The organism is Aliiglaciecola sp. SL4 (assembly GCF_041538045.1).
GTDB lineage: Bacteria > Pseudomonadota > Gammaproteobacteria > Enterobacterales > Alteromonadaceae > Aliiglaciecola.
The window spans coordinates 288,358-346,028 of record NZ_JBGOSE010000001.1 but is presented as its reverse complement, the minus strand read 5'-3'; the positions used below and the strand labels follow the sequence as shown (position 1 = coordinate 346,028).

Genomic DNA, 57,671 nt, shown 5'->3' with positions numbered 1-57,671 from the left:
ACGCTGATTATATTTTGCCATCATACACATTGGTCAACCTGTCTGCGGCCATTGAGTTAACGAGTCAACTTAAAATGAAGTTTGATGTTAACAACTTATTTAATGAAGAGTACTTCGAAAATTCGTACCATAAACTTTGGACAATGCCAGGCTCGCCAAGCAATTATAGTGTTAGTGTTAAATATCAGTTCTAATTCTCAGCGTTAAGCTAGCTCAGTTAAGAGCGTATTTCAGTCTGGGCTATTTAGCTCAGGCTTTTTTAATTTACACCTATTAATAGTTAATCATGAATCATTTACCACATATCAAAAAACGTGTTCCCTCAATCGATATATTGCGAGGTATCGTCATACTGCTGATGCTAGTAGATCATGTAAGAGAACGGGTTTTTCTGCACCACCAAGTAACGGATCCTATGGTGGTGGATGAAACCAGTTCAACGTTGTTTTTTACTCGCTTTATGGCGCATTTTTGTGCTCCCGTTTTTATATTCTTAACGGGATTAAGTGCTTGGTTATACGCTAATCCAATAAATAAACCCCAAAGAGATGTGAAGACATTTCTGTTGAAACGTGGATTGTTCATTATTTTGCTTGAAGTGACTTTGGTTAATTTTTCCTGGTTTGGAAGCTATGATGCCTTGTATTTGCAGGTAATGTGGGCAATTGGCTTGTGTATGATCGCTCTTGCGTTTCTGACATTGCTTCCCCACTGGCTCATCGGTTTACTCGGTGTCAGCATTATATTTGGGCACAATGCCTTAGACGCTATTAATTTTACATCTGGTGAGCTAGGTTATTCTATTTGGACGATTTTGCATGATCGCGGCTACTTGTATGTCGGTGACGCCTTTAAAGTAAAAGTATCCTACCCAACTTTGCCTTGGATAGGCGTGATTTGTTTGGGTTACTTTATTGCTCCCCTATTTTCAGCCAAAGTAAGTGCAACTCATAGAATACAAAGCCTATTAAAATTAGGTACTTTTAGTTTACTAACTCTATTCATCATCCGAATGATCAATGTGTATGGTGAACCCGTCCCTTGGGCCGTATTTGATTCTTGGTTATTAACCTTAGAGTCCTTTATTAATTTTACTAAATATCCTCCTTCGTTAGATTTTCTTTTATTAACATTGGGAGTCGCTTTCATTGTTTTAGCCCAATTAGAAACGATAACCTCAGATAAATTAGACTTTTTACGCCATTATGGCTCAGCCCCCATGTTTTTCTACCTACTGCATTTATATGTTTTGCTAGCACTTTATTTAATATTAGAAAGTATATTTGGTACAAACAAAGGCCACTACTTTGGCGTTGATAGTGTGTGGCAAGTTTGGTTAATTTCTTTGTTACTTAGTTTAGCTCTGTATTTACCAACCAAAACGTTTTCCAATTTCAAGAAAAACAGCCAACAGGCTTGGGTAAAATATTTGTAACTACTTTTTTAACCTAATTTGGGTTGCACAAATGGTGAATATATTAGTCTACTCACACTAGACTTAAGGGAAATCTCAAATTTTTTAGTTTGGCGTTTCCCGTCTGTTTATCCCCCCCTCCGTAAACCTTTACAAAAATAAAATTGGACCGAGTTTAGTACTGAGATTATTATCACCTTTAGGCTTTTTTTGGGGGATTCTATTGTTGAAAGTGACAATAAATATTTTTGCGATTTAGATAGCCGTGGCTTACTGTTATTCCTAATGCTCTATTTGCACTACTTTTGCCATTATGTTGGTTTTTAAAGGCTTTAATTTGAACCCAAAGTCAGCTATACATTAGAAGCATATTGCACAAACGGTAGGTTTTACTAGTCCAGCCCTAGTTCAAACAAGGAACGCTTATGAAAAAGTGGCAAAAGATTACTCTTAAAGTATTGCTCGGGTTTTCCCTTACCACCACCAGTATCTATTTGTTCGCTCCTTGGGAATATGCACTGTATTATTTAACCCCAGTACCCCGCACCATTGATGAACAAGTTAACGAGGCGACTACCCAGGGAATCGACGGGATCATAGTGTATGTGCAAAAGGCAAAGAACCCTGCCCAATTGTATGTAAGTGGTTGGCATAATAGACAAGAAAAAATACCGGCCTATGGCAATGGGCTTTTTAAAATTGCCAGTATTGCTAAATTATATGAAGCGGCGGCAGTTGCCAAATTAGCAGCATCCAAGCAGCTTGAATTAGATAAGAGCGTTGCTGACTATTTACCCCACTTGGCCGAACGTATTGAGTATGCTGATCAAATTACTCTGCGTATGCTGGTTGAACATCGCAGTGGGATCCCTAACTTTACCGATCAAGATGGGTTTGATTGGGCTTCAAACTCCCTTGATGTATTCAGTTTAGTATTAGACAAACCCGCTGATTTCGAACCTGGAACCGATTACGCATACTCCAATACTAACTATTTGTTGCTTGAAAACATAATGACAAAAGCCTTAGGTTACCATTACTCACGCTACATAAAGAATGAGATCCTTTTGCCATTGAACTTACATTCCACGTTTTTCTCCATCAACGAGGTAGATAGTGAGCAGCTGATGAGCGGATATTACGTTGGTTATGATCAAGACTTTAAACACCTCGATCAAGGTTACGTTGCCAGCGCCCAAGATGTGGGTATTTTTTTAAGGGCGCTAAATGACGGCAGTTTATTTACGCCAACAGAAAGCAAAATATATGCGTCCATGTATGAGTATAATCATACCGGCTGGGTACTCGGCTATTCAAGTATTGCCCGATATCACCCGGATATTGATACCGTTGTCATTCAATTCACCAACACAACCGGTGAAGACAGAGTGATACTTACAGGCATTATTTATGACCGAATTATGAGTATCTTACGAAGCCAATAAAATGAATTATTTGAGTAGGTATTGCGGAGATTTAATTACCTCTTTCCGGCAACAGTCCATAAAGCATCATCGCCTAGGATTTTTCAGCTAACAACATACTGCCATCGTCTAAAAAGCTCAAAACAATCTGTATAGCGGGGCGATTATCGTCGAATAAATAGCTATATTTCTCTACTATTCTATCTCTATCAGCTTGATTTCTGGCTGTCGACATTTCGTCGCGAAAAGGCTGTCCTTCCATAATACCGGCATAGTGACTGGCAATAGCGGCTGTTGTGCGCAATGCATTTTCAACTTTGGGGTTCTCTGTTAATGCCTGTGTCAACTGTGCCGAATATGCATAATCTGCCGGTAAAACTAACTGCCCCTGAGTGTTGAACTCTATGCTTGCCGGTGGTGAGGGTATGCCATATTGTGCTAACAATGCTTTAAACTCGTTTTGCGAGTATTTGGTTAAGGTATCAATATTGTGCGCTGTTGGCAGTAATAAAGGTATGTCCTTTAAATTCACTGAATCAGGTTGCGCTCCAGGCGTGAGATACTCATCTAGATTGATTTCCTGTTGGTCACCTTGGGAAGTATTCATGCTGAAAACCGCACTTGTAGCGGGCTCTTCTACTTTTTGAACCTGATTATTTTGTTGATAAGCGGCTAATAACTCCGAAAAGCCATTGTTTCCTTTCGATTGATTGGGTTGCAGTAAATTTTGTGAATATTCTTGAGAAATACGATTGGTGACGTCCATTTTAACCTCGATATTTTAAACTTTGTAAGCGTTCTAATACATTCAGGACATTGGCTCTTAGTTTTGCATCAGTGTTTTGTGCAGTGCCAATAGACTGATTAAACTCCACCGACTTTCTGGCCAAGGCTAATACGTCATATTTTTCATCGGCATCAAAGTCTCGACTTGGAGGCGCTCTCATTGCTAATCCCTGTTGTGGCGTGATTAACCCATTTAGTTGTAACTCTGACGACATACGGGTTAATTCGCTATATGACATATTAGTCGGATCATACTGACTAGCGATTTCTTGTAATTTTGTTTCTGCATCAAGGCCGGCCTGACTCAGAGTGACCTTATCTGCATGGCTGTCATTGTTAAATTGGTCAATGTTAGATAGCAGATTCGAATGAGTAGTATCTACACCTTGGTTTTTACTGCTTTGATAGATAGAACTCAGCTGACTATTGTTACTTATTTCCATCATATTCCCATTAGTCAATTTAGCGCTAATCAGCACTTATTGTCGGCTTGTTTAGCTTGATAAGTTTGAGCAGCAATGACTATGCCATTAGGCACTATTTTGGGTTTGGATTGACCTAAGTTAACGAATAAAGGCTGTCCCAATAGGTTCAGGCGCTGCGAGTTATTCCTTAGGTTATCTTTCAATGAAATGGTTAAAATCAATTAGGCAAATTATTGCCGAGGTGAAGACAATATCGGCAATGACAGGAAAAAAGGGCAAGAGCGGCAAAAATGGCTCGTATCCCTTTGACCTTAAAAATAACACTAATGGCAATATAAAGTTGCACATTATCGATAGGTTAGCCGAGGAAATTTTACCTAGCATATCGAATTCAGATAGTGTTTTAGTTATGATAACCGGAGAATTACTATTTTCCGGTTGCATTTAACCCTAAACGCTCACCAAACTATTACGAATACCTTAACCGGCCTGAATACCTATAATAAATGGAGAAACCATGCACCTTCGTAAACGCCTTGTTCTAGGCACAATAATGAGTCTTTTTAGCGTTCAATTACTCGCCGCTGAAGCGATTTTGAGCACTGAACAGAAACAAACCGTTGAACAACTTATACAAACCGCCTTAAAGAGTGATCTGGGCATGGACATAGTGACTTCATTGACGACTGAAATTGGTCCTCGCCTTGCGGGCTCTGAAGCAGAAAAACGGGCCAGAGATTGGGGCTTAAAACTTGGTAAGAGTTTGGGTTTCGACAAAGCGAATATTGAACCTTTTACTATGCCATTCTGGGATAGAGGGACGTTACACATCTCCCTTACCTCTCCCTACGACCAAGAACTATACGGTACGGCCTTAGGTGGGGCTGCACCATCAAAACAAAATATTAATGCTGAAGTAGTCTATTTTAGAGATATTCACGCACTAATGGAGGTAAAAGAAGGCGCGCTTAAGGGTAAAATCGCTTTTGTTGATGGCGATATCATGGTTAAGAGTCAAGTTGGCGCAGGTTATGGACAGGCAAACCAACGCCGCAGAGTGGGATGGCAACATGCACAGCGTGGCGGTGCAGATGCCTTAGTCGTGCGTTCAGTAGGCTCAGACTCCCATCGATTCCCGCATACAGGCATGATGAGTAAAGATGGCGACAAATGGGCTAGTATCCCGGTTATTGCCATTTCTAATCCTGATGCTGACCACCTTCGCCGTTTACATAATTTAGATAAACCCCTTAGCATGTCAGTGCACTCAAACTCTGACTGGAAAGGTGAAGTTAGCAGCGGAAATGTTGTTTTTGATTTAGTTGGCAGTGAAAAACCTGAAGAGATCGTGCTTATTGGTGGCCACTTAGATAGTTGGGATTTAGGTACTGGCGCTGTAGACGATGGTGCCGGTGTTGCGATTACCACTGCCGCTGCTGCATTGATTGCAAAACTACCCAAGCGTCCTAAACGGACTATTCGTGTGGTCATGTTCGGCGCTGAAGAAGTTGGACTTTTAGGTGCCTTTGCTTACGCTAAGAAACATGAAGCAAATTTGAGTAATCACGTGGTGGCCACAGAGTCAGACTTTGGCGCGCAAACCGTGTGGCAATTGGAGTCTAATCTTAATCCTGAGGCAACGTTATTAATAGATGAAATTGGTAGGCTGTTATCCCCTATTGGCATTGTTAGAGGCCGTTCAGATGCACAAGGTGGTGGTCCGGATATCATTCCAATGGCAGCCAAAGGCGTGCCAACCATACGGTTAAAACAAAACGGTCAGGATTATTTTGATTTACACCATACGCCAGATGATACATTGGATAAAATTGATCCCGATGAACTGGCGCAAAACATTGCGGCCTATGCAGCCACAATTTATTTAATCGCCGACTCGGATGTTGAATTAAAACCTTAACGTCACGGCGTAAATTTAACATATGACAATAACGCCCCTGATCCTCAACTTATCTAGGATTAGGGGTGGCGATCGCTCCATTTTGCGTCAGTAAGTTATATAGCCGAGGCTGTCACTTTATTGCATTAGAGGATGTGGACACGCAAATTCCGCTACAAATTCAATTCAAACAAAATAACAATAGTGCCACCGTCAAGGCCTTCCTAGATATCGCGTTAGCAGCAAAGGATGAAATACAGCAGAGTATGGCGATTTAAGACTCGGCTCACTTAGGACTAGTTTCACTTATCATTAACTCTGCGTTGCCTGCGGCGAACATTGTGGTCTTAGATCCCTCAAGGGCGATCACAAGGCTTATCACAAGAGTTTTGACAAGAGTGAGTAAACAGAAAAATTCAGGCTAAAAAATGCTAGCCTGAATTCAGTTTAATGCTAATTTTAGATTTCGATAACCACTTTACCTAAACCTTTGCCACTGGTTAACCTATCATGGGCTAAGCCAACTTGCTCAAGGCTGTAGTAGTTTTCGTCTAACACTGGGATTAATTTTTCAGCTTCAATAATTTTAGTCAACTCTTTAAGTATCAGACTATGCTCTGCCCGTTTGTAGTTATGCAGCATAGGAATCAGCATAAATACCACATGCAAGGATAAACCTTTAAAATGCGCTTCTGTTAAGTCCAACTCAACCATGGAAACCGTAGTGGCAACCTGCCCATTTAATGTCGCAGCTTTAAAGGAGTTCAGCATATTTTCACCGCCTACAGAATCAAAAACCACGTCAAAACCAGCGTTATCAGTGTGTTTCGCAACGTAATCCTCTACTGCTTCGGTTTTATAGTTTATTGATGTGGCACCTAATTTTTCAATTAAGTTTAATTGACGTTCACCGCCACCAGTAGAAAATACCTTAGCCCCAAAATAGTTAGCAAGTTGCAACGCTATGTGCCCTACACCACCTGAACCACCATGAACTAACACAGACTGTCCAGCTTGAACGCCTGCACGTTTAAGGCCTTCATAGGCAGTGATCCCACATAATGGAATGGCAGCTGCTTCGGTCATTGAAATATTTTTCGGTTTAGGGGCTATCAAATTTGCATCTGCAACAATATATTCCGCTAACGTACCCGGCAAATCGGCCAAACCACCTGCACAGCCATACACCTCATCTCCTACTTGGTAATCACTAACCCCTTCACCTACAGCTTCTACTGTGCCGGCGAAGTCCATTCCTAAAATGGCAGGAAGTGGTGGTGCAATGGGCAGGTCCGCTCCCATTTGGCGGAGCATAGTATCCACCGTATTGACACTAGTCGCGGCGATCTTTACCAATACATGACCAGGTTTTACATCGGGTTTAGCAACCTCAGTTACTTCGAATACGTCACTGCTACCATAGGCGTTAATAATCATTGCTTTCATTTTTGACTCCTTATTGATTTGATGGAATAAGTATATTCAACAAGATTAAAATTGATAATAAGCAATTATATTGAATGACTTTATATATTTTATTGATAATAATAGGTATTGAAGGGGGGAATGAACATGAATTTGGAACATTTAAAACTATTTGTGCGCATAGCAGCGTTAAACAATATCAGTGCTGCGGGGCATGAACTTCAATTATCGCCAGCGGTTTCCAGCAACTACATCAATAAGTTAGAGGAAACCTTAGGAACACGTTTGATCCACAGAACCACACGCAAAGTATCGTTAACAGAAGAAGGCAGAACCTTTTTGCCTCACGCAGAAAATGTACTCATGAGTGTAGAATTGGCCATGGCATCAGTGGGCGTCGGTAAAGTAACCCCGCAGGGTAGATTAAGAATCACTGCGCCGGCTTCCTTTGGCCGTATGCATTTAGTACCAGCACTTGCCAGCTTTCTTAAACAGTATCCCGATATAGATATTGATCTAAGGCTTTCCGATAGCATAGTGGATCTGGTTGAAGGCGGCTTTGACATTGCCATTAGAGACGCGGCTTTAAAAGACTCTAGCCTAATTGCCAAAAAACTGGCAACCGATAAACGGATTGTCTGTGCCTCACCCGATTACATCGCTAACAATGGCGCCCCCACTACCCCGGACGAACTGCAACAACATAGTTGCATTACTTTAGTCGGTTTAGATAGCTGGAACTTCCAAACTAAAAACACAACCCAAACCATTAAAGTGATTAGTCGTTTTACTACGGATAATGGAGAAGCAACAAGAGACGCTAGTGTAAACGGCTTGGGCATTACCGTTGCCTCTACATGGAGCGTTTATCAGCATTTAAAAGACAAATCCCTAGTACCGGTTTTATCCGATTACCCGCTGCTATCAGAGACAGATATTTGGGCGGTTTTTCCCAGCTCTCGGTTATTAGCTCCAAAAGTAAGGGTGTTTATTGATTATTTTGCGGCCTATTTTGGTGAAATACCTTACTGGGATAAATGACGATATTCACCGAACTTTCATATGTTGGTGGTATTGTTAACCCAATTGCTAGCCAAGTTAGGGGTAAATACCCCAATTAAATACAAGTGGGGATCTATGTTGTACAAACTACCTTTGTTGTTATGGTTGTGCCTATTTTGCACACAGCTGTTTGCTAAACCTATTGTTATCGCTCACCGCGGGGCGTCTGGGTATTTGCCTGAGCATACCTTAGAGGCTGCTGTTCTAGCGTTTTCCCAAGGGGCAGATTTTATCGAACAAGATTTAGTCTTGAGCAAAGATCTAATACCCGTAGTACTCCATGATATACATTTAGAAACCGTGACCAACGTCGAGCAAGTATTTCCTAAACGTCACCGGCCTGATGGTCGGTATTATGCAATGGATTTCACCTTGGCCGAATTACAAACCCTCAATGTACACGAGCGAACAACCGAACAAGGCAAACAAGTTTTCCCCCACCGTTATCAGGAGCCTCGTAATCAAGAGCGCTATCATGGACAGCGCTATCATGGACAGTCATCATTTAAGATCGTCACGTTCGAGCAACAAATTAATCTGATTCAACAACTTAACCGTCAATTCAATCGAGATGTGGGCCTGTATGTGGAAATTAAATCTCCCCTTTGGCATCAAAACAATGGCGCAGACTTAAGTCAAATCACCCTAAATATCCTACGTAAATACAATTTAGATAACATGGACAGCCATGTTTATCTGCAGTGTTTTGACTTTGCAGAAACTCAGCGTCTTAGAAATGATTTACAGGCGAAAGTAAAATTGATTCAACTCATCGGCGAAAACAGTTGGCAGGAGTCGGAATCTGATTATGATTATTTGAAAACGGCTCAAGGTCTTAAAGCCATAGCAAAAGTCGCCCAGGGTGTGGGCCCATGGATACCCCAGCTATTCAATTTTCAACAGAACAAATCCACGGATTTACTGGCCAATGCTCACCAGGCAGGTTTACTGGTGCACCCCTATACATTTCGAAAAGACGATTTACCCCAGTCTTATTCATCCGAACACATGTTAGATATTTTATTCAAAGATTTACAAGTAGATGGTGTGTTTACTGACTTCACCGATGTGGTAAAAGAGTATTTAGATAAGAAAGGAAAAAACGTTCAGGAATAAATATTGTTAGGTTTAAATGCTCGCATAGCCAATGACGCTAAGCGAGCTTTGCATTTTTAGGGTTTGGCCATGCGAATAATCACTCTGCGGTTTTTAGCACGGGACATTTTATTGGTATTGGCTGCCGCGTGACGGCGCTCACCGTGACCTGTCACCTCGATGCGGTCAGGATCAACCCCCATCTCAGTAAAATAGGCTTTAATTTCCTCTGCTCGACGAATCGATAACTGTTCGTTATTCCATCGACCACCGTAACTATCAGAATAACCATCTAACAACACCAACTCGAGATCAGTATCTTCTTTTAGATAGTCCCCAATCATCTGCAAGCGTTTTTTAGAGTATTTGGTCAAATCTGTACTATTACTGTTGTAACTTAATACCGTGTAAGCAATATCTTCAAAGGCGAAAGGTAATAAGTTGGCAACACACTCAGCAAACTCAACATAAGGTTTTGCAAAGTTACTGGCATTTAAGCCTACAGCAATACGGTCAAAGTCACTGTACCAATCTTGATAATAAAGGGTTGGCCAAAAACCTTTTTCTAATTCGGATAACATTGTCCATGCGGCTTTTTGCGGTAAATCACTGTTGTACTGTTTACGAATAGGCATTTGAGCAATTTCACGTTGCATTTGCCCTGGCATCCATTTGGGGGGCACCGAGTAGACAGACGCGACTGAATAGGTGTTAGGCAACCGTAACATCTGTAACTCAAATTCCATATTGAGCTGTTTCGAAGCCGAACTATAGAAAGCCGCTTCTCCATACCCTGGTAATTGATGACTCAAGGTACATTGCAAGCGACTTTTTTGACTGACCTGCCACTGAGAATCCTCTACCGGCGCAGCATAATGTCGCAAGCTAGCCTGGCTAGCAAAGCTAAGGGTTAAGCCCAAAAAAATCGCGCACGTTTTCATATCAAGCACAAATCCAGTAAATAGCGTTTATTCATAATAGGTATCGACATTCGAATCAAAAAGTTTAGTCCCCTATTGTGTATGGATAATAACCAACTAGCAGTAACTAATGCAAATGCTTCCAACATATTCACAACTGAACTGGTACAAGGCTTTAAACGTTGACATAATGGCAAGCTATTTTGTCGATTAATAAGGTTATTATGTCAGACCCAATTCACCTGTTGAACCAACGATTTAGAGGGTACTTCCCAGTCGTCATTGATGTCGAAACAGCTGGATTCAATGCACAAACTGATGCTTTGCTAGAATTAGCCGCAGTAACATTGAAAATGACAGCAACTGGGGACATAGAGATCGATAAAACCTTTCACTATCATGTTAACCCATTTGAAGGGGCAAACCTCGAACAAGCAGCATTAGACTTTAATGGAATCGATCCCCATTGTGCATTGCGCGGTGCCATTGATGAAACCGAAGCAATTAAAAACTTGTGTAAAGAAATACGCAAAGAGCAAAAAGCCGCAGACTGCCAACGCTCGGTAATTGTCGCCCACAATGCCTCATTCGACCAAGGGTTTGTAAATGCCGCCATTGAAAGGTGTAATATTAAACGTACCCCATTTCATCCGTTTGTGTCATTCGATACCACTAGCTTAGCAGGTTTAACCCTAGGCCAGACGGTACTTGTTAAAGCTTGTGAAGCAGCGAAGATTGACTTTGATCAACGCGAAGCCCACTCGGCACTTTACGATACAATGAAAACCGCTGAATTATTTTGTTATATGGTGAATAAATGGAAAGCCCTTGGTGGATGGCCAATGGAGTAATCCCTAGCGGCTGCGCATTTAATCTGCCTAGCAACTTACGAAAGTTATTAACCCCGCAAAACAAAAGTGAGGCCGAAGCCTCACTTAATAAAATTATTCTCTAGAGCAGAGATTATTCCCTCACTAGCATGAGTTACTCATCACTATCCGAATCAATATTATGCATTTCCAAGTTACTCAACTCAGTTTGAATCATGGATTTTTTTGCACCTTCAGAACGGGCACCGTCGACTCTTTCTAAATAAACTTGGTCAATATCACCGGTAATGTAATCACCGTCAAATACTGATGTCTCAAAGCCAGTAATGGCTGTATTCTCGGCACCTACCGCTTCGACCAGATCTTGAATATCTTGGTAAATAAGGCCATCAGCTTTAATTAACTCGCTAATTTCGTCAATATCGCGTCCATAAGCGATTAACTCGTTTGCACTTGGCATATCAATACCATATACATTTGGAAAGCGTATTTCCGGCGCAGCTGAAGCAAAATAGACTTTTTTCGCACCTGATTCACGCGCCATTTCGATAATTTGTTCTGATGTGGTACCACGAACAATTGAGTCGTCCACTAATAGGACGTTTTTATCTTTAAATTCCGATTTAATGGCGTTAAGTTTTCGACGGACGGATTTGCGTCGCAACGTTTGCCCCGGCATGATAAATGTGCGTCCGATGTAACGGTTTTTCACATAACCTTGTCGATAAGGTAGATCTAATTCAATGGCGATCTGCAAGGCTACATCAGAAGACGTTTCTGGGATGGGGATTACCACGTCTATATCTAAATCAGCCCATTCTTTAGCAATTTTCTGACCTAACTTTTTACCCATATTGACCCTTGAAGCATATACAGATATGCCATCAATAAACGAGTCGGGGCGAGCGAAGTAAACGAATTCAAAAATACAGGGGACATTTTTCGGATTTTGAGCGCATTGTTTAGTGAACAACTCACCTTCTTCGGTGACATAGATTGCTTCACCTGGTGCAACATCACGAATAAATGTAAAACCAACAGCATCCAAAGCAACACTCTCAGACGCCACCATATATTCATCACCCTGCTCGGTTTTGCGCTTACCTAAGGCAAGAGGACGTATGCCATAGGGGTCACGAAATGCGACCATACCGTTGCCGATAATCGCAGCAACCACGGCATAAGCTCCGCGGATTTTCTTATGAACATTGGCAATAGTAGTGAAAACATCGTCTGGTGTTAGGGTTAAACCAGCACACTGTTGTAACTCGTGGGCAAAGATATTCAGTAAAAGTTCTGAATCTGAGGTCGTATTAATATGACGCCTTGCGATTCGGAAAACTTCATCTTGTAAGTCATGAGCATTGGTCAAATTGCCATTGTGAGCAAACGCAATACCAAATGGCGAGTTAACGTAAAACGGTTGCGCTTCTGCAGAGCTTGAAGAGCCTGCTGTAGGGTAACGCACATGGCCAATCCCAAACTGTCCCGTTAAACGTTGCATATGGCGGTTATGGAATACATCCCGTACCAAACCATTCGCTTTTCTAAGATGGAACATCTTATCATCAACAGTCATGATCCCTGCGGCATCTTGCCCGCGATGCTGAAGCACAGTTAACGCGTCATAAAGTGCTTGATTTACTGCACTCTTTCCAACAATTCCGACAATACCACACATGCAATTTACCTACTTATTCGGCGTTAAAAAACTGGAGTTATTTTGAATAAAACTAAAAAACCACTCAATAATTGGAGTGAATTCAGGAACTAATACCGACTCGATCCACCAGGTGGACTCAGAAGCAGTGGTAAAAGTATCTAAAAAGAACAAAGCAGCGCTGACAATAAGAATGCCGCGGATTATACCAAATACGGAACCTAAGGCTCTATCGGTACCAGTCAATCCGGTAAATTGTACTAAGCGCGCAATTAAGTAATTGATCAATCCGCCTAAAATCAGCGTACTGGCAAATAAAATCGCTATAGATACACCGTTTCTGACCATTTGATCGTCAAACTTAGTCATGTAAACAGCGAGGTATTCGTAAAATTGGCTAGCAATAAAAAAGGCAGCGAACCAAATAGCTAAAGAAATGGCTTCTTTGATGAATCCCCGTACCAAACTTATAATGGTGGAGACAGCGATAACGCCAATGATGGTGAAATCTATCCAATTCATAATGACCCGGTCATATTAATTGTTGGTTCGTTAAAATCGCGCGCATTCTATCAGAGCTGGTATTTATTTCTAGTATTCATTTCACTGTGAATGGTGTAACTCGACCCTGCAACTTAGTCAATTCGCGAAGATGGGGAACCGCTTTTTGCAGTTTTTGTTTATTTAACTCAGGACCAACAAACACTTTGGTTAGCTCGCCAGTGCTAGTTTGCACCGGTCGGCTGAATGCTTGGTAACCCGCTTTACGTAACGTACTTAGTAGTTCACTAACATTTTTCTGGTGGCGAAAAACACCCAATTGAACAACCCATCCAGCTTTTGCAAGCAAACGACTATCAATTTCACTGGGGTTGTTTTGTATGCCATCTTTAATTTCTACGACGTCTTCAATTGGCCGATCAACTTCATTCGGCGGGATCTTTTTAGTTTCTGTTTTTTTAGACGTCCCAGTGTCTGCTAAATTTTGTTGTTCCACGGTGTCTACAGGTGGTGACTGATTTTCATCTATTTCAAAATCGTCATTAGCAACATCAGGTACTATTTCAACTTTTGGTGTAACTTCTTGTTTCACTTGTTCTACAGGAAAATCTTCGGTTTGTTTAACATCGAGCATTTTCGGTTGAGTGGGTATTGATTCAAATAGGTCTTGGCTAGTTTCTTTTTTACCATCAAGTAAATCTGGCAAGAATATAACAGCTAATGCAACCACTATAATGGTGCCTACCAATCGGTTTTGTAGTGCTGAAGACAAGACTTTTCCTCTTATAAATCCATTGCATCAAAAGTATTTTATTCAATCAAGATGCTTGCGTCACTTCGCTGACAGTGAAAAATGAACCGAATACAACGATTAAATCATCATTATTAGCATTTTTCGTAGCGCCATAAAGCGCATCAGAAACAGTCTCAAACTCTATCACTTTTTGGGGCTCAGTGAGCACTGTTTTTAATTGTTTACTTTTTGCGCCTCTGGGCACATCGAGTGAAGCAACATACCAATTGGCATTTAAGGATTCAAGTGGCGACAGGCTACCGGCAATATCTTTGTCTTCTAACATAGCCACAACCAGATACAGTTGGTTGTAATCTAAGCGCCTAATTCTGGTGGCTAAGAGTTGTGTTGCCTGAGGATTATGTGCCACATCTAAAATTACTTTAGGGTCATGACTTACTGTTTCAAAACGCCCAGGTAAACTAGATTTTTCTAATACTGTTTGGATCTCACCCTGATCCTGAGGTAAATATCCGAGCAAATGTAAAACTTTTAACGCGGTGGATGCATTTTGCGTTGGTATGAATGGAAACCTCAAATTAGCCAAGGTTTCTGAACTATTGAACCAACGCCAATGTGTTGCCGTTTCTGCAAATCCAAACTCTTTGCCTTGCCAATATGCCTGTGCTTGCAGTGTTTCAACTGCAGTGATAAGGGTTGTCGGAGGATCAGGCTCGCCAATGACCACGGGGATCTTGTGGCGCATAATACCGGCCTTTTCAGTCGCAATGAGCTCTCGGGTATCACCTAAATAATCTTGATGATCAAGGGCGATACTGGTTATTACCGCGATATCAGGATCGACTATATTAACCGCATCTAATCGCCCACCTAACCCCACTTCTAGCACAACAAAATCAGGTTGGTGGTTAGCAATTAAGACTAAACCCGCTAAGGTTGCAAACTCAAAGTAAGTTAACGTAACAGAGCCGCGAGCTTGCTCTACTTGCATAAAGGCATTCACATGCTCTTGTTCGCTTAACATTTGGCCATTTAGGCGCACCCGCTCTCGATAATCGACAATATGAGGTGAACTATATACGGCAACACTTTGTTGCTGCATCAGAAGCCCCATTTCGATCATACGACAGGTGGTACCTTTACCATTGGTGCCAGCGACAGTGATTACCGAACTGTTTGAAAAGTCTAAATTCAAACGGGCGTACACTTGCTCAGTGCGAGAAAGCCCCATATCAATAGATTTGCTATGGATTGCCTGTAAGTAATCTAACCAATTAGCAACAGACCAGGATAAGCTAGGCTTACCCTGGTCTGTAGAGGATGTATTATTTGGCATTAATGGGACTGAGTATGAAGCTTTTTCAATACACTATGGATTTTGTCACGCATCTGACGACGGTCAACAATCATATCGATTGCACCTTTTTCCACCAAAAATTCACTGCGTTGGAAACCTTCAGGCAAGGTTTCACGTACGGTTTGCTCAATTACCCGTGGGCCAGCAAATCCGATTAACGCTTTGGGTTCCGCAATATTAATATCACCTAACATAGCCAAACTAGCAGAAACACCACCCATAGTAGGATCGGTTAATACTGAAATATAAGGTAAACCCTTTTTACTCATGCGCGCTAAAGCAGCACTGGTTTTGGCCATTTGCATCAGTGAAAATAAAGCTTCCTGCATACGTGCGCCACCACTGGATGAATAGCACACCAACGGCATATTATGCTCTAAGCATGCTTCTACGGCTTTTACAAACCTTGCACCAACTACAGATGCCATTGAACCACCCATGAACGAAAATTCAAATGCAGCACACACTACAGGCATGCCTTTCACTTTACCTTGCACAACAACTAAAGCATCTTTTTCTTTGGTTGCTTTTTGGGCAGCAAGAAGGCGGTCTTTATAACGTTTAGAGTCTTTAAACTTTAATACATCTTGGGGTTCTAAATCGTCACCAATTTCTTTTCGATCAGCCTGATCTAAAAAAGCGTTAATTCTGGCACGAGCCGTAATACGCATGTGATGATCACATTTCGGGCACACTTCAAGTTGCTTCTCTAATTCGGTTTTATACAAAACCGCGCCACAAGATCCACATTTAGTCCAAATCCCCTCAGGCACATTGCTCTTAATAGAGGACTGGGTTCGCGGTAGTATTTTTTGTATCCAACTCATTCAATTCATCCTAATTGCAAAAACTTTCGCTATTTGTGCTGCTATTTTCGCCAAAATCATGATTAATATAGCTTTATCGTCATATTAACGACATAAAATATTTATACTGGCCATTAAAACATAGTTTAGTCTCGGGAAGAAAACAAAACTGGTCTAAGAAGTACTAATAGTTTATTTCAAAACACCTAGAACACTCAGAAAAATGCTGGCCCTAATGGGATCTCTGGAATTTCAAAATGCTCGGGATAAAGTACATCGACTAAATACAAACCATTTGGCTTAGCGGTTGCCCCAGCTTTAGCTCTATCTTTTTGCTCCAGTAAGGTTTTCATCCACTCTACGGGTTGCTCTCCGCTACCAATCACAGCAAGGCTTCCAGTAATATTTCGAACCATATGGTGCAAGAACGCATTTGCTTGCACATCAATCATAATGTATTGGCCACGTCGGGTTACCTGAATATGCTCAAGTCTGCGCACCGGTGATTTAGCTTGGCATAAGGATGCTCGGAATGCACTAAAATCATGTTCACCCACTAAACATTGGGCCGCTTCATGCATTTTTTGATGGTCCAGTTGCGTATACATATGTGTTAAGCCCCCTGCCAATATTGCTGGGCGGAAAGGGTTATTGTAAATAATGTAACGATAGCGGCGACCGACTGCTGAAAAGCGAGCATGAAAGTCAGGACTCACCTGTTTAGCCCATTTAACAGCAATATCTTTTGGAAGATTAGTATTTACTCCCAACGTCCAACTTCGTTCAGGTCGAAAGGCGGGCGTTTCAAAATGCACAACTTGACCAGTGGCATGAACCCCAGCATCTGTGCGGCCTGCACACAATACAGGCACGGGATGATTAGCAACTTTACTCAAGGCTTTTTCTAGATGTAATTGCACACTGGTAACTTGAGATTGTCGCTGCCAGCCATAATAATTACTGCCATCGTACTCAATCCCTAACGCGATTTTATTAGTTTGTTGTTGTTCCACTGACGCCCTTGTTAAAAAAGTCTGAATTCCACTAAAGGTAAAATTTGCACTACTGTGTGCTGAAAATTGCGACATTGTAAAGAAATTTACATCACTTTTCATAACATGTTTGTAAATACTAGACTGAAAGGTGTTTTTAGTTGCCAAATATGCGTCAAAATAGGTAAGAGATACTTAAGGTTTGTATTTTAACTACCGATTGCACCGACAATCAGGTCGACTTGTTCGTATAGCCTGCAAAAACTATGTCTGTTTATAAGCAAGGGGAAGGCTTGAGGGGGGGATTGTTGAGAAAGCCCCAACTAGCTCTCTCGCTAAACCGTAGTAGCTGAACTAACCCTAGCGCCTTACATCTGTTCTGACTACCACTTAAAGCGAGAACCAGGCCTTTAGTGAATATTGGCTGACGATATGATCAGGATGGAAAGCAGTCATTCGGTAATATCGCAAATAAAACACAGATAGATGATTTAATAAATATATTTGAAAAAGGAGGCAGTACCTGAGCAACAGCACTTTGTTTCGACGTCATATTAGATTTAACGGTTCTCAAACCTTCGGTTGACGAAAACTCCACCTACCAAATACGAGTCTCCTCGAAAAACTGAACCTTCCCCCTAAAAAGCCTATGTTGTTCTTCATATTTTAACAAAGCGAAATTGTCTGTTAACGGAGTCATATTTGCATCGGTCGAAAATTCTCAATTTAAGTCAGGCCATCTACCTGTAATCACATAAAAGTGATGTATTAAGGCACCAAATCGAATTGCTCGTTGAGCATCTTCAAATCCACTAGCCTTTGATTTTCCGCCACTATTGGCACAACCATTTAGTAATGTTAGAGCGACAATAAAAATCTCATCGACGTATAACGACTCAATAAGCTACTAATAATACTTGGTTATAGTTAGCCGCAACGGCCCGTATCCAAGCGACATACGTCTGTTTGATTGACTTGCTATGTCCGTTGTTCATTTGACACATACATTGTTTTTTTACCTTGGAACTCATTAAATAATTTTTCATGTGCAAGTTTGGAAAAGGTATCTGTACGAGTTGTATATTGCGTAATCCAATCGATTAGCATTTCTAAATTTGCATCCTGAGCTTCTTTGTTTGCATATTTGTGGGGTTCCCATGGACGATTTTTAGCATTTTCAATGCAAGCCGAGACTGGTAAGTTTAGAAAAACAACTTCATTTGCTTGCTCTGTTACAAGTTCTAATAAATCAGAATAACACCCCTCAATAACCCAGCCACTATTAGCTGATAAAAAATCATTGATCGACTTACTAGACTCTGAAACAGGCAACCGCTCTGGCGGTATAATAGGTTTCCATGCCACAGTATCGAGATCTAAATGAGCTAGGTTATTTTGCGACGCTAAGCCTTTTGCTAACGTTGATTTACCTGAACCTGAATTTCCGAAAATTAGCACTTTACTCAAAACTATCCCCTCAGTACATAATACCCGCATAACGGGCAGTATTACACGGGCAAAACTTAAAGCGAAGGGACAGTACCCAACGGTTACTGTCCCAGTGAACTTGCAAACGAGTAAATGCGCTTGCTATGCAATCTTTAATTACCATTTAATTTCTTGCCCAGATTCAACAACCATACCTGACGTTATAATATTGGTGATAACGTGAACTTCATTTATGGTAACAGAAAAATGTTTAGATAGTGCTTTAGCTAGACCAATCTGAAGCAATGAAATATCAGAAGTAGACCACATTGATGGAAGCGCCAAGTTAGCCATTATTTTATATTTACTTCCTAACTGCTCGCTGCTGGTAATTATATTAATAGTCATATGCTGCGGTGATATTTCCGACTCTTGAGCCCAGAGCGCAATAAGACTTCCTGCACTTTGGGAGCATTCCTGTGAGATTACGCAATTAGCTATTGGCATAGTTAAACTCCTTGGCACACTTTACTAGGCCCTTACCGCCCACAAAGGAGCTGCAATACCTAGGCTAAAATTAGGACGAAGCAACAAGAACCATAGTATTACTGTTCCAACCAGCGAAGCGAGAGCGTTAGTGGCTGTTGTTAGCCATTTACTACATGAAAGTACGACTTTGTTCCAATACCAACTTGCGCGCAAACCTTAAGTTTATGGTTGCCTAAATAATCGTATTGTTCTTCCATTTCCCAAAGCGTAATAATTTGATCTGGAAAAACATACTCAAATTCATTAAACATGTGACTTTTAGATTCATTCACAGCAATAGCATGAAACAAATTTACACCGTCTACGTCAAAAACATCAATATTTTCATATGACACTCTAAAAGCGTTATTTTGAGATTTACAATACAAATAAAATCTACTAACTCATTTACAAATTCAATTTGGCGAGAATTATCAAATAGAAGTCTATTGTTTTTCCGATGATGAGAAATATTGTACAAGTAATTCTTTTATTTGCTCTATTTCTCTCACTATCCCAAGCTTAATTATGCCAACGCCATCATTCGGCTTGAATACAAACTACATACTTCCCTTTGGCTTAACGCCAGAGTTCACAAAAAAGCCAATTAAGAAGCTATTAATAGTTGTTTTCCGGCAATAATAGGGAACCAAGTGATGGGTGATATTAACCCGATAAAATAGACACCATCCACCATTCAAGTTACTGCTAACTCGAACTCTGCAAGCGTTTTATATCCTAAGCTCCAATGCAAGCGCGGCCTATTATTGAAATAATTTAAAATCCTAGCAGTTTAGAGCGCAGACTACTGCTGGTTTTAAATTTGTTTTCTCTTATTAAATCTGCTTTTAATGAATGAAAGAATAACTCAATTTCAGCATTGTCAGTGCAACAATCTGGCCGATTCATTCTAGTTTTGATGTTGTGACAAGCTAAGTAATGCAAATAAGAACCAACTTTCAAGTAGGTGATGTCACCTGACCATTGTTGGTTGATGTCAGTCGCTTTAACGATGCCTTTGCGTTTGTCTTCTATTTGTTTATAAAAGAGCTTCACCTTAGCAGGCTTGCTGTAAGTCTTTAAAGCACTAGCTCGTAAACCGTTTTTTATCATCAAACACGCTACGCATTTTTCACCAGTTGTTCATCATCCGAAGCTGTGCGAGTGGTTAATGAGCGTTTGCGCCAAGCATAGTAACCACAGCGCGATACGTTAAGCCATTAACATAGGTATTTGACACCTAAGACTTGTCTGCTCCTTTGGGTGAATCCAAATCGCTCTGATGTACTTCCACCAGATACCGATACCACTTTTTAGTAGAGCATTTTCCTGCTCTAATGACTTGTTAAGTATTTGACCTTAGGTTTGCCACTTCGACTTCTGCATTTGCATTACGAGCTGCCGCTGCAACCTCTTTAGTTACGACAGTTTTACCGACAGGCGCAATTGAAATACCTGCAAGTTTTAAATGCTGTAATGCAAATGGAATACCTATAATAGTTATAAAACAAGCTATAGCTGAGAAGACATGCCCCAGTGCTAACCAAAAACCTGCAAAAATGAACCAAATAACATTACCTAGCATTCCCAAACCACCAGTTCCAATATCTTGGGATTGTGTTAGTTCATCACGAGCTATCGCTTCTTTACCAAAAGGAAAAAATGAAAAACCAGCCATAACAAAACAAGATCTCCCCCAAGGAATGCCTACAATACTAAGAAAAGCTAAAAGCCCAAAAAAGCACCAAGCTAATCCCATAATTATTCCACCAAAGATAAACCAAATTAAATTCCCGATTGTTCTCATTTTACGTCCTTATATCATATTAAATACTATTATTGATAAACCACTTAAACACACAACATCTTATATGTATGCCTCACAGTAACACGCATCCACTTTCACCATTGGCCGCCACAATTCTTTTACTTATATCGGTAGCTTACTTTAAATATTATGTGTTTTACCATCAGAAATTCGGCGTGTTATTGAGAACTCTCAGTAATTACAAACCCAAAACTGCACCCAAAATCATACTTAGTATAGGCTACAGAGCATTTCAAACGATTTTATAATGGTATAAATCCTATTTTTTGAAGATATACCTAAAATAATGAGGACGAAGCATAGTTCTATTCAGACTGAGAAAAGCTATCTTTTATGAATAAAGAGATTCATTGTTTTTAATTAAAAACGCCCCCCAAAGATATGGGTGAACAAGGGGTTACTGCGTTGCTCACTCATCTAGCCGTTGACAGGCATGTCATCTCATCAACACAAAACTTGACACTGTGCTCAATCGTATTTTTGTATTCAGAGGAACAAACGGTAACGATAGAGTCACGATATTACCAAACAATCTAACAATATCCCTAAGGACTCAAATTGATGCAGCTCGACAAATTCAGCAAAAGGACATCACCGAAGGGGTCGGTGAAACAAGTTTGCCTGCTGGGCTAGCAAGAAATTATCCCTTTGCGATTAAAGAGTTCAAATGGCAATATTTGTTCCCCTCAACGAACCAATGCCAGCATTCTGCTGGAACGTCCAGTCCTTTAGATAGGTAATTCTTCAGTGGACGAATATCCACTTTTCATAAAAAAGCCAGACTGAGTTGTAACTCAACCCAAATAATTCACATTGAGAAGTCTTTAAGCAAGCTTTTTCAGCAATTCTTTCGCTTCTTCTTGCTGTGTATCATCGCCATTTTGTAATACTTCTTCGAGTAGTTCTTTGGCTGACTCAATATCATCTGTTTCAATATATGCCTGTGCTAAATCCAACTTAGCGCCTATGCCGTTATCTGAATCCACATCTACCTCATCAGCCTCACCAAAACCTTCATAGGATTCAAATGCTGCTGCAAGATTTAACTCTTTATCAATATCAAGGCTTCCTTCAGCTTCGATACTCTCTTTAATTAAATCATCAACGTCTAAAAAGTCTTCTTCAGATTTTTGCTCAGTGGCAGCTTCAGATGTTGCATGCTGAGTTGATGGAGTATCCACATCGTTTAACAATGCATCAAAATCTAACCCACTATCTATGTTAGATAGTGCATCTTTATCATCTATTGAGCCGACTTCTTCGCTGTTATCTTCAGTGGCATCTATGCTATCAAGCAACTCATCAAAGCTCGTATTTTCAAGCTCATCTAAGGAGTTGGTTTCGGCGGCTTCTTCAGACGACAACCAGTCACCTAATCCTGGCAGATCATCTAATTCGACGTTTTCTGACTTTTCAGCTGATTTTTCTGCAGTATCGCTATCTTGATCAGCTAAATAATCTTCATCGAAAGCTCTCAGTGCTTCATCTAAATCGGCATCATCAAAACCATCAGAATCGTCAGTGGATAAACTATCTATATCATCGATACTGGGTATTTTTTCGTCAAAATCAGAAAGGACTTTTTCAATATCGTCTTCATGCTCGATGGGAATAATTTGCTCTAATTGCATTTCATCCAAGTCTTCGCTGGGCAGCGCTAGATTGTCACCATCTAACTCAACATCAAAGCTCGTTGCTTCTGACACAACCTCTTGTTCAAAGTCATCTAATGCTTTATCAAGATCCTCAATTTCATCACTATCTAATGATGTAGTGTCGTTTTCAGAGCGTGTCTCTGTGGGTAAATCTTTCTTAGCCTCTAAGGGATCTGCTGTATCTTGAACCTCGTCAACAGCTGGTTCTTCTGCTATGTCTTGAACCTCATCAACAGCCGGTTCTTCTGCTATGTCTTGAACCTCATCAACAGCGGGCTGTTCTGCTGTGTCTTGAGTCTCGTCAACAGCGGGCTGTTCCGCTGAGTCTTGAACCTCGTCAACAGCGGGCTGTTCCGCTGAGTCTTGAACCTCGTCAACAGTGGGCTGTTCTGCTGTGTCTTGAACCTCATCAACAGTGGGCTGTTCTGCTATGTCTTGAACCTCGTCAACAGCGGGCTGTTCCGCTGAGTCTTGAACCTCGTCAACAGTGGGCTGTTCTGCTGTGTCTTGAACCTCGTCAACAGCGGGCTGTTCCGCTGAGTCTTGAACCTCGTCAACAGTGGGCTGTTCTGCTGTGTCTTGAACCTCGTCAACAGCGGGCTCTTCTGCTGTGTCTTGAACCTCATCAACAGCGGGCTGTTCTGCTGTGTCTTGAACCTCGTCAGCAGTGGGCTGTTCTGCTGTGTCTTGAACCTCGTCAACAGCGGGCTGTTCTACTGTGTCTTGAACCTCGTCAGCAGTGGGCTGTTCTGTTGTGTCTTTAATCTCGTCAACAGTGGGCTCTTCTGATTTAGATTGTTGATCTTCGGAATCCACAGATAAAGAAGAGTCAAGGGCTGCTAATTCGTCTGTTTGTGTTTGCTTATCACTTTCAAGCTCAGCCAAGAGTTCATCCGCTGATAAAGATTCCACACTGCTATCCTCAACGCTCTGTTGATTTAGCAAATCGTCAATATCGTCAGCATCTACTTTATCGTTGTCTTCAACTTCTGAAGGCTGCTCAGCATTTTGTGTATTAATCGACGAGTCAGTACCTACATCGTCGATGGTATCGACAGGCTCATCGGCAATATCTAATTCTTCAACGCTATCATCGCTTAAATCAGCGATAACATCGTCTTCGTCAAGGTTTTCTGATAACGAATCTAATTCCTGAATTCCCATCTGGCTTTCCGTGGGATCAGGTTCTTCTATTGATTCAGTCTCTTCTTCGAGCATTCCACCCATTTGTTCCAATTGCTCTATTTCATTAAGCAATTCATCGGTAATATTATCGAGTTGGGCATTTTGCTGATGAATTTCCTTATCGATACTCTGGAGCATTTCCTCATCCATTACATCTGAATTATCAGAAATAATAGAGTCTTCATCTTCTTCTGAAAGAGGTTGCTCAAGTAATTCGTCGATACTTATTTCAGGTTTGTCGGGTTCATCATCAATAGCAGGGGGCGTGATTACCGCTGCAGGTAACTCAGTTGAAACATCTGAATCGTCAGTCGTAGGCTCACTTTTGTCAGCTTTATCTTCAGGGATATCAATATCTAAATCAGGTAATTCGCCTAATTCATCAGTTTCATCATTATCGATTTCATCTGGATTCGATTCAGACAAATCTAAATCATCTTTTTCTAATTCTTGGGAATCGTTTTGTTCTGTTAATGGGTCTAATTCAGCATCGGCATCACCTAACTCATCGCCAATGTCTGCGAGTAACTCATCTTCATCAAACAGGTTATCGAGATCATCTTCCAGACCACCGTCATCTTTTGCTGCGTCAGCTGTGGATTCTTCAATAACTGGGTCTAAACTGTCGTCATCTAAATCATCAAAGGCTTCAAAGTTTTCATCACTATTAGCATCTAATGACTCTTCTAGTTCTTCTGACAATACATCATCGAGGAGATCGTCATCTCCAAATAAATCATCATCACTATCTTCTAACTCTTCGCTTAACTCGTTGGTTAATGCATCAGCCAGATCATCCATTTCATCACTTTGCTCTAAAATAGCGGCGTGATTTTCGTCAAGTATAGCTTCGCTTTCAGCTTCAGGGCGCTTACGGCGAATTAGCCACATAGCAAATGCACCAAGCAAACTAATGGTTAACAATACAGATAAAAGGATAAGAAATAATGGATCGGTCAACCATGCAAAACCACTCTTTTCCATCTCAGCTTTGCGCTGGCTTTCTGCCTCTCGAGAGATAGATAATAATTCGTTTTGCAGTGCCAACATTTGGTCCATTTGCACTTGCAACTCTTCATCAACGCGTCCGCGTAAACTACTAATTTCAGTGTCAACGGTATCTAAACGGTCAACTAACTTACGATTTTCATTGAGCAGTGTTTGTACACTTTCGATTGACTCGGCAAATTGCTGCCGAATTGCCGTGAACTGGCGATTTTGTTCCGCATCAAGGGCACTTAGTTTTTCTTCAATGACTTGCTTGGTTTCTGTTAGATCATTTTTACTCGCTGCTTCTTGGGAAGTTTTTACGATAACTTGCTGAGTTTCACCTTTTGTGAACGCTCGCCAAGCATTATCATCTTGTTCCGCTTTCATCTGTGCAGCTTTAGGATCGATTCTAGCAACATAACGTTCTGAAGGAAGCTTCAGAATACTGCCATCAACTAAATGATTAAAATTTTGATCTTCAAAGGCGTCAGGGTTGAGTTGGTATATAGCCTGCATCACCTGATAAACAGAAAGGGTTTTGTTCTGACGGTATTTGCTGGCTATTCGCCATAGCGTATCTTCTGGAACCACTGGACCATAGGTACTGCCTGAAAGCTCAGCCGTATTACTTTTAGACCCTCTAATTTGTAATTGTTGAGCATCAATAGTGGCGCTAATAGACAAAAGTCCTACGCTGGCAAATAGTAAAAACGCTACCTGTCGCACATTCATATAATTAAGTCGTCGCCCTGTAATAATTATTATTTTTTGCTCACAAAGGTGTGACCAATTCCATAAAAATTAGTATTAAAAATCCGTCTCTAACTAATAACCGCTAACTTGCACCTATGGGTGTTAAGCTATCGTAGAGAATCATAATATGAGGAATAAGCAAAACTCATTCCATACCAATGTCTTTAATCAGTATCAATTACCACAAATATAAACCACATAACAACGATGATCTACATAGATAGAACATTAAGCATCATATAGCTGTTTTTAATCGATTAAAAACGTCAACTGGTGATTAATATATAATGTTATATTTAGTTATCGGCATAGGTGTAAATTACTAAAAATAAATCAAAAAAAAGGCCAGACAAGAGTCCGACCTTTTAAGCATAAACCTATTCTTACATGTAATCTCGAACCAGTACTTCTGCTATTTGAACACTGTTCAAAGCTGCACCTTTTCTGACATTGTCAGACACGACCCACATATTTAAACCATTTGGATGAGAGATATCATTTCTTACTCGACCAACAAACGTTTCGTCCTGACCGCTAGCGTCACCAACTTGAGTTGGGAAGTCTTCTGAGTTCTCTAGCAACTTAACGCCAGGGGCATCGGCTAATAATCGTTTAGCATCTTCTGCATCCAAAGGTGAATGAGTCTCTAAATGGATGGCTTCGCCATGGCCAAAGAATACCGGTACGCGTACAGCAGTAGCGTTGACCAAAATAGAATCATCACCCATTATTTTTTGCGTTTCCCAAACCATTTTCATTTCTTCTTTGGTGTAGTCATTGTCCATGAACACATCAATTTGTGGGATAACATTAAAGGCAATTTGGCGGCTAAAGGCTTTAGGAGTGATTTCTCTGCCACTCAACAAGTCTGTAGTTTGTTTAGCCAACTCTTCCATTGCAGATTTACCTGCGCCAGAAACAGACTGATACGTTGATACGTTTATACGCGCAATGCCAACTGCATCTTGAATCGGCTTTAAAGCCACCATCATTTGGATAGTTGAGCAATTAGGGTTAGCAATGATATTACGATTTCTAAAATCGGCTAAAGCGTGAGGGTTAACCTCAGGCACGACTAATGGAATATCAGGTTCGTAACGATAATGTGAGGTGTTGTCGATAACGACACAACCCGCTTCTGCCGCTTTCGGTGCGAAAATTTCAGACACACTGCCACCAGCAGAGAAAAAGCCCAGTTGAACGCTAGACCAATCGAAGGTATCTGCATCTAATACGGTAATCTCTTTGCCCTTGAAGGTCACTTTACCACCCGCAGAGCGACTGCTCGCCAATGGATACAATTTATTAACCGGAAATCCTCGTTGTTCAAGAATTTCAATCATGTGTTGACCAACTAAACCAGTTGCCCCTAAAACAGCAACATCAAAAGCGCGAGACATTAGTGCATTACTCCAAAAAATATAATCAAATTAAGCTAATACTGAATAAACAATTAGCCTACTCTCCAATGGTATTAAAACCAAGGCCGTAGAGTGCCTCGGAAATGTCTAAATTTCCAGTTTTTAAGGTAACTGATGCAAATTCTCTTCTTATAGCATAGTGCTTTCGGCTATAAACGAAGTCTGCAGCAGATTTCACCCCTTGTTTGAACGAATCACTATCCATTTTAACATCATAAGTACTCAAAATGGCGGCACTGATTTGTCCGATTTTGCTTTTATCAGATAAGTGTTTAATTTCGATGGTTTTAGCAGCGGGCAAACAGCTTTCAAAATTCAATTTTTGTGGCAAATCAAATCGCTGACACAACTGCTCATACAACATATAGGTCCCTCTTGCCTTACCTTCAAGGGTATGGCCTGCAATATGGGCGGTAGCAATTCGACTGTGGGGAACCAAGTCAAAATCAATCCCCGGTTCATTTTCCCATACATCCATATTCAGATGCAGTGCCTTACCTTGTTGTAACAGGCTTTTTGCGGCTTGATTATCAATGACTTCACCACGACAGGCGTTGATTAATAATTGACTGTCTTGCAGGTTAGATAACCTTTCAAGATCAAACATGTGGTGGGTAGCATCTTCACCCTCAGCAACAAAAGGCACGTGTAAACTAATAATATCACACTGACAGATATCGTCGAAGGCGTAAAAACGTCTTGTGTCACCGGCTTTTTGTAATGGCGGATCACATAATTTGGTTTTTATGCCCAAAACCTGTAAACGTTTATCGAGTTGAGTACCAACATGACCTGCCCCCACAATTCCAACGGTTGCATCTGCTAAATCAGTCAAGCAGTCTGCATACTCATTGACTAAACAACTCAACACATATTCTGCCACCGCAATTGCATTGCAGCCTGCAGCGCTGCCCCAAGGAATAGATTTTGCCGCTAACATAGGTTTATCAATGTGATCAGAACCAGCAGTTGCAGTGGCAACGTATTTTAACTTTTGTGCTTTGCTAAGTAATTGATCGGTTACTTTGGTTGTTGAGCGCACCAATAAAACGTCGATATCCGTAAGATCATCAGGTGTTAATGTTTGACTAGAGAATGATCTAATATCACCAAGAGGTGAGAAAAAGTGCTCAGCATAGGGCATCGAGTCTTCGTATAAAATTTTCATATTTGTTATTATTCCGAGGGTTTAGGAAAAATCTGTGAACAAATAAAAGCCAAGGAACACATGCCCTGCTCTGTTAATTGGGGCAATCCCCCCGCCAGCGCTGACGTATACCCGAGTAAAATAATGGTTTAGTTAAGAGTACATGCCATAAAGCTGATCCGGCGCAGTTTACCCTGTTGCGAGGCTAAAATCACCCCACCGAGAGCAAACGGGTATTGGGCTATAAAAGGATGCCTGTCCACGAAAAGGTTATTGAAGGTGGCTGTCCATGTAGATGCAGGATAACAGGGTACACTGACATCACCGCCTAATTTGTTACTGGCGACAGTTAATTAGGCTGAAAAATTGCGTGGGTTATATCATTTGTGAAAATAAAACTGCCTGTATGCATGCATTTATCTTTTGTTCCCGTTAATCTAGGGAATCAAACCATCCCAATCAAAGAGATTTCTCCATGAAATATGCTTTAGTACTTGGTATCTTGCTGATATCAACCACCTCAGCGTTGGCAAATAACGTACAAGATTCCGAACATGCTAAAAAATCCTTGGAGATTTATCGCACAATCGTCGGCATTCCCACTGTTGCGGGCAAAGGAAATGTGCCGAAAATGGCAGCTTATTTAGCTGATGAATTTAAACAGGTTGGCTTTAGGGAAGACGATACTCAGATTATTCCTAGCGGGGAAACTGCGTCATTAATTGTGCGTTATCCAACTAATGGTTTAAGCCAAAAAAAGCCTATTTTGTTATTGGGCCATATGGATGTGGTTTCGGCCTTGGCAAAAGATTGGGAACGCCCACCCTTTGAATTGACCCAAGATGATAAGAACTTTTATGGACGTGGTAGCATTGATAATAAGTATGGCATTGCCATGCTCTCATCAACGTTTATTCGTTTAAAAAAACAGGGATTTGTACCTAATCGAGCGCTCTACCTAGTTTTTTCAGGTGATGAAGAAACCGGTATGGTCACCACTCGTATGTTAGCCAATGAACGTCCAGAATTGGCAACTGCAGAGTTTGCGTTAAATTCAGATGCTGGAGGCGGTAGTTTGGATGCAAATGGCAACGCACTAACTTACAAAGTACAAGCTGCAGAAAAAACCTATGTGAGTTTTGAACTGACGTTGCGTAATAAAGGCGGTCATAGTTCTCGTCCACGTCCCGACAACGCCATTTATGAGCTCTCAACGGCTTTATTGAAAATAAGAGACTATCACTTCCCGGTAAGGTGGACAGATATGACCCGCAACTTTTTTCGTATTACAGGGAAACAACTAGGCGGTGAATTAGGTGGGGTAATGTTAGCATTCGCTGAAAACCCTACTGATAAACAAGCATCTGATCGCTTAGAGTTAGAGTCGTCTTACGTGGGGACAACCCGCACCACTTGCGTCACCACCATGTTACAAGCAGGCCATGCTGAAAATGCCCTACCCCAATCCGCAACGGCCACAGTGAATTGTCGCATTTTCCCTGGAGTCACTGTTGCAGAGGTTAAACAAAGCTTGCAAACCGTCGTTGATAACGATGAAATTGAATTTGTCACTTTGGGCACGCCAATTGAAAGCCCCGTATCCGAATTACGGGAAGACGTGATGTCGGCCATTGCTAAAGCCGTACACGTACGGTATCCCAACCTAGATATTATCCCTTACATGGAATCCGGTGGCACCGATGGTATGCACTTTCGTAAGGCTGGGATCCCAACATGGGCGATATCCAGTGCCTTTATGGACCCAAATGAGATGTTTGCCCATGGCTTGAATGAGCGGCTTCCCATTAAGGCGTTTTACGATGGCTTGGATCATTGGAGCATTATTATTAAGGAGTTAGCTGGAAAATAGTCTATAAACACAAACCCCATTAAGTATTTACGTTAATTAATCAAAAAAGATAGGAAAAGTTATGAAGTTTATTGTTTTAGCCGTGGTTATTGCATTAGCAGTATTCTACTTCAATAGAAATTCAAATAATAGAAAGTTAGCCGTTGAAAACACCGCAACAGCCAAGGCATTTTTAAGCAAAAACAAAGCCACCGAAGGTGTGGTGGAAACGGCTTCTGGCTTGCAATACCAAGTATTACAAAAAGGCGACGGTGAAGCCCACCCAACGCCTACCTCTACGGTAAAGGTTCACTATCATGGTACGTTAATCGATGGCACTGTGTTTGACAGTTCGGTAGACAGAGGGCAGCCTATTAGTTTTCCTTTGAATCAAGTCATTGCTGGTTGGACAGAAGGCGTTCAGCTCATGGTAGTGGGTGACAAATTTAAATTTTTTATACCCGCTGATTTAGCCTACGGCGACAATGCCACGGGAAGCATCACCCCAGGTTCTTTGCTTATTTTCGAGGTTGAGCTTTTAGACATTCAATAAACTTTGTTCGCCGATAACATCAGTATCGATGTTAATAAAAAAGGTTTTTCAGTAATTGAAAAACCTTTTTTTAGCCATGTGAAAACCTTCTAAACTATTGGTCGTAGCCTGGATTAATACGATCTAATTTACGCAATATACCTGGCCAAGCTAAAGCGCCACCAGCAGAGCGAGTCACCTGTTTCGCTTGGGCTTTGATACCACTTAATATGGGATCTGGAATTTTAATCATGGGCTGTCCCGTTGCTTGGGCTTGCAATTGGATTTCGCATGAACGTTGCAACATGAACATTCCCAAAAAAGTATCCGCAATTGACTCTCCACAAGTAAGTAATCCATGGTTGCGCAAAATCATAAAACTGTTATCGCCTAAATCTTCTACTAAACGACTTTTTTCATCAGGATTGAGTGCCACTCCTTCATAGTCATGGTAGGCCATTGAAGATAAGGGAAACAATGACTGTTGGCTGTAGGCCTGTAACCCGTCTTTTAAAGTCGATATCGCGACGCCAGCTGTGGTGTGTAAATGCAACACACACAAGGCATCTTCTCTTGCTTCATGCACGGCACTGTGAATAGTAAACCCCGCTGGGTTAATATTGAATTCGCTATCCATTACAATATTGCCTTGCAAGTCCACTTTGACTAAGTTGGATGCTGTCACTTCTTCAAATAATAAACCATAGGGATTAATTAAAAAGTGATGCTCAGGTCCAGGTACCCGAGCGGAGATATGGGTAAACACTAAATCGTCCCATCCATAATGGGCGATAATCCGATAACAGGCGGCTAAATCCACACGCATTTGCCATTCCTGTTCACTTACTCTTTGTTTAACACTAGCGACCATATTTATTACTCCGAAATTACAATTTAATAACATTTGGCCACTGTAAGGCATTTATTTGGGTTACACTGTCGCCAATTTGACAATCTTTATGGAATTGCCATGGATATTTCGGAAATAGAACATCTTTTCAAACACAATAATTGGCTGGATCAACTGCCTCTCCATGTTATTCAAGGGTTGATTGCGGTGAGTAAGTTAAAAGTCCTTAACAAAGGGCAAATTTTATATGCTAAAGGCGATAGTGCAGATGGTATGTACTGTATTTCAAAAGGCAAAATTCGGGTAAGTAATGTTAATTCGCAAGGCAAAGAAATGGTGCTGACATGGCTTGAAAATGGCATTTGGTTTGGGGAAATATCAATGTTTGATAATTTACCCAGAACCCATGACGCCCATGCTGATGAAAAATCTCATTTACTGATAGTGCCAAAACTCGCATTTCAAAAATTACTGCAAGATAACCCCCACTTTTATCCGTATTTTATGCGCATGTTGTGTCAGCGAATTAGAGTGACATTTAATTTAATCGATGAGACAGGTGGATTGTCATTATTAGGACAATTGGCTCGACGATTAATTTTGCTGGTGAACGGTCTTCATAACGCAGGTCAACACCAAAAAACCAAACAAATTGGCATATCACAAGAATCATTGGCCCATATGATCAACAGCTCACGACAAACAGTAAATAAGCTATTAAACCAATTAGGTCAGAAGAATATAATAAAAGTTGATTATGGAATGATAGAAATTATCAATATGCAGGAGTTAGAAGCTTTGTGTGAAATATAGTGAGCAAGGTAATACCTTGCCCACTAAAAAGCCCTTAAGCTTCGTATTTTTTCAACACTAATGTTGCGTTCGTTCCACCGAAACCAAAACTGTTTGACATGATAGTATTCAGTTTAGCTTCACGTGGTGAGGTCACGACATCTAGACCTTCAGCCGCTTCATCTAAATTATCAATATTAATGGATGGTGCAATGAAGTCATTTTCCATCATCAAAATACTGTAAATAGTTTCATTAACACCAGCAGCACCAAGTGCATGACCAGTCATAGACTTGGTTGAGCTGATTGCAGGACTCTTGCCACCAAACACTTCTTGAATGGCCGCCAATTCTTTAACATCACCTACCGGCGTAGAAGTACCGTGGGTATTAAGGTAATCAATGGGAGTATCTACGTCTTGCATCGCCATTTGCATGCAACGAACCGCGCCTTCACCAGAAGGAGCAACCATATCTACACCATCAGAAGTAGCACCGTAACCAACCACTTCGGCATAAATTTTAGCACCACGCGCTAAGGCATGTTCAAGTTCTTCAACCACGACCATACCGCCACCGCCAGAGCTAACAAAGCCATCACGATCAGCATCATAGGTACGTGAAGCCACTTCCGGATTATCATTGTACTTCGATGACAATGCACCCATAGCATCAAACTGCACAGATAATGTCCAGTGTAGTTCTTCACCGCCACCAGCAAATACAACATCTTGTTTGTTCAGCTGAATCAACTCTAGAGCGTTACCAATACAGTGGGCACTGGTAGCACAAGCTGAAGCAATTGAATAATTGATACCTTTAATTTTAAAGGGGGTTGCCAAACATGCAGAAACGGTACTGGCCATAGATTTGGTGACCATGTAAGGACCGACTCGTTTCACCCCTTTTTCACGCAAAATATCAGCAGCATCTACCTGACTTTTTGATGACGCACCACCAGAACCTGCAATAATACCAGTTCGAATGTTGGACACCTGATCTTCAGGTAAACCCGAGTCTTCAACAGCTTGTTGCATAGCAATGTATGCATAAGCCGCTGCGTCACCCATAAAGCGTAACTGTTTGCGATCGATATGTTCTTTAAAATCGATATCTACCTTTCCCCAGACCTGTGAACGCAAACCCATCTCCGCGAACTCATCTGAAAAGGTGATGCCTGAACGACCTTGTTGCAAGGAATCCAGAACTTCTTTCTGGTTATTCCCTATGCTAGAAACAATACCGATACCTGTTATGACTGCTCTTCTCATTTTTCACCTTTTTTACGATTTAATCGAAGAATTTTCCGCATATAATAATGATTTTACAGACTTAACTGGTCTGCTCTTATGCTAAATGAAATAATGCTTTTAGTAATGCTAGCATGGGAATTAATAAGTTTCCTAAAAATCACCATTTTTAATCAGAATAAACTTGAATCCGGTTATCTGTATGATTCAAATATAAATTAAGGACCCCCGTTGACTATTCAACCAGCCAAAATCGTTTACAACTCTGAAGGTACTCCCGTTGCAGAAGATTTCGACGATGTGTATTTCTCTAATCACAACGGGTTAGAGGAAAGTCGTTACGTTTTTATAAAAAATAATCAACTACCTGATGTATGGACAACACACCGTCAAAGAAATTTTGTGATTGCTGAAACGGGTTTTGGGACAGGTTTAAATTTTTTGGCTGTTTGGCAACTTTTTGACCAATTAAGTCAATCACCAAATGATGCAACCCCTGAGTGTTTGCATTTCATTAGTTGTGAAAAGTTTCCGATTCCCAAGGTCGACTTAATCACGGCCTTAAATAAATGGCCAGAATTAAATCACTACTCAGCACAGTTAACCAAAGACTATCCTGATTTAGTCGCTGGCTGCCATCGCCTGAGTTTTGATAGCGGAAAGGTGATACTTGATCTTTGGTTAGGTGAAGCTAATGAGGTTTTTTCGAGCATGCACAATCTTCCTCAAGGGCTTGTTGATGCTTGGTTTTTAGATGGTTTTGCACCGAGCAAAAATCCGCAAATGTGGAGCTCAGACCTTTACCAACAAATGGCTAGACTAAGCAAGCAAGGCGCTACTTTTGCAACCTTTACTGCTGCGGGCATAGTTAAACGAGGCATAGCTGAACAAGGTTTTGAGGTCAAAAAAGCCAAAGGGTATGGACGTAAAAGAGACATGTTAGTGGGTCACTTTAATCTCCCTGATGTCAATCGCCGAACTGCCCGCTACTTTCAACGTCACGGCATGCGAACCACAACAGCAAAACAGAAACAAACCATAGGCGTTATTGGAGGCGGCATCGCTGCTGCAAATATAGCCCTTTCTTTGGTCCAAAAAGGGTTTAACGTCACTTTAATGTGCAAAGACTCTAAAGTCGCACAAGGGGCGTCTGGCAATCCTCAAGGTGGTTTTTATCCACAACTTAATGCCGAAGCGAATATTGCGAGTCGAATTCAAGCAATATCCTTTGGTTTTGCTTGTCGCCGTTATAAGCAACTGCTTGAGCAAGGCTACCCATATGCACACCAGTGGTGTGGCGTACTGCAGTTGGGCTTTAACCCATCGGTGGTAAAACGTCAGCAAAACTTATTACATAACAATATTTGGCCAGAGTCTCTGGTTGGCTATAGTGACCCAGTAACATCCACGCGTATCTCTGGGTTAGATTTGCCCTACGAAGGACTATTTATCCCACAAGGAGGATGGTTAAACCCACCTGATTTGGTCGATGCAATGATTCGATGCGCTCAAGAGCAAGGGAATTGTGAACTATTGCTGGATGCTGAAGTGACGGGGCTCAGTAAATCTGGCGAACATTGGAGGGTAGAACTACCTGATAAATATGCCAGTCATACTAAACAGTTTGACGCTTTGGTAATTGCCACTGGGTCTGATATCAGCCAGTTTTCATACTGCAACGCAATCCCTTTTCAAATGGTAAGAGGCCAAGTTGAGGCTATCCCAACCCAAACTCCCTTGGATAAGTTGCAAACCGTGTTATGTCACAAGGGCTACATGACGCCTGCAATGAATGGATTTCATGCCCTGGGGTCGACTTACGTCAAACAAGATACCAATCAAGAGTATCGCAGCATAGAACAAAGCACTAATTTACAAATGCACAGAAAGGCATTAGCGAAAACCAGTTGGGCAGAGGATCTTTATGGACAAGAAACAGGGCGAGCGGCAATTCGCTGCTCGTTACCAGATCACATTCCAGCAGTTGGTGCAGCGTTTGATGCAGACGAGCAATCCCAACAATTCAAAGATTTATATAAAGCTTTACCCATTGAGCATTATGCAGATGCGCAGGACTTAGAGGGGTTGTATGTTTTTGCGGGTTTAGGCTCTAGAGGATTAACCACTGCCCCCCTACTATCTGAGTTGTTAGCATCGCAGATAAATAACGAGCCCTTACCTATGGCCAAACAACTTCTTGATGCCCTCAACCCAAATCGGTTTTTGATTAAAAACTTAATCCGCCGGATTTATACTTAAACTGATCCCTAAATTGCTAAAATCGTTAGGGGTTTAGGGATTATTCGCCAACTATGACGTATTCTGGTTGTAATGACTTAACCACAAAATTGGGGATCAAAATGGACGCGCTTGAAACTACTATTTTAGAGTCCATGGAAACCACTCTTGCATTAACTCGAACCCCTTTTTCATTGCGGATCAAAGTGCCAGATAAGATGTAGTCTAGGTTTAACTTGTTTGATAATTTACGCGCGTCACGGCTAAATACCAGATCGCCATTGGCACCAACGCCAATGTAATCGGTGGTTTTAAAGTCCACCACTTGCACCCCAAAGCCTTGCACCTCGACGATCAACATTTCAGCCAATTGATTTCCCAATACGCTCGTTTGCTTAAGGGTTTTATCGAAGTTAACAAAAGATGCCACTCCCACTTTACTTTGGGTGTTCAGTTGTCTGCCGTTTTTCACTAACGACATGGTCAACTGCTCAGCATAATCAGATAAGGATTTGTGCGTAAATGCAGGTTGATATAATGAATTTGGGGCACGATAAATGGCTATTGATTGCTGCTTGTTGCTACTGTCAGCATTGAGCATTTTTGCTCTAGAATCTGCACGATAACCAAGGCCAGTCTCTGGATTAGGTCCCTCTTCGACTTGCACAACAGGCGCCTCCACTGGTGGCTCAGGAGTGGAAAACCAATGAACCAACGCATTATCCGAGGAAGCACAACCACTGAGTACCACCAATATACAAGCAAAAAGAGCGTAAACCTTGAACATCCGATTCATGGCGCTATTCCCCTTGGGTCAGTTGCACACCATCAACCATATTGTGCTCACTGGGTAACAACGCATCCACCACATAAAACGGCATCAACATCTGTGCACTTGCCACTACAGCTTTACTTTCCAAACCTAGGATCCGCGCATTAACAATATAGCCACCTTGGTGCTTGGTCATAGTGCCAGTTAGAATATACTCGATTGGAGACTGCTCTGTTAACTCTAGAAAATCTCTGCTTAGTAAAAAGTCACCATGTTCAGTCACGCGAATATATTCAGTAGCTTTAAAATCAATCACCGGAATACGAAACTTATGCAATTCATGCATAAATGATTCAGTCAATTGAAATCCCAACAAGTTACTTCTTTGTAAGTCACTATCAACGAGAGCAAAATTAGTCACACCGACGGGCGTTTTATCGGTTATATATTCCATGTTGGAGATTAAATCTTGAGTCATGCTTTGCACATAATCGCCGACATGTTTAGTTACCATGCGCGCACTTGTTCCGCTGCCATTGCCGTATAACGCATCAGCACGTTCACTGCCGTATAAATCAGACTGGGAATGGGAAGTGGTTGACGATTGCTCAACATCAGCATTTTGAATCGCAGGATCGGCCACAATATTGACAACTTGCATTCGAGGTGTCATTTCTGTTTTCGTTTTATTATCTGGCTTTTCTGTGTCTGATTCACCAAATAAAGAGAAACTTGAGCAACCCGACATTAGCAAAGCGGCGGTGAATATTGATATTAGTTTAGTCACTTAAGACTCCTTCATTTAAGAACCCGTACGGTAGATCATGCCACCTCGCATGGTGACTTTTTCTCTTTGCCAAAACAGCTCTGCGGGAAAAAACTTTGTTGCCGATGCCACTACATCTTTACTTTCAACATGAATAATTCTCGCATTTACAATTGCCCCTTCTTGCTGCTCAGTAATAGTACCAGCAATATAAAAGTCTACATTTTGCAGTGGCGCTAATCGAGAAACGTCACGACTTAAGGCGTATTCTGCTTCTTTAGTTACTAATATATCGTTTGTAATCTTATAGTCTTGAGTAATAAATCCACGGCGACTAGCTTCTGTGACCATTCCTTCGGCTAATTGATGGCCTAAAAGCATTAATGGATGCTGATAAGTTTTATCAAATTGCAGGTTAGTCACAGGAACAAAACTTACTACCGCATAACGGTAATCACGATTTTTTGTCACTCCTGCAAATAGCTCATTGGCAAGTATCGAGGTGTGATACTCAATATTACCCAGTGCCGGTAAAGACTCTTCATATTGCATCTTTGGCTGGTTCTCAGAGTCAGACATTGACGAGCATGCCGTCAAACAGAAAACCAATGTTAACCATACACAACCATGCAATTTTTGTTTATTTAGAATTTTCACACGCTACTCTCTTGCTCTAGGAATTAGTGTTGTCTTGCATAAAACTCATCAACTTTAACAACGATGACTAACTAAATGAGTTCATCGTTTTTATCGGCATTACGTCTATTAGCAAACACACACTGATTAATAAATAGGTTCATCTAGTTAAGTGAACTGCATTTATTAAGCCATTCTTGCAAACATCCAGTGAATGCAAAGAAGCCGTTTAAGCCTGTAGGTTATTGGAATACGAGTGCAACAATAGAGAGGGAAAACGGCAATGAATCACCCTTTAGCGGCAAGCTTTTGACAGAAATGTAGTAAACGGCAGAATTGAAGTTTTAGATATTAGCAGCGAGAAGGTGGCTAACTCGACGGGTTTTTCACTAACGATTGCCACAACAGCAACACTTTTTGCTGATCTTCAGGCTCAAGTTCCTTTTGCGCAAACGCACTATCTAAATTTGCACACAAAAGCTTGTCTAAGGTTTCTATACTGGCTTGTTCACTGCTCAAAGCTTGACTTACTACCAATGAAAAATGCCCGTGTAAATAACCAGCAATGAACAGCTCGTCATCGGTACCATTATCCACCACTGCGTCTAATTGAGATTCGGCTTGTTGAATAAACGCTTCTAATTGCTGATGGGACACTAATAAAGATTCCTAATAGTTATGATAAATAATGTATTGGCTAAATTTCGGCTATGGGATACAAAACTTGATCCCGATAGCCGGTGATGACGGGAATTAGTCCAGACAATTGTGCGTCTAATTGCGCATCTCCAGAGTCGCTAATTAAAGGTCGCCCTTGCAACGACTGCAATTTAGATTTAGTTGCCACTATATTGATGTTCTCTCGGCCTATAGTGTTAACCACTTTAGGGCTGAGTTGCTGATTACCGCGACCAAAGATATGCCCTTGCCCGCCAATTAGGGTGATCACCAGTTTGCAGGGTTTGTTCTCAATGAAGGTCAAAATATCATTTTCAGTTGCGTCTTGATAGATCAATTGCTGATCAACCACAATATCTACGCCCAACAAAGTATTGTCCAACCCCAGTTCTTGCATAATTGCGCCAACGGTAGACCCTGATCCCATCACAAATACGGTTTCGGGGAAATCTTGCATTAATTCAATAACCTGAGCAGCAATGTCGGTTAACACTAATTCCTCAGACTCTTTGCCGCCCATTTTAACGGCTTGAACATAACGCAATTCAGTGGGTACACGCATTTCGCCATAGTAACGAGCGCTGACTTTACCTTGACGAAATTGCACCTCATCAATGTCTTTCACTTCAGCTTCGCTTAGACTTACAATTTCCCCTTGGATTAACATATTCACCACCCGTCCGGCAGATTTAGGAGTGATAGCGTACACACCAGAATGAATTTTACAGCCCGCCGGCACACCTAAAACAGCAACTTTATCAGCCACAATGTCGAATATGTTGCGCGCAGTACCGTCGCCTCCCGCAAAAAGGATTAAATCGACGTCAAAGTCTAATAAACATTCGGCTGCCTGTTGACTATCTGTGGCCTCCGTTTGCTGCTCCACAGGTGTATAAACAACTTGAGTTTTAAACCCCATTGAACGGCACAGGTCTTCCCCCATTTCTCCTGATGCGGTGAAAATCGTCAAGTTATCTTTATGGGGTAATAACTCTTCTAAGGCTAATTTGGTTTTCCCATTGGCTCGTTTTTCAGCCCCCATTGCCAACGCTTTTGCACGGATTTCGGGGCCATCACTGCCTTTTAAGGCTAAGGCTCCACCGATGCCAGCATAAGGATTTATAATCAAACCTAATTTAAACTGCCTCATGCCCTTAGTCTTACTCTAGGGGTTGAGCAATTGAGCGTATCATCACACAAAATTATGGATGTTAGAGAAACCTGATAGAACGAGCATAATGCCTTGATCATAATTAATGCTCTGGGGGGAAACCCATTTTGTTGATAATGTTCTAGCTGCAAACGCACTTTGTGTTGAAACGCAGCTCTGTCCGGCTGAACACCATTTAGGTTATCGGTGCTGACTTGAAAGGGAAAATTCGCAGCCATACTAAACGCCCATTCGATTGCTTGAGGTTTTACTTCCACCTGCTCAAATGCTAGTTGTTGCTCTTGATTGCGACCATCAGGACAATACCAGTAGCCATAATCCTCTAATAATCGCCTTTGTTTACCGGCAATGCACCAGTGCGCAATTTCATGTAATCCACTGGCAAAAAAACCATTGGCAAATACAACCTGATGATAGCTAGTGGTATGATCCTCTGGCAAATAAATGGGTTCACTTTCGCCTTTAATTAATCGAGTATTCTCACTTATTTGGAAACATTGATTAAAGATGTCAATTAGGTCGCGATAGTGATGCACAAATTATCCGAAACAGAGTTGCAATATAGAAACCCTATTGTAACCAATTGCAACTATGTAACTCAACCACCATCAGCGGTTGTATTCAGCTGATGTATTTAGTTATTGTTATAAAGGTTGGTTTAAGCCAAGCTAATACGAAGTTAATGTACTCAAAGGAAAGGAAATGCGTAGACTTGCAATGAAATTTTTCCCTTTAAGCAGCACAGTGGCAGTATTCTTTTCGTTGATTTTCAGTACCTGCGCTGTAGCCATCGATGTGGTAGCAACATCCACCCCACCAATCATTGACGGAGTTAACAACGAGCCTCAATGGCAAAAAGCGACGTGGTTACCCATAGACCAAGTCATACTCGGCGGCCCTTTAAGCAAACAAGATTTTCAAGGTCGTTATCGACTACTATGGAATGCGGATAAACTCTATTTGCAAGTTGAAATCGTAGATGATCGTTTGGTCGATTTTAATGCCGATCCTCTAGATAAATATTGGGATGACGATACGTTAGAAATATTTATTGATGAAGATGCATCTGGCGGCAATCACCAATATTCATATAACGCTTTCGCTTATCATATTGCACTAGACAACCAAGTTGTTGATATTACTCCAGAAGGTACCTTTGCACTGTTTAATGAACACATTGAAAGCCGCTGGAAAAGAGACATCAAGGGCCCTCATAAAATTATATGGGAAGCCGCGATTTCACTTTATAGTGATGACTTTGATTCTTCCAAAGCCAACGCCCCAAAGAGGCTAGTAAAGGGGAAAAAAATTGGCTTTATGTTGGCCTACTGCGACAATGATAACAGTAAAACCCGCGAGCATTTCATTGGCTCAAAAGAGATAAAAGCGGTGAATGGTGACAAAAATCGCGGTTGGATAGATGCCAGCGTGTTTGATACTTTAATTTTAGGTGAATGACAAAGTTATGAGTTTAATTCTGGATAATATTATCCAACACCTTCATCATGCCAATGAACTGCATGAACATACTCAAAAAGCCCAGCTTATACAGCCCTTGCGTGAATTGCAGCATTGGCAAACTAAGCGTCTTCTGGCTACCCATCAAGATTTATGGCAAAGCAAACGTTTTCGCCCGGCAATGGGCTTTTTCATTGACGAACTATATGGCCCACAGGATTTCAGTCAACGAGATCAGGAATTGGCCAGAGTCGTTCCGAAAATGGCCAAGATAATTCCTAAGCAGGCATTGGAGTCGTTAGAAGCAGCCCTGCGATTAAATAGTCTATCTTTGGCATTAGATATCGCCTTAACTGAAAACTTAGCCTCTGGCCCTGTTACCAGGAAAAGCTATGCTTTAGCCTATGTTCAATGTGATAACCAAGAGCAGCGCGAGGAACAAATCGTTTTGCTTGAAAGGTTAGGTGTGGATTTAGCAGATGTAGTAAAAATTAAAGGTATTTCAACCTTGTTAATGTTGTCACGCAAACCGGCCAAAATGGCTGGAGTTGAAAGTTTGCATAAATTTCTCGAGTCGGGGTTTAAATCATTTAAAAAGCTCGGCAATGTTGATGAGTTTATCCAGCCTATTATTACCCGAGAGCGAGCCTTAAAAAATGCATTGTTTGCCCAACAAGTGCCTAACCCTCTCCCCGAATTTGAGGCCTAATCATGTCGAATGAGTCGCTGATTAATCAAATTGATGCCCACGAAACGGCAAAACACCAAGTAACGAAGGAAGTGATCACGGATTACCATTATCTTCCTTGGCAATTACCACACCCCCACGTTATCAAGTGGGTAATCGCAGTCGAACAAATAGATCATTATAACCACGTCAATAACGTGGCTTATGTATCGCAATTAGAGCGGGTATCTTGGTCACACTCCATGTCTCTAGGGTTGGATATTGGCATATATCAACAACTAGATAGAGGAATGGCAATTAGTAAACACGTTATTGAATACCACGCAGCAGCAGTATTGGGCGATCATATACTCTGTGCTACCTGGGTTACGAAGTGCGATAGTAGATTAAAGTTGTCCCGTCAATTCCAGTTCATTCGAGAGTCTGATGGAGTCACTGTTTTGACCGCACAAACAGACTTCGTATGTATTGCATTATCATCGGGAAAACCTAAACGTATGCCCCCAGAATTCCGCGATACTTATGGCAAGGTATGTGTATCTAATGCTTAAATGTTGCGAAAGGTTTGCAGATCATGAGTAAATTCGGACTGAGTATTATTTTGTTATGCTTAGGGATCTCCATATCGTTAAACGTACTTTTTTGGTTTCAATTACAATCAGTGGTCACCACGGACCAAAGCAATAATGTCGGCCAGCAGCTAGCACAAGGTTCAGCTAACGAAAATAACGCAGGCTCTTTTCCTTTGTATAACGCCCAGCAGCGCACTGCAGAGCAATCAGAATTTGAGCTCAGCCCCCCGTCGGATGAAAGCAGTCAATATCAAAAGGCCATATATTGGATCAAACAACAACTGGCTGCTGGAGAACTCCCAGAGGCCAAAGAGGCAATACAAGCATACCTACGCAATCATCCACAAAATATTGATTACCTACTATTGGAAGGGCAATTAATCGCTAAAACTGCGCCCATAAGTGAAGTGTTAGCACATTATTATGGGTTATTGGATCTTCCTTTACAGACTGAAGAGAAAGCCAAAGTTTTAGCCCTGATTACTGAGCTGACTAATAGTAATATCGATAAACTCAAAACAATTCGCTCTTGGGATGTGCTGGCAACATTTCTTGAACCCTTGTGGCAATTCGATCCAACTCGACGTTCTATCATAGTGGCATTGGCTGAAGCCTATGCTTATCAAAACCAAGAATTTTTGATGGAAAATGTGTTGGCTTCACTACAACAAGGGGATCTAGATGCAGCACGGATAAGACAAATATTAGGGCAACAAACTTCTGTCATTAAAACATCAACTCCCATTCAAGAAAACGGCCCAATTGCGACTGATTATGAGCGTAATATTAAATTACGTGCTTTGGGTGATCATTATACAACGCCTGTGATGATTGGTAGAAGCACCCATGAATTGATGCTTGATACCGGTGCTACCACTACAGTATTAACAGCTGAAGCCTTCGATAGAATATCTAGGCGCACTAGCTGGGAATACGTGGGAACTTATAAAATCAATACCGCAGGTGGGCTGTTTGACGCGCCAGTTTATCAATTAAAACAGCTATTCTTTGCAGGTTTCCGTTTAGATAATGTAGCAATAGTGGTGTTACCTATGCCAGATTTTAGCTACGCAGATGGTTTACTCGGGATGAACATTCTTCGCCAATTCGACTTTAAAATAGATCAACAAAATGACACATTGCTTTTAAACAGAACAGGTTCTTAAGTTAACTAAAAAGTAATCTCGATATCCGGTTGGGCTTTTTGTATCTCAAAATTTGCTATCTTATTTTGAATTGCAAAATTTCGCAGTGTCAATGTGACCCCCTGCCCTTTCATATTACCACTGGATGGCTGAAAAGAGCATAAGCTCAACACCTCTTCAAAATCGTCTACTGGCCAGAAGTAACACTGTCTAAAACCAGTTAGTAACAATGCATGTCCTTGTTCGGTTTCAACAAAATGCGTTTTAGGCGTGACTTGCAGATAATCGAAGTAATCTTTTACCAATTCAGCGGTTTCACCTTTGTCTGTTAACTTATTCACAAAGGCACTCAATCTAACTTCATCATCCTTATCCTGAGTCATATCTTGTACTTGCTTAAAACTCATAGGTTCACCGTATTTAACAATTGCTTGCTCCACGGTTTTGTTATAAACCGGTAAAATGTCGAGATAACGACTAGCAATACGATAAGTAAGGGAAATCTGATGAACAAATCCAAGATCTTTGTCAAACAACAGGGAAAGGTTTTGTAGAAGCTCAGATTCTAAATAAGGCTGCTTAAAAACAATATCGACTTTATCACTGCGATTGCCACCCGAGATATATTGTACTTCACCATTTTTGTTGATTAGATTCAGGGTTTGACCTAAAACATTATCTCCGATTTTGACATCACGAATATCCATTTGTGAGCGCATATTGAGGTTTAAGCTGGCGTCAAAGCGAGTCAAACTAGACAGGTTTTTATCATCTTGAGCAAAGACATTGGGAACCAAAAATATACACGCTAAACAGATACTTCTAAGCATAATAAAACTTCACACTCTGGCTTGATTTAAAAATCAGTGATTTTAAATTCGTTAATAGAGTATATACCCAAGTGACGTGAAAATGCAGGTTTGTGTTTAGGTAAGTTAAGTTCGACGATTTGTCTGCGGGTTATCACTGAATATCAATCCCCTTTAATGTGACATTCTCTTAGCGCGGACACCTAAAAGGAACAATGCAGAGATCAAAGCTGTAACGGCAGAAAATAAGAAAGCTTGGTAAGAACCAACCCCTTGTTGCCACAAATAGCCAGATGCATAATTGCCGACGGCGCCACCGAAACCAAACGCGATGCTTATATACAATGCCTGTCCACGGCTTTGGTATGCCTGTCCAAAATAGTCATGGATAAATTTTATTGAAGCAGCATGATGCATCCCAAAACTAAATGCATGAATTATCTGACTTAAGATCAAAATCCACAAATATTCCGCAGCCACACCCAACACATACCAACGTATTGCAGTTAAGCCAATACTGATAAATAAAATCCATTTTAATCCAAAGATTTTAATTAATTTACCGGCCAACAGAAATATCACAATTTCCGCAGCAACGGCTAAAGCAAGTAACAAACCTGTAGTTTGGCCGCTGTAGCCCAAATCCCGTGTATATAGCGCAAAAAAGCCATAATAGGTTGCGAAACTAACCTGTAAAAAGATGGCACTGCACATAAACAATATAAACGGAGCAGTATTGGCTTTGCCCCAAATACTGCCTTCAGCTGTCTGGCTTTTAGCTTTACTGGGCCCTTCAGAAATGAATAAAGTAGCCAAAAATAAACCCAATAAAACCACAGCACTAACATAAATGGGGGCTTCAGAAGAACTAATATCAATGGCTTTACCAGTAATAATGGTCAAGATGATAAAACCCACACTCCCCCACAATCGAATGCGACTGTATCGGCTAGGGTCACTGGCAACACAATTCAGAGTTAATACTTCAAGCTGAGGCAATACCGCAGTCCAAAACATCATCATTAAAGCGAATCCTAAGGTTAGGCCCCAAAAACCATCAAGCCAGAATACCAAACAAAAGGTACTCACGGTGAGCAAGCTGCCGAGTCGTAATATCGCCAAGCCTTTGCCCGACTTGTCAGCCATGGACGCCCACAGGTTAGGCCCTAGGATACGAGTTATAGTTATCAGCGCAAACAACTCGCCAATCTGTTGTGAACTGAACCCTCGGCCATCCAAAAAAACACCTAAATATGGCACTAGCACCCCTAACTGCCCAAAGTAGAGCAGATAGGTAATGGCCAACAAGATTAAATTTACTTTTGAATTCGCTTGCCGAGAAGAAGCACTAGCTCCGAGCAAGGGTTTTACGCCTGCCCGGGTATAATAGGTGTGATTGAAGTAACATCAGCATTTTGACCACGATGGCGTAACAAGTGGTCCATCAAAACAATGGCCATCATTGCTTCAGCAATAGGAACCGCACGGATGCCAACGCAAGGATCATGACGTCCTCTGGTGATAATTTCTGCTGCCTCACCGTTGATATCCACTGAATCACCGGGGACGCTAATACTAGATGTCGGTTTCAGTGCCAAATGTACTATCACATCTTGTCCTGAAGATATGCCACCTAAAATCCCACCAGCACGATTAGATTTAAATCCATCAGGTGTGATTTCATCACGGTGTTCACTGCCTTTTTGTTCAACTACATCAAAGCCATCACCAACTTCAACGCCTTTAACCGCATTTATGCCCATCATCGCGGAAGCCAAATCCGCATCTAAACGGTCAAATATTGGCTCGCCTAATCCAACAGGCATATTTTTAGCGACAACTGAGACCTTAGCGCCAATAGAGTCCCCTTGTTTAATCAGGTCACGCATATAGGCATCAAGATCATCAAGCTTGGATGGATCAGGACAGAAAAATGCATTGGTATTGGTAACACTCTGGTCTACTTGTTCAATTTTTATTGGTCCTAACTGTGACAAGTAGCCATGAATTTCGATTCCATGCATTTGTTTCAAATACTTTTTGGCAATCCCACCTGCGGCAACACGAATAGCGGTTTCGCGGGCAGAAGAACGGCCACCACCTCGGTAATCACGTAAGCCGTACTTTTGCTGATAAGTGTAATCAGCATGTCCTGGCCGAAAAGTATCCTTAATTTTTGAGTAATCTTGACTGCGCTGATTCGTATTATTTATTAATAAACCAATACTTGTACCTGTCGTTTTACCTTCAAATACACCAGACAAAATTTGTACTTCGTCTCCTTCACGCCTAGCAGTGGTGTAGCGCGAAGTGCCTGGCTTGCGACGATCTAAATCGATTTGCAGATCTTCTTCGCTAATTTCCAAATTGGGAGGGCAACCGTCCACTACTCCACCAATGGCAATACCATGACTCTCACCAAATGTGGTCACAGTAAACAGCTTACCAAATGTATTTCCAGCCATATCTATTTCAATTCCTAAGGTTAACTATGTGTAGCCCAATAGGCTTTAAGAGTTGCTTGATTAATCACAAACACGCCACTTCCACCGTGTTCAAACTCAACCCATTGAATATCCAAATCTGGATATTTATGATCCATATGCACTTCGCTATTGCCCACTTCCACGAACAACCAGCCATCAGGATTTAAGTGTTCAACAGCTTGACGAAGTATGTGATCAACCAGATCTAAACCATCTTCTCCAGCAGCTAAACCAAGTTCAGGTTCATGCTGAAATTCATCAGGCAAATCGGCCATGTCTTCTGCATCCACGTAAGGCGGATTAGACACGATCAAATCGTACTTTTGGCCTTCCAGTGCCCCCATTAAATCTGACTTAATCGGAAACACCTGATCATGCATGCCATGTTCTTGGATGTTGATTTCTGCAACTTGTAAAGCATCATCACTGATATCAACGGCATCTACCTGAGCTTCCGTAAACTCGTAAGCCAAAGCAATAGCAATACACGCACTGCCTGTACATAAATCTAAAATGTGCTGAGGCTCAGTTTCTAACCATGACGAAAAGTGTTGGTTAATCAATTCAGCAAATGGAGAACGGGGTACTAACACCCTTTCATCAACATAAAATGGCAATCCGCAGAACCAAGCTTGATTCGTCAAATAGGCAACGGGGACTTTTTCGGTGATACGTCTTTTTACCAAGGCCAAAATTTGATTCTTTTCCACACTTGTCAGCGTAGATTGCAACAACATGCGAATATCATCTTCAGGCATATTTTGCGGTAAATGCAACACTTGCAGAGCAAGTGTTAATGCTTCGCTCCAAGCGTTATCCGTGCCATGACCAAAATATAAATTCCCTTGATTAAATTGGCTCATGGACCACCTCACCACGTCTAAAATGGAAGTCAGTTCAGTAGCGGTACTTTCCAAATCAATGGAGTCAATTGATGTCATATATAATGGTCTTATTTAAGATGTTTAGTGCCAGTCAGTATTTTGCTATGCTTCTGATAAAATTGCCTATCAAATTACGCATAAACCATAACAAAACATGAAAAAGCAGCCCAACAATCCATTTAAAAGGTTATCTATTGCTCCAGTTCAAACACCAGAGCCTGATGACCATTCACTATTTCGAGGTGAATTTAAAGATGTTGCGCCAATTAAGCAGGACAAAATAACGCCTCTGCGGCCTTCCAGCAAGAAAATTTCGCATTTACAGCATAAAAAACAGCAAGAAAACATAGAAACCAAGCAAGCGATCGCATCGTTTCATTTTTCCGATGGATTTGAAGCTTACTTTTCTGAACAAGGACCGCTGAAATATATCAAGCCTGGGAAGCCTAGTTATGAAGTGAAACGACTTCGACGGGGCGAATATCCGCCAGATTTAATTTTGGATTTACACGGACTGACTAAAGAAAATGCGAAATTGGAGATAGCAGCGCTAATTGTTGCGGCCAAGAAACAGAACGCCCATTGCGTTTGCATTGTTCATGGTCTTGGCTCGCTAGTTTTAAAAAACGCAGTACCAAACTGGTTAGTTCAGCATCCCGATGTTGAAGGGTTTCACCAAGCCCCTTTAGAATGGGGTGGCAAAAGCGCACTTTTAGTGCTGATAGAACAACCGGAATCATTTACTGATTTATTCTGATCCCTCAAAAGCCAGCTATTGAAAGCCTAGTCAAAACACTCAACTTTATAAGTCGTGACTAGTATTGTGTAAAAACAAGTAAGTGTAATAAGCGCAAATACCCACCACAACTGATAAGCCTAATAGAGAGCCCCAAACCACTGGATCTTTTAATAATAATGCAAACATGTCGTTTTCCTCATGTAAATGTAATTTGATTAATTAGTTTATGCAATGAGTATAAGATCGCGGGGTGAAAACGAACTGATCTGGATCAACAAATTTGCGCATAATTTCAACTCTTTTGTAAAACTGTCGGCAAAAAGCAACAAAATAACACTCAAACCCGTCTGTAAAAATACTAAACCACTGATTTAAATGGATTTTAAAACAATGGAATGAATTATGCGACACCTATAGTTCTAACGCTAAATACACATTTTTAAAGAACTAAATAGGTAATTTATCATGTATCACTCACATCAAAGTCAAGCAAGAACGCGACCTATCTACAATTACAGACACCCAGCGAAGTCAACTGCTGCAGTAGAAGTTGGCTCTGAAAACGAACGTATTAGCGTCATAGGATTAGGTTTGATGGGCAGTTTACTGAGTGTTTCTTTTGCTAATAATGATCATAAAGTGATTGCTGTCGATATGGACTCTCGTAAAGTAAATGGCATTAATCAAAACCACTCCCCTATTCAAGACGCAGAACTTGAAGCCGCGATTATCTCAGCCAGAAATAAACGCAACTTAGTGGCAACTAGCGATTTACACAACGCCATATTACAAACCGAGGTCACCCTAGTTTGTATCGGCAAGGTTGATCCACAAGAATCAACTGTGGCTAAAAATATAGAAACTGTGTGTCAACAAATTGGAGCTACCTTAGCAATTAAAGGTCACTACCATCTGGTGGTTATTCACAGCGATTTAAATTCAACCTGCAGTGAAAAACACTTAAAACCAATTTTAGAGAAATGGTCTAATAAACGTTGTGGGAAAGATTTCGGCCTATGTTACTTGCCATTACATGTGGCGCACAAAAGCCAATATTCGACGGCTAAATTGAGTGAAGGAATATTGCATGGTGCCCACGATAATAAAAGTGCTAATGCCGCCTCAAGGTTATTCTCAACCTTAGATATTGGTCTGAAGAACGTGGGAGTTGCAGCAAAGCTGAACACCAATTGATAAATTTGTGTCGCTAGAATTAGTCAAATAACTTCCAGAACCAGCTTTTGTTTAATTCGGCTTCACATTTTTTAAGTTGACTCGCGTAGCGCAGAGAACGGGCATTTACCTTTTTTGCGACCTTAACTAACCAGGCTTTTTTATTGTACGAGCGCCTTTTATAGCCGCCCCAGCCTTCGTGATAATTAAGGTATTGGGCGTACGCGTCCCATTTGGAGATCCCATTAACTTTGTAGGTCTTCGAAATAAACCATCCCATAAAATCAATAGCATCATCAAAATCATCTCGATCTGCACCGCTATTTTTAGTTTCTCTAATATAATCAGACCAAGTGGGCGTTTTTGCTTGAGAGTAACCGTAAGCACTGCTGACTCTGCCCCATGGGATGAGTCCAAAAAATACATAATCTCTAGGTGGCAAGGCATCATGCCGGAATGAACTTTCTTGATACATCATCGCCATAGGTACGTGAATCGGCACTCCCCATTTTTCGTTCATCTCTTTTGCAGCGTCATACCAGTGGCTTTTTTCTTCAAAAATATTACAAAGATTGCTGATATTTTTTGGCGGAGTCGTGCTGCAGCCTACGAAAAATATAGAAAGGCTAGCAACTAAGAAAGTTTTTATGCAAAAACTAGAATTTTTTATGAACTTTCTCATTACTACTGACTCTATACCTATGTGTGTTTAAGTTATTGTGTGTTTTCCCTGATAGTAGTTTAATGCCTGACCTTGAGTCAGGCATTTTTTTGTCTTTCTTTTAGTAATTATTTAGCTAAATAATTACTTTGAGGAGCGGCAAAGTAATCTTTTAAAAACTCGTCAAAAGACAAGGTATCTTCTTCTTCTCTCTGTTTTTGTATTTTAATAGAGTCCTTCGCTTGCTGCGCAAAAGATGCTTCAGAATAAACTTTATAATCAGCGTTGAGTAATTCATCACGGTACTTCTGTGCCAATTCAACACCGAAAGTACCATTATCTTTGTTTTCGCTTAGTAACATCTCTAACAACTGGGCAGAGGGCGTTAATGATGGATCTGCGACCTTTTGTTTTTGTTGCTCAAATGCTTGTGAATAAAGAGTACAATCATTCGCCTCATCTAATACAGTGGCCACTTGTGCCATTTCGGCGAAAAGCTTCTCTGTCCATTGAGGGATAGACTTCAACTGAGTTTCATCACTTAATTTCAACTCTGGATCTCTACCATTTACGACAACCGCTTTTAGATTGCTTTCTGTTTCTGCATATTGCTCTTGGGTCATAAAGTCACTTGGCGCAATTAGGCAATAAGTTAAGAATACATCTAAGAAATAAAACTGTTCTTTGGAAATTCCAATATCACTGAACGGATTGACATCAAGGGCTCTAACTTCGATATAGTTAACCCCTCTTTTTGCAAGAGCATCAGTGGGTTTTTCTAATGGTAAAATGGGTTGTTTAGGACGAATAGGTGAATAAAGCTCATTCTCAATTTGCAGTACATTACTATTAAGTTGACGATATTCTTCACCTTTCTTACTTTCAAATTCAGCATACTTTTCCGACGGGGTATTGATCGCCTTGCGTACTGATGAAATATAGCTATCCATCTGGTTATAACAGATATTCAAACCCGACTGTTCAGAATTAGTATACCCTAAATCACTCATTCTTAGTGAGGTTGCATAGGGTAAGTACATAGTCCCTTTACCTAGATGTTGGAAGGGTAACTTAGTCTCTTTGCCACGAATAAATGAGCCGCAAATAGCTGGAGAAGCACCGAACAAGTACGGGATTAACCAACAAAACCGGCGGTAATTTCTGATCATGGCAAAATAGGCATCTGAGATGCTATGTTTGTCGGCTTTAGCGCCATCAAGGTTAGCTAACCATTGCTGCCAAAACTCTGTGGATAACGAAAAGTTAAAATGCACGCCCGCGATGGCTTGCATCATACTACCGTAACGGTTTTTCAATCCCACACGGTAAAGACTCTTCATTTTTGCCACATTCGAGCTACCGTAATTAGCAATGGGAATATTGTCTTCGCCATTTATAAAGCACGGCATACTCATGGGCCACAACCGCTCATCACCAATATTTTCGATTACGTACTTATGCACATCACGAAGTTGATCTATGGTCACATTGGGATCTGACTCAGGTGGAGTGATAAACTCCAACAGAGATTCAGAAAAATCGGTAGTGATAAAGTCGTGGGTTAAAGCCGCCCCTAATTTTTCATTATGAGGAGTTTTCGCTAGGCCACCATCGGCATTAATTCTAAGCGTTTCACGCTCAACACCGTGTTTAATTTGAGGCAAAGTAGCACGCACATCTGCGCGTTGAAGGATCGCTAAGCGATCAGCAAAAGACATTGAACTAGACGTCAAAATACATTCCTAATGAAAAATCGAATATTAAAGGTGGGGAAAAATATTTGATTTTCAAGCAAAAATCGCCAAATAAACAATAGATACATATCCCCTCCCCCTATATTAAGGTTTAAGCAAATAATAACAAATTTTATTCGGAAACGTTTATTTCAACAATTTCACGCGCTAATTCGGTTAATTGTGGTTTAACCTTTTGAGCATCAGCCACTACAATAACTTGCATACGGTTAATATCAAGCAAAGTACGGGCAAGCTCATTGAGTTCTTCTAAGCTTATATTTTTAATTATCTCACCTTGTTTTTCACGATATTCCCGCTCTAAATCATAGGTGAGCAGGTGATTCAAAAAGTTGGCTTTGCTAGATGGAGTTTCATAGCTCAGAGCATCCGCTTGGGTATAAGCACTGCGCATTGATAACAATTCACTTTCTGTCATTCCGGTTTGACTAAACTGCTGTATTTCAGTCAGAAACTCTTTGATGCTGTCCCCAGTATTTTCCTGTTTAACATCAGCCGAAGCTTGGAAACGTCCAAGGGTTTTACCGCCTACAAAACGACTTGATGCACCATAGGTGTAACCTTTATCTTCACGTAAATTGAGGTTTATTCGACTATTAAACATGCCGCCTAACGGATAATTCATCAACTTACTTTTAAATTGTTGACCACTAGGGTCGTAAGGCAATGCAAGCTCAACGATACGCACCACAGATTGCGCAGCACCGGGTTTATCCACTAAATAGATTTTAGCTTCTTTATGTTTTGGAAATGGCTGATATTCAGGTATTTGATAAGATTTACCCTGCCAATCAATGAGAAACTGAATGTCCTGACTAATTTGTTTCTGGTCGATATCGCCAACTATCACTAAATTGGCCATTGAAGGTGAATAATACTGTTGATAAAACGCCTTAACATCTTCTAGTTCAATGTTATTTAGGGTAGTCAAGTTGCCAGAATCAGGCAAGCTTATGCGGTTATTTTGACCGTATAACAAGGTATCTGTAGCGCGCGCAGCCAACACCGATGGATTTTTTAATTGTTGCTGCATCTGTTGCCCTAGGCTTTGTTTAATTCGATTAAAATCTTCCTGCAAAAATGCAGGATTAAACAATTTGGTTTTTAACAGCGCTAAGGTTTTATCTAAGTTATGAACTAAGGAATTTACCCGAATTTGCGTATATCGCCCTCCTGCATTGAAGCTAATTTGGCTTCCTAACAAGGCCAGCTCATTCGCCATTTGTTCGTTCGACATGGTTGTTGTTGATTCATTCATCATTTCGGCAGTGAAACTCGCCAGCCCCGCTTTTTCAATTGGGTCAAGTAATGGTCCCCCTTCTAAACTCAGTAGCAGAGTTACAGTGGGTGTTTCATCCGTGCTATGGGTAAGCATTTCAATCCCATTCTCAAAGTGAGTACGTTGGTATTCAGGCACTTTAACCGTGGGGTTGGGGCCAGCCTTTGGCATAATTGAACGGTCGAAATCATCAACTATCACTGGCGCTTTGACTTTTTGATTGACAGTGGTGGTAGTAAGATCGCGTTCTGGAAGCTCAAAATTCTGTGCTTTTGCCACCAATTCTGTTTGACCCGCTGGCACTATGCTCAATACAACTTTTGCCTTTCCTTTTATGTATTTGCGATAAACCCGCATAACATCTTCGGCGGTTACATCATTGTATCTGTTAAGATCGTATTGCACTAAGTCCGGTTTGCCATCGAAAGTTTCGTTTGCCGCTAAGGTTGATACTTTTCCGGAAACGCTTTGTAGGCCAAATATAGTCGAAGACTCAATACTAGCTTTAGTTCTAGCTAAATCATCTGCACTAACTCCGCGAGATTCAAACTCAAGCAAAGATTCTTCTATACGTCGTTGTAGATCTGATAATTTCGTAGACTTAGCAGGATTTGCCAAGGCAATGAGCTGAAACTCACAAGAAAGCTCTCTACACGGATGGGAAACCATTGCTTGCACAGCATGATTATCTTTCACTAGGTTTTTATAAAATAGTGAGGTTTTACCGCCTCCTAAAATATCCGATAGCACGTCTAAAGGCGCTTCATCGGGGTGTCTGACATACACCGTTGGATAAGTTAATTGAATAAGCGGTAAATAGACCTGATCTTCAATGGTTACGTAACGATCGCTTTCTAATGTCACCGCCAGCTTTTCTGGTGCATCCACTGTCGGTCCCTTAGGAATACTGCCAAAATATTTTTTGACCCAAGCTAAGGTTTTGTTTTTATCTATGTCACCGCCAATGGTTAACACGGCGTTGTTGGGTCCGTACCAGCGTTTAAAAAAAGCTTTTAAATCTTCGACAGTGACTCGGTCGAGATCTTCTACGTAACCAATGGTAGACCATGAATAAGGGTGACCAACGGGATATAAAGTTTCACCGTTACGCTCACTGCGCAAACCGTAAGGTTGATTGTCGTAACTCTGCCCTCGTTCATTCTTGACGGTTTCACGTTGGATTTCGAATTTTTCTTGGGTGACAGTGTCGAGTAGAAAACCCATACGGTCAGATTCTAACCACAGCACTTTTTCTAACTGATTGGCCGGCACTGTCTCGTAATAATTGGTCCTATCACTATTAGTTGACCCGTTCATTGAGCCGCCGGCTTCGGTAATGATCTTAAAGTGCTCATCATCTTCTACGTTTTTCGACCCTTGGAACATCATATGTTCAAAAAAGTGAGCAAAACCAGATTTCCCTACCTCTTCTCGGGCTGAACCAACATGATAAGTGACATCCACGTGCACCAATGGGTCGGAATGATCTTCATGCAAAACCACGGTCAAACCGTTGTCTAATTGATACTTGCTAAAGGGAATGGAAACTTCGCCGTCGCTTTTAGCTGAGTGTTGTTCAACTAGTTTTATGCCAGCGGGGAGATTATCGATTAAAACCTGTGGATTAGATTGATTTTCAGTGGAACACCCAGTGAGAAGTAACGCTGCGCTTCCCACTATCAAAAAGAGTCTCTTCACAATACTGCCTTTTATTAATATTCTATTCGAGAATTTTTAAGTAACCTTGTGTATTAAGTCTACCTTGATGGCACAAATAAAGTAATATGTTGTTAGAAAATGTGTCAGGTGAGTACGAAAATGAATACAGAAGAACAAATTATTGATTTAGATTTTGCGGTATCGCAGCTAAGTGGTAATCAATCATTACTGATTAAGTTACTCTTGAAGTTCAATGAGCAATACGAAAACTTAGAAAATGAGCTGGCTAATTTAAAACAATCTAACGATCTCAAGGCTTATAAAGAAGTCATTCACACCGTTAAAGGTGTTTCTGGCAACTTAGGACTTAATGCTTTACATATTTCCTCTAAGAATTTGGAAAGTTGTGTGATAAATCAAGCTGATATTGTTGAACACGAAGCGAATTTCCTAAATTTACTTAATACGACAATGAGTAAAATTAATAGTCTAGCCAACGATGACTTAACACCTCAAGAAGGTTCAGGTGTATCCCCTAAAACCAGTCGTGATGAATTAATTGAAATGTTGAAAAATAATGAATTTGTCACCCCAGATAAGCTAAATTCTTTGCTCGATGACTGTGCCATAGCAGAAAATGACAAACAACAAATAGTTAATGCGGTCGACGATTTGGATTACCCTGAAGCGTTGAATGTTATCAATAGAAGCGCTTAGTTAGTTATGGCTGCGAGTTGATGAAATCTATCCCAGTGGTGTTTGAAAATGATGATTTTGTCGTTATAAATAAACCTGAAGGTATAGCCGTTCAAAATGAACAGATACATTCTGGCATCTTGCCGCTTATTCAACAGCAATTGCAACTGGATAAGCTTTGGTTAGTTCATCGCTTAGATAAAGTCACTTCTGGTTTACTACTCTTAGCTAAAAACGTCAATGCAGCTAGTCGGTTAAGTCAGTATTTTGCTGAACGCAAAATTCAGAAATATTACTTGGCCATCAGCGATAAAAAACCAAAGAAAAAACAGGGTTCAGTCATCGGTGATATGCATAAAATACGTGATGGCAAGTGGGCCCTTAAAAAATCAGTTTTACAGCCAGCCGCTGGACAGTTTTTTAGTGCTGGGTTAGGTGATGGACAACGCCTATTTGTAATTAAACCTCATACAGGTAAAACCCACCAAATTAGAGTGATGTTGAAAAGCCTTAGCAGTCCAATAATAGGCGATAACAGTTATGGGGGCACACCATCGGATCGCACTTACCTTCATGCTTATGGATTAGCGTTCGAAGATGGTGGGCAACACATTCAGATCAACTGCATGCCAGAATCTGGTCAGCACTTTGCAATCTCAACAGATAACCCCAAAGTAGCCGCACTACTATCACCTTGGGATTTAGCCTGGCCGCAATTAAATATTAAAAAGTCGAATACATGATTGATCGCTATATTCGACACCCTTGGGGCGTAGTCTTAGGATTATCTATTTTCTTTATCTTTTCCATAGCTGCGGTGATCCCGGTAGAGTACATTCCCCTCGACACCCGTTACGATAAGATACAACACGCTAGCATTTTTTTACTATTAACCTGTTCAATTGCAGCAAGTTTACGCATTAATCATTGGATTATTGGTTTTGTGCTGAGCATATTTGCTGTGGCAAGTGAGTGTATTCAAAACGTAATTCCGTATAGAAGTGGCAGTTGGGAAGATCTGTATGCTGACTTTATCGGTATTGTGGTTGCGTGCCTGTTGCTTGAAATTTTCACCAGAATATATCGCGTGTTACGGAAGGCATGGTCATGTTAACAATTCTAGGTAACGGTGCAATCGGCAACCTATTGGCACTGCAATGCCAACACTTACAAATCGATTATCGTATTATAGCTCGCTCTGAGTCCCCTACTGAAATCCATTGCCAGTTTTCACAACAATCACCACAGCACCAAGCAACAGTTTTGCAACCGGTTTATCAACAAGTGACGGATTCAATTGATAGTGACCTGTTTATTTTGCCCCTTAAAGCCTATCAAATTATTCCCGCTATCCAACAATACAAGCCGCAACTTAACCCTAAGGTTCCTTTGGTTTTATTACATAATGGAATGGTGGATCATCAGCATGTTTTGCAGCTTGTACCGGACAATCCCATTATTATTGCAACCACCAGTTATGGCGCGTTTAAACACCAAGCAGATGGTGTAAATATTACCGGCATTGGCGCGACTCAAGGAGGCTGGCTGCGTAATAGCGAGGATAACCTCTACTTCCAAGGGCTGTTTGAAAGACTGCTACCACCTTGTAACTGGCATGAAGATATATTGCAGGTATTATGGCGTAAGTTGGCAGTAAATTCAGTGATAAACCCACTAACTGCGATTCATAACATTCCCAATGGGAAATTAGCCGAACCACAATATCGCAGCACAATTATGGCTGTCAGCGCGGAAATAGCGACTTTAATGAATCGTTTAGATTTGCCTGTTACCCAGAATGAACTAGTGAGCAATTGCATGGCAATAGTTGAAAAGACAGCAGCGAATTATT

The 57,671-nt window shown here is 41.1% G+C and carries 56 protein-coding genes and 2 pseudogenes (2 of these 58 only partly in view); 24 read left to right on the top strand and 34 right to left on the bottom strand.

Features of this window, described 5'->3' with window-relative positions; translation table 11 throughout:
• From AB6T38_RS01595 to AB6T38_RS01585, 3 genes are all read left to right on the top strand, one after another.
• Positions 1-194, top strand: the final stretch of a protein-coding gene (locus AB6T38_RS01595; protein ID WP_372545547.1) for a TonB-dependent siderophore receptor. 1,921 nt of this gene lie to the left of the window's left edge; the window shows 194 of its 2,115 coding nt (coding positions 1,922-2,115); the start codon falls outside the window, past its left edge; its stop codon occupies positions 192-194.
• 92 nt (positions 195-286) lie between these two features.
• Positions 287-1,435, top strand: a complete 1,149-nt coding sequence (locus tag AB6T38_RS01590; RefSeq protein WP_372545546.1) for a DUF1624 domain-containing protein — start codon at positions 287-289, stop codon at positions 1,433-1,435.
• 404 nt (positions 1,436-1,839) lie between these two features.
• Positions 1,840-2,859 (top strand): serine hydrolase domain-containing protein, encoded by a 1,020-nt coding sequence (locus AB6T38_RS01585; RefSeq protein ID WP_372545544.1) that lies wholly within the window; start codon positions 1,840-1,842, stop codon positions 2,857-2,859.
• A 73-nt stretch (positions 2,860-2,932) separates the two neighbouring features.
• On the opposite strand, the gene AB6T38_RS01580 is transcribed toward AB6T38_RS01585, so the two are convergent.
• Positions 2,933-3,604 (bottom strand): hypothetical protein, encoded by a 672-nt coding sequence (locus AB6T38_RS01580; RefSeq protein ID WP_372545543.1) that lies wholly within the window; start codon positions 3,602-3,604, stop codon positions 2,933-2,935.
• A gap of 1 nt (position 3,605) precedes the next feature.
• Positions 3,606-4,067, bottom strand: a complete 462-nt coding sequence (locus tag AB6T38_RS01575) for a hypothetical protein (RefSeq protein WP_372545542.1) — start codon at positions 4,065-4,067, stop codon at positions 3,606-3,608.
• Between the two features lie 184 nt (positions 4,068-4,251).
• On the opposite strand from AB6T38_RS01575, the gene AB6T38_RS01570 reads away from it, so the two are divergent.
• The 3 genes from AB6T38_RS01570 (at position 4,252) to AB6T38_RS01560 (ending at position 6,224) form a co-directional block, all read left to right on the top strand.
• Positions 4,252-4,497: a hypothetical protein gene (locus tag AB6T38_RS01570; protein ID WP_372545541.1), complete on the top strand. Its 246-nt coding sequence runs from the start codon at positions 4,252-4,254 to the stop codon at positions 4,495-4,497.
• A gap of 105 nt (positions 4,498-4,602) precedes the next feature.
• A complete protein-coding gene (locus AB6T38_RS01565) occupies positions 4,603-5,967 on the top strand; it encodes a M20/M25/M40 family metallo-hydrolase (RefSeq protein WP_372545539.1) in 1,365 nt (454 codons plus the stop codon).
• A 65-nt stretch (positions 5,968-6,032) separates the two neighbouring features.
• Positions 6,033-6,224, top strand: a complete 192-nt coding sequence (locus AB6T38_RS01560; RefSeq protein ID WP_372545538.1) for a hypothetical protein — start codon at positions 6,033-6,035, stop codon at positions 6,222-6,224.
• A 181-nt stretch (positions 6,225-6,405) separates the two neighbouring features.
• Here AB6T38_RS01560 and AB6T38_RS01555 read toward each other — a convergent pair whose 3' ends face one another.
• Positions 6,406-7,392 carry a zinc-dependent alcohol dehydrogenase family protein gene (locus AB6T38_RS01555; RefSeq protein WP_372545536.1) on the bottom strand — a complete coding sequence of 329 codons (987 nt, stop codon included), beginning with the start codon at positions 7,390-7,392 and terminating at the stop codon, positions 6,406-6,408.
• Between the two features lie 126 nt (positions 7,393-7,518).
• Here AB6T38_RS01555 and AB6T38_RS01550 point away from each other — a divergent pair, with 126 nt between their 5' ends.
• Both AB6T38_RS01550 and glpQ read left to right on the top strand, forming a co-directional pair.
• The gene (locus AB6T38_RS01550) at positions 7,519-8,412 is read left to right on the top strand and encodes a LysR family transcriptional regulator (protein ID WP_372545534.1); all 894 of its coding nucleotides are present in this window, start codon (positions 7,519-7,521) and stop codon (positions 8,410-8,412) included.
• Between the two features lie 96 nt (positions 8,413-8,508).
• The gene (gene glpQ / locus AB6T38_RS01545) at positions 8,509-9,549 is read left to right on the top strand and encodes a glycerophosphodiester phosphodiesterase (RefSeq protein ID WP_372546033.1); all 1,041 of its coding nucleotides are present in this window, start codon (positions 8,509-8,511) and stop codon (positions 9,547-9,549) included.
• A 56-nt stretch (positions 9,550-9,605) separates the two neighbouring features.
• Here glpQ and AB6T38_RS01540 read toward each other — a convergent pair whose 3' ends face one another.
• Positions 9,606-10,469 (bottom strand): OmpA family protein, encoded by an 864-nt coding sequence (locus tag AB6T38_RS01540; RefSeq protein WP_372545532.1) that lies wholly within the window; start codon positions 10,467-10,469, stop codon positions 9,606-9,608.
• Between the two features lie 203 nt (positions 10,470-10,672).
• Between AB6T38_RS01540 and rnt the strand changes: the two genes are divergently transcribed.
• Positions 10,673-11,299, top strand: a complete 627-nt coding sequence (rnt, locus tag AB6T38_RS01535; RefSeq protein ID WP_348492746.1) for a ribonuclease T — start codon at positions 10,673-10,675, stop codon at positions 11,297-11,299.
• Positions 11,300-11,432: 133 nt separating this feature from the next.
• On the opposite strand, the gene purF is transcribed toward rnt, so the two are convergent.
• The 11 genes and pseudogenes from purF to AB6T38_RS01480 all read right to left on the bottom strand — a co-directional run bounded on the left by purF (position 11,433) and on the right by AB6T38_RS01480 (position 21,111).
• The gene (purF, locus tag AB6T38_RS01530; RefSeq protein WP_372545531.1) at positions 11,433-12,959 is read right to left on the bottom strand and encodes an amidophosphoribosyltransferase; all 1,527 of its coding nucleotides are present in this window, start codon (positions 12,957-12,959) and stop codon (positions 11,433-11,435) included.
• Between the two features lie 9 nt (positions 12,960-12,968).
• Entirely contained in the window at positions 12,969-13,460 is a 492-nt protein-coding gene (locus AB6T38_RS01525) for a CvpA family protein (protein WP_372545530.1), read from the bottom strand.
• A gap of 76 nt (positions 13,461-13,536) precedes the next feature.
• Complete coding sequence (locus AB6T38_RS01520) at positions 13,537-14,211, bottom strand: SPOR domain-containing protein (protein ID WP_372545529.1); 675 nt, start codon at positions 14,209-14,211, stop codon at positions 13,537-13,539.
• 46 nt (positions 14,212-14,257) lie between these two features.
• Complete coding sequence (gene folC, locus AB6T38_RS01515; protein ID WP_372545528.1) at positions 14,258-15,529, bottom strand: bifunctional tetrahydrofolate synthase/dihydrofolate synthase; 1,272 nt, start codon at positions 15,527-15,529, stop codon at positions 14,258-14,260.
• Positions 15,529-16,377 carry an acetyl-CoA carboxylase, carboxyltransferase subunit beta gene (gene accD / locus AB6T38_RS01510; protein ID WP_372545527.1) on the bottom strand — a complete coding sequence of 283 codons (849 nt, stop codon included), beginning with the start codon at positions 16,375-16,377 and terminating at the stop codon, positions 15,529-15,531. The genes folC and accD overlap by 1 nt, the downstream gene beginning before the upstream one ends.
• 194 nt (positions 16,378-16,571) lie before the next feature.
• Positions 16,572-17,369: a tRNA pseudouridine(38-40) synthase TruA gene (gene truA / locus AB6T38_RS01505; RefSeq protein WP_372545525.1), complete on the bottom strand. Its 798-nt coding sequence runs from the start codon at positions 17,367-17,369 to the stop codon at positions 16,572-16,574.
• 957 nt (positions 17,370-18,326) lie between these two features.
• A complete protein-coding gene (locus AB6T38_RS01500; RefSeq protein WP_372545524.1) occupies positions 18,327-18,815 on the bottom strand; it encodes an AAA family ATPase in 489 nt (162 codons plus the stop codon).
• Between the two features lie 138 nt (positions 18,816-18,953).
• Positions 18,954-19,283, bottom strand: a complete 330-nt coding sequence (locus AB6T38_RS01495) for a hypothetical protein (RefSeq protein WP_372545523.1) — start codon at positions 19,281-19,283, stop codon at positions 18,954-18,956.
• A 140-nt stretch (positions 19,284-19,423) separates the two neighbouring features.
• Positions 19,424-19,660, bottom strand: coding sequence for a hypothetical protein (locus AB6T38_RS01490; RefSeq protein ID WP_372545522.1), 237 nt, complete (start codon positions 19,658-19,660; stop codon positions 19,424-19,426).
• A gap of 341 nt (positions 19,661-20,001) precedes the next feature.
• A pseudogene (locus tag AB6T38_RS01485) lies at positions 20,002-20,651 on the bottom strand (IS3 family transposase); the annotation flags it as partial.
• Positions 20,650-21,111, bottom strand: coding sequence for a YccF domain-containing protein (locus tag AB6T38_RS01480; RefSeq protein WP_372545521.1), 462 nt, complete (start codon positions 21,109-21,111; stop codon positions 20,650-20,652). The gene AB6T38_RS01480 and the pseudogene AB6T38_RS01485, both read right to left, overlap by 2 nt.
• A gap of 399 nt (positions 21,112-21,510) precedes the next feature.
• Between AB6T38_RS01480 and AB6T38_RS01475 the strand changes: the two are divergent.
• Positions 21,511-21,669: pseudogene (locus tag AB6T38_RS01475) on the top strand (phage integrase N-terminal SAM-like domain-containing protein); the annotation flags it as partial.
• 287 nt (positions 21,670-21,956) lie between these two features.
• On the opposite strand, the gene AB6T38_RS01470 reads toward AB6T38_RS01475, so the two are convergent.
• The 3 genes from AB6T38_RS01470 to AB6T38_RS01460 all read right to left on the bottom strand — a co-directional run bounded on the left by AB6T38_RS01470 (position 21,957) and on the right by AB6T38_RS01460 (position 28,304).
• Positions 21,957-25,694 (bottom strand): FimV/HubP family polar landmark protein, encoded by a 3,738-nt coding sequence (locus tag AB6T38_RS01470; protein ID WP_372545520.1) that lies wholly within the window; start codon positions 25,692-25,694, stop codon positions 21,957-21,959.
• 404 nt (positions 25,695-26,098) lie between these two features.
• Positions 26,099-27,115: an aspartate-semialdehyde dehydrogenase gene (locus AB6T38_RS01465; protein WP_372545518.1), complete on the bottom strand. Its 1,017-nt coding sequence runs from the start codon at positions 27,113-27,115 to the stop codon at positions 26,099-26,101.
• Between the two features lie 58 nt (positions 27,116-27,173).
• The gene (locus AB6T38_RS01460; protein WP_372545516.1) at positions 27,174-28,304 is read right to left on the bottom strand and encodes a 4-phosphoerythronate dehydrogenase; all 1,131 of its coding nucleotides are present in this window, start codon (positions 28,302-28,304) and stop codon (positions 27,174-27,176) included.
• A gap of 454 nt (positions 28,305-28,758) precedes the next feature.
• Between AB6T38_RS01460 and AB6T38_RS01455 the strand changes: the two genes are divergently transcribed.
• Complete coding sequence (locus AB6T38_RS01455) at positions 28,759-30,153, top strand: M20/M25/M40 family metallo-hydrolase (protein ID WP_372545515.1); 1,395 nt, start codon at positions 28,759-28,761, stop codon at positions 30,151-30,153.
• 61 nt (positions 30,154-30,214) lie between these two features.
• Positions 30,215-30,685: an FKBP-type peptidyl-prolyl cis-trans isomerase gene (locus tag AB6T38_RS01450; RefSeq protein WP_372545514.1), complete on the top strand. Its 471-nt coding sequence runs from the start codon at positions 30,215-30,217 to the stop codon at positions 30,683-30,685.
• A 94-nt stretch (positions 30,686-30,779) separates the two neighbouring features.
• On the opposite strand, the gene AB6T38_RS01445 is transcribed toward AB6T38_RS01450, so the two are convergent.
• On the bottom strand, positions 30,780-31,535 hold the full coding sequence (locus tag AB6T38_RS01445; protein WP_372545513.1) for a class II aldolase/adducin family protein: 756 nt from the start codon (positions 31,533-31,535) through the stop codon (positions 30,780-30,782).
• 99 nt (positions 31,536-31,634) lie between these two features.
• Here AB6T38_RS01445 and AB6T38_RS01440 point away from each other — a divergent pair, with 99 nt between their 5' ends.
• The gene (locus tag AB6T38_RS01440; RefSeq protein ID WP_372545512.1) at positions 31,635-32,327 is read left to right on the top strand and encodes a Crp/Fnr family transcriptional regulator; all 693 of its coding nucleotides are present in this window, start codon (positions 31,635-31,637) and stop codon (positions 32,325-32,327) included.
• 34 nt (positions 32,328-32,361) lie between these two features.
• On the opposite strand, the gene fabB is transcribed toward AB6T38_RS01440, so the two are convergent.
• Positions 32,362-33,576 (bottom strand): beta-ketoacyl-ACP synthase I, encoded by a 1,215-nt coding sequence (gene fabB / locus AB6T38_RS01435; protein ID WP_372545511.1) that lies wholly within the window; start codon positions 33,574-33,576, stop codon positions 32,362-32,364.
• Positions 33,577-33,786: 210 nt separating this feature from the next.
• Between fabB and mnmC the strand changes: the two genes are divergently transcribed.
• Positions 33,787-35,814: a bifunctional tRNA (5-methylaminomethyl-2-thiouridine)(34)-methyltransferase MnmD/FAD-dependent 5-carboxymethylaminomethyl-2-thiouridine(34) oxidoreductase MnmC gene (gene mnmC / locus AB6T38_RS01430; protein ID WP_372545510.1), complete on the top strand. Its 2,028-nt coding sequence runs from the start codon at positions 33,787-33,789 to the stop codon at positions 35,812-35,814.
• Between the two features lie 40 nt (positions 35,815-35,854).
• Here the strand turns inward: mnmC and AB6T38_RS01425 are convergent, their stop codons facing one another.
• The 6 genes from AB6T38_RS01425 to AB6T38_RS01400 form a co-directional block, all read right to left on the bottom strand.
• Positions 35,855-36,589 (bottom strand): FlgO family outer membrane protein, encoded by a 735-nt coding sequence (locus AB6T38_RS01425; protein WP_372545509.1) that lies wholly within the window; start codon positions 36,587-36,589, stop codon positions 35,855-35,857.
• Positions 36,590-36,593: 4 nt separating this feature from the next.
• Positions 36,594-37,352, bottom strand: coding sequence for a FlgO family outer membrane protein (locus AB6T38_RS01420; protein WP_372545508.1), 759 nt, complete (start codon positions 37,350-37,352; stop codon positions 36,594-36,596).
• Between the two features lie 15 nt (positions 37,353-37,367).
• The gene (locus AB6T38_RS01415; protein WP_372545507.1) at positions 37,368-37,910 is read right to left on the bottom strand and encodes a FlgO family outer membrane protein; all 543 of its coding nucleotides are present in this window, start codon (positions 37,908-37,910) and stop codon (positions 37,368-37,370) included.
• 426 nt (positions 37,911-38,336) lie between these two features.
• On the bottom strand, positions 38,337-38,624 hold the full coding sequence (locus AB6T38_RS01410; RefSeq protein WP_372545506.1) for a YfcL family protein: 288 nt from the start codon (positions 38,622-38,624) through the stop codon (positions 38,337-38,339).
• Positions 38,625-38,664: 40 nt separating this feature from the next.
• Entirely contained in the window at positions 38,665-39,795 is a 1,131-nt protein-coding gene (locus AB6T38_RS01405; protein ID WP_372545505.1) for an ATP-NAD kinase family protein, read from the bottom strand.
• The gene (locus tag AB6T38_RS01400; RefSeq protein ID WP_372545504.1) at positions 39,792-40,352 is read right to left on the bottom strand and encodes an elongation factor P hydroxylase; all 561 of its coding nucleotides are present in this window, start codon (positions 40,350-40,352) and stop codon (positions 39,792-39,794) included. Before AB6T38_RS01400 ends, AB6T38_RS01405 begins: the two co-directional genes overlap by 4 nt.
• A gap of 166 nt (positions 40,353-40,518) precedes the next feature.
• On the opposite strand from AB6T38_RS01400, the gene AB6T38_RS01395 reads away from it, so the two are divergent.
• The 4 genes from AB6T38_RS01395 to AB6T38_RS01380 are packed head-to-tail and all read left to right on the top strand — an operon-like array spanning position 40,519 to position 43,700.
• Positions 40,519-41,274, top strand: a complete 756-nt coding sequence (locus AB6T38_RS01395) for a sugar-binding protein (protein WP_372545503.1) — start codon at positions 40,519-40,521, stop codon at positions 41,272-41,274.
• A gap of 7 nt (positions 41,275-41,281) precedes the next feature.
• Entirely contained in the window at positions 41,282-41,983 is a 702-nt protein-coding gene (locus AB6T38_RS01390) for a hypothetical protein (RefSeq protein WP_372545502.1), read from the top strand.
• Positions 41,984-41,985: 2 nt separating this feature from the next.
• Positions 41,986-42,513, top strand: a complete 528-nt coding sequence (locus tag AB6T38_RS01385; protein WP_372545501.1) for an acyl-CoA thioesterase — start codon at positions 41,986-41,988, stop codon at positions 42,511-42,513.
• A gap of 23 nt (positions 42,514-42,536) precedes the next feature.
• Positions 42,537-43,700, top strand: coding sequence for a TIGR02281 family clan AA aspartic protease (locus tag AB6T38_RS01380; RefSeq protein ID WP_372545500.1), 1,164 nt, complete (start codon positions 42,537-42,539; stop codon positions 43,698-43,700).
• A 5-nt stretch (positions 43,701-43,705) separates the two neighbouring features.
• Here the strand turns inward: AB6T38_RS01380 and AB6T38_RS01375 are convergent, their stop codons facing one another.
• From AB6T38_RS01375 to prmB, 4 genes are all read right to left on the bottom strand, one after another.
• Positions 43,706-44,509 carry a hypothetical protein gene (locus AB6T38_RS01375; protein ID WP_372545499.1) on the bottom strand — a complete coding sequence of 268 codons (804 nt, stop codon included), beginning with the start codon at positions 44,507-44,509 and terminating at the stop codon, positions 43,706-43,708.
• Positions 44,510-44,662: 153 nt separating this feature from the next.
• The gene (locus AB6T38_RS01370) at positions 44,663-45,796 is read right to left on the bottom strand and encodes an MFS transporter (RefSeq protein WP_372546032.1); all 1,134 of its coding nucleotides are present in this window, start codon (positions 45,794-45,796) and stop codon (positions 44,663-44,665) included.
• Positions 45,797-45,855: 59 nt separating this feature from the next.
• On the bottom strand, positions 45,856-46,953 hold the full coding sequence (aroC, locus tag AB6T38_RS01365; RefSeq protein WP_372545497.1) for a chorismate synthase: 1,098 nt from the start codon (positions 46,951-46,953) through the stop codon (positions 45,856-45,858).
• Between the two features lie 20 nt (positions 46,954-46,973).
• Entirely contained in the window at positions 46,974-47,915 is a 942-nt protein-coding gene (gene prmB, locus AB6T38_RS01360; RefSeq protein ID WP_372545495.1) for a 50S ribosomal protein L3 N(5)-glutamine methyltransferase, read from the bottom strand.
• Between the two features lie 97 nt (positions 47,916-48,012).
• Here prmB and smrB point away from each other — a divergent pair, with 97 nt between their 5' ends.
• Complete coding sequence (smrB, locus tag AB6T38_RS01355; RefSeq protein ID WP_372545494.1) at positions 48,013-48,615, top strand: endonuclease SmrB; 603 nt, start codon at positions 48,013-48,015, stop codon at positions 48,613-48,615.
• Positions 48,616-48,660: 45 nt separating this feature from the next.
• Here the strand turns inward: smrB and AB6T38_RS01350 are convergent, their stop codons facing one another.
• Positions 48,661-48,783: a hypothetical protein gene (locus tag AB6T38_RS01350; protein ID WP_372545493.1), complete on the bottom strand. Its 123-nt coding sequence runs from the start codon at positions 48,781-48,783 to the stop codon at positions 48,661-48,663.
• Positions 48,784-49,062: 279 nt separating this feature from the next.
• Here AB6T38_RS01350 and AB6T38_RS01345 point away from each other — a divergent pair, with 279 nt between their 5' ends.
• The gene (locus AB6T38_RS01345) at positions 49,063-49,791 is read left to right on the top strand and encodes an NAD(P)-binding domain-containing protein (RefSeq protein WP_372545491.1); all 729 of its coding nucleotides are present in this window, start codon (positions 49,063-49,065) and stop codon (positions 49,789-49,791) included.
• A 19-nt stretch (positions 49,792-49,810) separates the two neighbouring features.
• On the opposite strand, the gene AB6T38_RS01340 is transcribed toward AB6T38_RS01345, so the two are convergent.
• From AB6T38_RS01340 to AB6T38_RS01330, 3 genes are all read right to left on the bottom strand, one after another.
• Positions 49,811-50,452 (bottom strand): hypothetical protein, encoded by a 642-nt coding sequence (locus tag AB6T38_RS01340; RefSeq protein WP_372545490.1) that lies wholly within the window; start codon positions 50,450-50,452, stop codon positions 49,811-49,813.
• Positions 50,453-50,559: 107 nt separating this feature from the next.
• On the bottom strand, positions 50,560-52,164 hold the full coding sequence (gene gshA / locus AB6T38_RS01335) for a glutamate--cysteine ligase (RefSeq protein WP_372545489.1): 1,605 nt from the start codon (positions 52,162-52,164) through the stop codon (positions 50,560-50,562).
• Positions 52,165-52,297: 133 nt separating this feature from the next.
• Positions 52,298-55,165 carry a M16 family metallopeptidase gene (locus AB6T38_RS01330; RefSeq protein WP_372546031.1) on the bottom strand — a complete coding sequence of 956 codons (2,868 nt, stop codon included), beginning with the start codon at positions 55,163-55,165 and terminating at the stop codon, positions 52,298-52,300.
• Positions 55,166-55,282: 117 nt separating this feature from the next.
• Between AB6T38_RS01330 and AB6T38_RS01325 the strand changes: the two genes are divergently transcribed.
• The 4 genes in view from AB6T38_RS01325 to AB6T38_RS01310 are tightly spaced (at most 20 nt apart) and all read left to right on the top strand, a layout consistent with a single transcriptional unit that may run on beyond the window.
• Positions 55,283-55,840: an Hpt domain-containing protein gene (locus AB6T38_RS01325; RefSeq protein ID WP_372545488.1), complete on the top strand. Its 558-nt coding sequence runs from the start codon at positions 55,283-55,285 to the stop codon at positions 55,838-55,840.
• Between the two features lie 20 nt (positions 55,841-55,860).
• The gene (locus tag AB6T38_RS01320; protein WP_372545487.1) at positions 55,861-56,562 is read left to right on the top strand and encodes a TIGR01621 family pseudouridine synthase; all 702 of its coding nucleotides are present in this window, start codon (positions 55,861-55,863) and stop codon (positions 56,560-56,562) included.
• Positions 56,559-56,933, top strand: a complete 375-nt coding sequence (locus AB6T38_RS01315) for a VanZ family protein (RefSeq protein ID WP_372545486.1) — start codon at positions 56,559-56,561, stop codon at positions 56,931-56,933. Before AB6T38_RS01320 ends, AB6T38_RS01315 begins: the two co-directional genes overlap by 4 nt.
• Positions 56,927-57,671: the 5' portion of a ketopantoate reductase family protein gene (locus AB6T38_RS01310; RefSeq protein WP_372545485.1), read on the top strand. 155 nt of this gene lie beyond the right edge of the window; the window shows 745 of its 900 coding nt (coding positions 1-745); its start codon is at positions 56,927-56,929; its stop codon lies off the right edge, out of view. The genes AB6T38_RS01315 and AB6T38_RS01310 overlap by 7 nt, the downstream gene beginning before the upstream one ends.

Excerpts from the sequence above, each read along its gene's own strand:
- AB6T38_RS01580 (WP_372545543.1), bottom strand. The coding sequence starts at position 3,604 with ATGGACGTCACCAATCGTATTTCTCAAGAATATTCACAAAATTTACTG.
- AB6T38_RS01585 (WP_372545544.1), top strand. The coding sequence starts at position 1,840 with ATGAAAAAGTGGCAAAAGATTACTCTTAAAGTATTGCTCGGGTTTTCC.
- glpQ (WP_372546033.1), top strand. The coding sequence starts at position 8,509 with ATGTTGTACAAACTACCTTTGTTGTTATGGTTGTGCCTATTTTGCACA.
- AB6T38_RS01495 (WP_372545523.1), bottom strand. The coding sequence starts at position 19,283 with ATGCCAATAGCTAATTGCGTAATCTCACAGGAATGCTCCCAAAGTGCA.
- AB6T38_RS01540 (WP_372545532.1), bottom strand. The coding sequence starts at position 10,469 with ATGAAAACGTGCGCGATTTTTTTGGGCTTAACCCTTAGCTTTGCTAGC.
- AB6T38_RS01425 (WP_372545509.1), bottom strand. The coding sequence starts at position 36,589 with ATGAATCGGATGTTCAAGGTTTACGCTCTTTTTGCTTGTATATTGGTG.
- AB6T38_RS01455 (WP_372545515.1), top strand. The coding sequence starts at position 28,759 with ATGAAATATGCTTTAGTACTTGGTATCTTGCTGATATCAACCACCTCA.
- AB6T38_RS01320 (WP_372545487.1), top strand. The coding sequence starts at position 55,861 with ATGAAATCTATCCCAGTGGTGTTTGAAAATGATGATTTTGTCGTTATA.
- AB6T38_RS01415 (WP_372545507.1), bottom strand. The coding sequence starts at position 37,910 with ATGTCTGACTCTGAGAACCAGCCAAAGATGCAATATGAAGAGTCTTTA.
- AB6T38_RS01340 (WP_372545490.1), bottom strand. The coding sequence starts at position 50,452 with ATGAGAAAGTTCATAAAAAATTCTAGTTTTTGCATAAAAACTTTCTTA.
- aroC (WP_372545497.1), bottom strand. The coding sequence starts at position 46,953 with ATGGCTGGAAATACATTTGGTAAGCTGTTTACTGTGACCACATTTGGT.
- prmB (WP_372545495.1), bottom strand. The coding sequence starts at position 47,915 with ATGACATCAATTGACTCCATTGATTTGGAAAGTACCGCTACTGAACTG.
- AB6T38_RS01325 (WP_372545488.1), top strand. The coding sequence starts at position 55,283 with ATGAATACAGAAGAACAAATTATTGATTTAGATTTTGCGGTATCGCAG.
- AB6T38_RS01570 (WP_372545541.1), top strand. The coding sequence starts at position 4,252 with ATGAAATGGTTAAAATCAATTAGGCAAATTATTGCCGAGGTGAAGACA.
- AB6T38_RS01480 (WP_372545521.1), bottom strand. The coding sequence starts at position 21,111 with ATGAGAACAATCGGGAATTTAATTTGGTTTATCTTTGGTGGAATAATT.
- smrB (WP_372545494.1), top strand. The coding sequence starts at position 48,013 with ATGAAAAAGCAGCCCAACAATCCATTTAAAAGGTTATCTATTGCTCCA.
- AB6T38_RS01390 (WP_372545502.1), top strand. The coding sequence starts at position 41,282 with ATGAGTTTAATTCTGGATAATATTATCCAACACCTTCATCATGCCAAT.
- AB6T38_RS01470 (WP_372545520.1), bottom strand. The coding sequence starts at position 25,694 with ATGAATGTGCGACAGGTAGCGTTTTTACTATTTGCCAGCGTAGGACTT.
- folC (WP_372545528.1), bottom strand. The coding sequence starts at position 15,529 with ATGCCAAATAATACATCCTCTACAGACCAGGGTAAGCCTAGCTTATCC.
- AB6T38_RS01590 (WP_372545546.1), top strand. The coding sequence starts at position 287 with ATGAATCATTTACCACATATCAAAAAACGTGTTCCCTCAATCGATATA.
- rnt (WP_348492746.1), top strand. The coding sequence starts at position 10,673 with ATGTCAGACCCAATTCACCTGTTGAACCAACGATTTAGAGGGTACTTC.
- AB6T38_RS01385 (WP_372545501.1), top strand. The coding sequence starts at position 41,986 with ATGTCGAATGAGTCGCTGATTAATCAAATTGATGCCCACGAAACGGCA.
- AB6T38_RS01460 (WP_372545516.1), bottom strand. The coding sequence starts at position 28,304 with ATGAAAATTTTATACGAAGACTCGATGCCCTATGCTGAGCACTTTTTC.
- purF (WP_372545531.1), bottom strand. The coding sequence starts at position 12,959 with ATGTGTGGTATTGTCGGAATTGTTGGAAAGAGTGCAGTAAATCAAGCA.
- AB6T38_RS01445 (WP_372545513.1), bottom strand. The coding sequence starts at position 31,535 with ATGGTCGCTAGTGTTAAACAAAGAGTAAGTGAACAGGAATGGCAAATG.
- AB6T38_RS01575 (WP_372545542.1), bottom strand. The coding sequence starts at position 4,067 with ATGGAAATAAGTAACAATAGTCAGCTGAGTTCTATCTATCAAAGCAGT.
- AB6T38_RS01345 (WP_372545491.1), top strand. The coding sequence starts at position 49,063 with ATGTATCACTCACATCAAAGTCAAGCAAGAACGCGACCTATCTACAAT.
- AB6T38_RS01550 (WP_372545534.1), top strand. The coding sequence starts at position 7,519 with ATGAATTTGGAACATTTAAAACTATTTGTGCGCATAGCAGCGTTAAAC.
- AB6T38_RS01405 (WP_372545505.1), bottom strand. The coding sequence starts at position 39,795 with ATGAGGCAGTTTAAATTAGGTTTGATTATAAATCCTTATGCTGGCATC.
- AB6T38_RS01450 (WP_372545514.1), top strand. The coding sequence starts at position 30,215 with ATGAAGTTTATTGTTTTAGCCGTGGTTATTGCATTAGCAGTATTCTAC.
- AB6T38_RS01350 (WP_372545493.1), bottom strand. The coding sequence starts at position 48,783 with ATGTTTGCATTATTATTAAAAGATCCAGTGGTTTGGGGCTCTCTATTA.
- AB6T38_RS01525 (WP_372545530.1), bottom strand. The coding sequence starts at position 13,460 with ATGAATTGGATAGATTTCACCATCATTGGCGTTATCGCTGTCTCCACC.
- AB6T38_RS01380 (WP_372545500.1), top strand. The coding sequence starts at position 42,537 with ATGAGTAAATTCGGACTGAGTATTATTTTGTTATGCTTAGGGATCTCC.
- fabB (WP_372545511.1), bottom strand. The coding sequence starts at position 33,576 with ATGAGAAGAGCAGTCATAACAGGTATCGGTATTGTTTCTAGCATAGGG.
- accD (WP_372545527.1), bottom strand. The coding sequence starts at position 16,377 with ATGAGTTGGATACAAAAAATACTACCGCGAACCCAGTCCTCTATTAAG.
- AB6T38_RS01375 (WP_372545499.1), bottom strand. The coding sequence starts at position 44,509 with ATGCTTAGAAGTATCTGTTTAGCGTGTATATTTTTGGTTCCCAATGTC.
- AB6T38_RS01555 (WP_372545536.1), bottom strand. The coding sequence starts at position 7,392 with ATGAAAGCAATGATTATTAACGCCTATGGTAGCAGTGACGTATTCGAA.
- AB6T38_RS01465 (WP_372545518.1), bottom strand. The coding sequence starts at position 27,115 with ATGTCTCGCGCTTTTGATGTTGCTGTTTTAGGGGCAACTGGTTTAGTT.
- AB6T38_RS01565 (WP_372545539.1), top strand. The coding sequence starts at position 4,603 with ATGAGTCTTTTTAGCGTTCAATTACTCGCCGCTGAAGCGATTTTGAGC.
- AB6T38_RS01395 (WP_372545503.1), top strand. The coding sequence starts at position 40,519 with ATGCGTAGACTTGCAATGAAATTTTTCCCTTTAAGCAGCACAGTGGCA.
- AB6T38_RS01440 (WP_372545512.1), top strand. The coding sequence starts at position 31,635 with ATGGATATTTCGGAAATAGAACATCTTTTCAAACACAATAATTGGCTG.
- AB6T38_RS01315 (WP_372545486.1), top strand. The coding sequence starts at position 56,559 with ATGATTGATCGCTATATTCGACACCCTTGGGGCGTAGTCTTAGGATTA.